Consider the following 55,372-nt stretch of genomic DNA (forward strand, 5'->3'; position numbering starts at 1 on the left):
CGGCGCAAAGCTCTACTTTGCGGAAGGGATAGAAGGAAGCGGATTGGGTGTCGTGGTCGAATTCCCGCTCGCCTGAAATCATGGGCTGACGCTCGGGCCTGTCACGGGGCGCTTGCTCGCCGAGATGATGACGGGAGAGACGCCGTTTACCGATGCGCGTCCGTATCGGCCTGCGAGGTTTGCGTAGCGAAGCATGCGCCGCGAACCTCGCCGCGTTCGATCACGGCGGCGAGCGCGTCGCGCACGGGCGCCGTATCGTGCGTCGTCACGATCAATCCGGCGCGCTTGTGGCGCGGTTCGAGAATCGCGGAGGCGATCACGTCGTCGTCCGCCTCGGGGAGAATCGATCGATGCACGACGATGCGTCTGTCGAGCATCTGCCGCTCCTGTTCGTCTGGACGCCGCGCTTCTATTGCGGCTGGTTCCATCAAACGCTTGGGCTGACGCAACATGCGGGCCTCGCGATGAACGTGACCGACCACCGCCTCAATACGCGCACCGTCCATATCAATCTCGTGTTCCGCTTTCTCTACATGAACATGAACTACCACGTCGAGCATCACATGCTGCCGATGGTGCCGTACTACGCGCTGCCGCGCTTGCACGAAGCGATCCGCTCGCAGACGCCGCCGCCGTATCCGAACCTGTGGTCCGCGTACCGCGAGATGGTGCCCGCGCTCGTCAAGCAGACCCGCGACAACTCGTATTTCATCCGCCGCCAAGCCGAAGAAGACGACCCGCTGCGCCCGGCGGCGTGAAGCCGTAGAGCAATGGGCGGCTACGGCTAACGATCCAGGAGACAGGCCATGATTGACCGACGTGAATGGGTCGTCGCTTGCAGCACGGACGACATCGAGGAAGAAGACGTGATCCGCTTCGACCACGGCAGCGCGACGTTCGCCGTCTATCGCATCGACGGCAACTTCCATGCGACCGACGGCTGGTGCACGCACGAACAAGCGCATCTCGCCGACGGGTTCGTGCTCGGCACCGTGATCGAATGTCCGCGCCATCAGGGGCGCTTCGATATCGCGACCGGCAAGCCGCTGTGTGCGCCCGTCTGCGAGCGGTTGCAAACGCATCCGGTGCGCGTCGAGGGCGGCTCGGTGCTGATCGGCATTCCGGCTGGAGACAAGTGATGGCGGACGACGCTTCCCGCATCAAATATCGAAGTACAGATAAAACTCCCACGGATGCGGGCGCAACTTGATCGGATCGATTTCGCGTTTGCGCTTGTAGTCGATCCAGGTTTCGACGATGTCTTCGGTGAACACGTCGCCTTTGCGCAAGAACGCATTGTCGGCTTCCAGCGCCGCCAGCGATGCTTCAAGCGAGCCCGGCACCTGCCGGATGTGCTTCGCTTCTTCGGGCGGCAAGTCGTAGATGTTGCGATCGAGCGGCGGCCCTGGGTCGATCTTGTTTTCGATACCGTCGATGCCCGCCATCAGCATGGCCGCAAACGCGAGGTAGGCATTCGCCGACGGGTCCGGACAGCGGAATTCCACGCGCCGCGCGCTCGGCGAATCCGAATACATCGGAATGCGGGCCGCAGCCGAGCGATTGCGCTGCGACATCGCCAGGTTGACCGGCGCCTCGTAGCCCGGCACCAGACGCTTGTACGAATTCGTGGACGGCGCGCAAAACGCCATCAGCGCGGGCGCATGCTGCAACAGCCCGCCGATGTACCAGCGGCACGTTTCAGACGTCAGCGCCCAGCCGTGTGCGTCGTAAAAGAGATTGAGCTCGTCGTTCCAGAGGCTTTGGTGGCAGTGCATGCCGCTCGCGTTGTCCGCAAAGAGCGGTTTCGGCATGAAGGTCGCCACTTTGCCGTGCCGCCGCGCAATGTTCTTGCAGATGTACTTGTAGATCATCACGTTGTCGGCCATGCGCGTGAGCGTCGCGAAGCGCATGTCGATCTCGTTCTGTCCGGCGGTCGCCACTTCGTGGTGGTGCACCTCCACCTGCACGCCGGCCTGTTGCAGCGTCAGCGCGATTTCCGAGCGGATCTCCTGCAGCGTGTCCTGCGGCGGCACCGGGAAATAGCCCTCCTTGTAGCGCGCCTTGTAGCCGAGGTTGCCGCCGCCGTACGCGCCTTCGTCGCGGCCCGTCGTCCAGTCGCCTTCGGCCGATTCGACGTAATAGAAGCCGCAATGCTGCTCCTGCCCGAAGCGGATCGAATCGAAAATGAAGAACTCCAATTCCGGTCCGAAATAGCAGGTGGTCGCGATGCCCGTCTGGCGCAGGTAGTTTTCGGCTTTCTTCGCGACATAGCGCGGATCGCGCGAGTACGGCTGGCGCAGCACGGGGTCGACCACGTCGCAGATCAGCGAGAGCGTCGGCGTGCCGCAAATCGGATCGACGAACGCGGTGGCCGGGTCGGGCTTGAGCAGCATGTCCGATTCGTGGATCTCCTGAAAGCCGCGAATCGACGAGCCGTCAAAGCCGATGCCGGCGCTGAACAGATCGGGATGCACCTCCGGGAGCGTGATCGAGAAATGCTGCCAAAGCCCCGGCAGATCCGTGAATTTCAGATCGACGATTTGAATGCCGTGCTTGTGCAGCAGCTCGATCACGTCGCCCGCGCTTTGCGGCCGGGTCACGCGAAAACTGCCCGCTTCGACCGATGCGCCAAAAGCGGACGCCGAAGCGCGTTGCGTAGAGGACATGACCGTCTCCTCTTTCCGACCCTCATAAGCTCCAACCTTAGTCTGTTGTGGCGCAAAAACAAGGGACGACCTATTCGTGAGCTTCGCGATCGGCCGCCAGCGCCGCCAAACGGGCAACGCCCGCATCCTTGGCGGCGGCGGACGTCGCATACGATTCATCCGACACAAGCGTGCGCCTGAGCTCGCGCGCGGCAAAGTCGACCAGCGCGATTACCCATACGAATCCGCCGGCCTGCTCGGCCGTCTGCACGAACGCCTTCACGTCTGCTTGAGCTTCTGCATTCATCGTGACCTCCATAACGGAAAAGCCGCGCGAAAAAAAACGGCGCGGCAAAGAAAACGGTTGGAGTGCGCGGACGCCTTACGGCATCTTGCCGAGGATCGCGCCGAGTTCGTCTTTCGTGAACGCGCGCAGCGTCTGGGTGTGGACATTGCCCGCCGAGCCGATCGCGAGGCCGAACGCGCACAGGCTCTGATCGTCCGGAGCGCTGACTGTCGCTACGATGTCGTATTCGCCGAGTGTCCAGTACACGCTCGTCATTTCGCAACCGAAAGTCTTGGCCATTTCGGCCACTTGAGAGGCCCTTTGCGAGGTGTTCTTGATGGTACGGATGCCCTGATCCGTGAATTTGCCGAGGATCACATAAGTCGCCATGGCGGCCCTCCTTTCGATGGGAACGGAAAGCGCAAAGCGAACCCGCGACATCTACTGTCTCGTTGCCTGAGAAACCGCCGTGCGCGTGACTTGATTGTAGGCAATGAAGTCGCGCGCAACGGACCTTAGGCGCACTTTTTACACCCCGCCGACGCCGTCTCGTCACAACGACGTGCGCTAAAGCGGAAATGTCGTAGTCGAGAGAATTTCCTTGAGCACCATGAAGGTGCGGATCTGCCGCACGCCCGGCAAATACAGCAATTGCTCTGCGTGAAGACGATTGAAGCTCTCGCTGTCGCGCGTACGCACGAGCATGAAGTAATCGAACTCCCCGGTCACGACGTGACACTCCATGCAGCCGGACACCTTCTGCGCCGCCTTCTCGAACTCGGCAAACGATTCCGGCGTCGAGCGGTCGAGCACCACGCCGATCACGACGAGCATGCCCGCACCGACCGCCTTCGGGTCGAGCAGCGCCACCACGCCGCGTATCAGCCCCGACTCCTTTAATCGCTCCACGCGCCGCAAGCAGGCGGGCGGGCTGAGCTTGACCTTCGCGGCGAGGCTGACGTTCGAGATCGACGCGTCGTTTTGAAGCTGCTTGAGGATCGCGCGGTCGATGCGGTCGAGCGGCTGGAGCGCGTTGGTTTCGCCGGAATATTCGCGGCGTCGTTTTATTGCGCACATGGCTTTGATGGAGAAATTTAATTAGGCTGATGTGGTCCTCGCACTGCCCAAAGTACGTCGCCGCAAATGATTTCGCAACCTCATTTCTCGGCGCTTTCTCTATCATTGCCTCATTACGACCCTCGTGAGGCCCGCCATGAACCTGCAACGATTTCCACGCTATCCGCTGACTTTCGGCCCGACTCCCATTCAGCCGTTGAAACGCCTGAGCGATCATTTGGGGGGCAAGGTCCAGTTGTTCGCCAAGCGCGAGGACTGCAACAGCGGCCTCGCCTTCGGCGGCAACAAGACCCGCAAGCTCGAATACCTGATTCCCGAGGCGCTCGCGCAAGGCTGCGACACGCTCGTATCGATCGGCGGCATTCAATCGAACCAGACCCGGCAGGTGGCCGCCGTCGCCGCCCATCTCGGCATGAAGTGCGTGCTCGTGCAGGAGAACTGGGTCAACTACTACGACGCCGTGTACGACCGCGTCGGCAACATCCAGATGTCGCGGATGATGGGTGCGGACGTGCGTCTCGTGCCGGACGGTTTCGACATCGGCTTTCGCAAGAGCTGGGAAGACGCATTGGAGAGCGTGCGTCAGGCGGGGGGCAAGCCGTACGCGATTCCGGCCGGCTGCTCCGACCACCCGCTAGGCGGCCTCGGCTTTGTCGGCTTTGCGGAAGAAGTGCGGCGGCAGGAGGCCGAACTCGGGTTCAAGTTCGACTACGTCGTCGTGTGCTCGGTGACGGGCAGCACGCAGGCCGGCATGATCGTCGGCTTTGCGGCCGACGGACGCGCGGACCGCGTGATCGGCATCGATGCGTCCGCCAAGCCCGCGGCGACGCGCGAGCAGATCACCCGTATTGCGAAGCGCACAGCGGAGACGGTCGAACTCGGGCGCGACATCACAGAACGAGATGTCGTCCTCGCGACGCGCTACGGCGGCCCCGAATACGGTTTGCCGAACGAAGGCACGCTCGAAGCCATCAGGCTTTGCGCGCGCCTCGAAGGCGTGCTGACCGACCCGGTCTATGAAGGAAAGTCGATGCACGGGATGATCGACATGGTACGCAACGGCGAATTTCCCGCGGGCTCGAAGGTGCTGTATGCCCACCTTGGCGGGGTGCCGGCCTTGAGCGCCTATAGCTTTATCTTTCGCAACGGCTAATTCGCATTAAGAACCAGCAGCGCTCAAGAAGCAAAGAGGATGAACGGCAGCGTCGTCATGAGATAAACGCCAAGCCCGATCACGGGCAATCCGAATGCGATCGCGACAGCGGCAAGGGCCGCACCCGCCAAGACGAGCACTTTCAATTTCTGTTGACGCCGGTGCTTGATTGCGAGCGGGGCCAGCGGGGCCGGCAGGCCTCCGTCGGTTGCGTCGTTCTTCTCTTCGCTCGCGTATTTCCAAAACGTCAGGCCAAGCATGACTTTCTCCCACGATATGCGAAACATTTTCGCACCGGACAGATGGGGATAGTCGTAAAGACTCGCCAACGCACCGTAAAGCCCGTGTAAATAATGCCGTTTCGCTTGGGAATCTTTATGAAATTTTTGCGAGCGACGGCCGCCTTTTTCTGAAATCGATCGGCAGCGGCATGTAACGTTTTCGCCAGTTCCTTCGGCAAAAACGCTAACAATCATGAATAACAATTTCGGCGATCAGCTTAGCGCCCGTTCGCGCAGCCTTCGCAGTTTTGTTTTTGCGGCAATCGTAGCGGCCAGCTTGAGTCACGGAATCAGTTACGGCGCGGATGCGTCGGGCGCCGCCGCATCCGATGCCGCTTCGTCCTTCAATTCACCGCCTAGCTCCGCATCCGACGCGGCGCAAGACGGCAGTCCCACGGCCGAAGACATCGCGACGGTCCTCAACGTCCGGTTTCATATCGGGCTGCAAGAGTCGCTGAAAATCGGGCAAGCGGTGCTGAACGCAGCGAAACGCGACACGATATCGCCATTGCTGCTGCTCGCGGTGATTGCGGTCGAGTCCAATTTCGACCGCTTTGCGGTGAGCGTGGTCGGCGCCAAGGGCCTCATGCAAGTGCTGCCGTCGCAGCACCGCGACCGTGTGCTGCGCAGCGCCGATCTCACCGACGCGGGCACCAACGTCAGCATCGGGTCGGCCATCCTGCACGACTATATCGAGGCATCAGACGGCGATGTTCACGATGCGCTGGTGCGCTATAGCGGCGGCGCGCGAGGCTACGCAAGAAGGGTGGCCGATCGGATGAGCGTGATTAAGACAGCGTTCGGCAATACGGCGCACAATAACGCCTTTGCGTCGCCGGCGGCATTCAAGTATTGACGAACGCGGCACTGCATTTTTCCACGCAACGCCCGCTTTTTTGCACCGCGTTTATCCGGCTGCGCGTACGCTGGAATCAAGCTGATCAACCAGGACGTTTTCGCTGCATACCATGGCTTCTACTCAATCGCTCAGAGTCGTCCACGCCGAATCCTCCGCGCCGGCACAGCCCGTCGCGCGCAACAACGTCATTCCGTTCCCTTCGCTGCGCGTCCTGCTGCCGGTAAACCTCCACTATGCGTCGCCCGAGCAATCGCGCATGCAACTCCGCGCGCTGCTGCATTCTCCGCTTGGCGTGTACGTTGCCGGCATCGAAGTCGTACGCAACGATGTGCGCGTGCAATTCGACATCGCCGCGGAAGACTTCGACTTCACATTGCACACGTTGATCGCGACACTGCCGCGAGCGACGATCGGACGGCTCTCGCGACGCAGCGTCAAAGCCGAAGCCGCCCACGCTTAATATCGATTGCGCGCCTTGCCGCCGCGCAGCCTGCGTGCAGGGGCGCTGCGGGAATTGGCGAGGGATCAGTGAATCTCCGGCTCATCTGCTGGCCGGCTGCCACCCGCGCCTTCGCGCTGCAGGAAGTCGAAGTCGCAGCCCTTGTCGGCCTGCATCACGTGGATCTGGTGCATCGCTCCGTAACCGCGCGCAAATCGCGGCTCCGGACGCACCCACGCCGCCTTGCGGCGCGCGAGTTCATCGTCGGAGATCAGCACGTTCAGCTTGCGGCCCGGCACATCGAGTTCGATCAGATCGCCGTCTTTGACGAGGGCGAGCGGCCCGCCGATAAACGATTCGGGCGCCACGTGCAGCACGCACGCGCCGTAACTCGTGCCGCTCATGCGCGCGTCGGAAATCCGCACCATGTCGCGCACGCCTTTCTTGAGCAGCTTCTGCGGAATCGGCAACTGCCCCCATTCGGGCATGCCCGGCGCGCCGATCGGCCCTGCGTGCTGCAGCACGATCACGCAGTTCTCGTCGACATCCAGCGCGTCGCTATCGATCCGCGCGGCCATGTCGCTGTAATCGCGAAAGACGACCGCACGCCCCGTATGCACGTGCAGCTTCGGATCGGCGGCGCCCGGCTTGATGACCGCGCCGTCGGGCGCAAGATTGCCGCGCAAGACGGCCAGCCCCGTGTCGGGCATCAACGGCGACGCGCGGCGGCGAATTACGGCGTCATCGAAAATCCGTGCATCGGCGATGTTCTCGGCAAGCGTGTTGCCGTTGACCGTGCGTTGCGTGCCGTCGAGCAGATTGCCGAGTTCCTTCAGCATCGCGCGCAGGCCGCCCGCGTAATAGAAATCCTCCATCAGGTACTCGCCGGCCGGACGAATGTTGGCGAGCACCGGCGTGCGCCGAGCGAGTTCGTCGTAGCGCTCGAGCGTCAACTCGACGCCTGCGCGGCGCGCGAGTGCGATCATGTGCACGATCGCGTTGGTCGACCCCGCCAGCGCGAGGCAAGTCGTCACGGCGTTATCGACTGAGCGCGCAGTGACGATGTCCGACGGTTTCAAGTCCTCCCACACCATCTCGACAATGCGCAGGCCGGTGCGCGCAGCCATTTGCGCGTGGCGCGAATCGGGCGCGGGAATCGACGCGAAACCCGGCAGCGTGAAGCCGAGCGCTTCGGCCGCGCTCGTCATCGTCGAAGCGGTGCCCATCGTCATGCAGTGGCCCGGCGAGCGCGCGATGCCGCCTTCGACGCCCTTCCAATCGTCCTCGGTGATCTTGCCCGCGCGCAGGTCGGCCCAGTACTTCCACGTATCGGAGCCGGAGCCGAGCGTCTGCCCGTTCCAGTCACCGCGCAGCATCGGGCCGGCGGGCACGAAGATCGCGGGTATATCCATCGAGATCGCGCCCATCAGGAGCGCCGGGGTGGTCTTGTCGCAACCGCCCATCAGCACGACACCGTCGGCCGGATACGAGCGCAGCGTCTCTTCGACTTCCATCGCAAGGAAGTTGCGGTAGAGCATCGTGGTCGGCTTCTGGAACGGCTCGGACAGCGTCTGCACCGGCAGCTCGATCGGGAAGCCGCCCGCCTGCCAGATGCCGCGCTTCACCTCCTCCACCCGCTGCTTGAAATGCGTGTGGCACGGATTGATCTCGCTCCACGTGTTGAGGATCGCAATCACCGGCTTGCCCGCGTATTCCTCGGACGCATAGCCCATTTGGGCCGTGCGCGAACGGTGGCCGAACGAACGCAGGTCGTGCACGCCGTACCAGCGATGACTGCGCAGATCCTCGGGGTTTTTTCGTTTGATGCTCACGGTCGTCTTGCTCCGAATCACTCCATTGCTGCGCTCACGCATCCGCACGCGCGCAGCGCTTCACGTCACTTCGTTTTCTGCGCGCCGATATCGCGGTCCCATTTCTGGAATGCGGCGGCCATCGCCTGCGCGGAAAGCGGTATCTGGTGCGGACGATCGGCGATCCACTTGTCGTACTCGGGACGGCCGTACTTCTTGATCACGTCCTGGCTATGCGCCGGGGCCTGCTGGAGCGTCACGTCCTTCACGGCCGGGCCCGGATAGAAATAGCCGTCGTCGTAGGCCAGCGCCTGCTGCGCGGGCTCGAGCATGAAGTTCATCAGCTTGAAGAGCACCGCAACCTTGTCTTTCGGCACGCCCTTCGGAATCACCATGTAGTGGGCGTCGTTCACCCACGTCATGGTGTCGAACGCCTGCACCTTGAAGTCGGCGGGCACGATGCCGAGCGCGCGCGGATTGATGTCCGAGCCCGTTACCGTCACGGTCATGTCGCGCGTGCCCTCGCCCAGCTCCTTCATCACCGCCGACGTGCCGCCCGGGTAGTACGGGACGCAGTCGTTCAATGCCTTGAGGAACGCCCAGGTCTTGTCCCAGCCGTTGATCGGATCCCGCGGGTTCTTGTCGCCGAGCACGTAGGGCAAGCCCATCAGGAACGTGCGCCCGGGGCCGGAGTTCGCCGGCCGCGCGTAGATCAGCTTGTTCGGATGCGCCTTGCACCATTGCAGCAGTTGCTCCGGCGTCTTCGGCGGAGCGCGGACCTTGGCGGGGTTGTATTCGATCAGCGGACCGGCCGACATATACGCGACCTCGATCCCGTAGCCACGCGCCAGGTCCTGCATCTTGCGCGGACCGGGCGCGTATTTGTCGAGGAGGCCCGGGAACGCGCCGGAGTTATCGGGCAGAAGCTTCAGCCAGAGGTTCTGTTCGATGCCGGCCGAGAGCGCATCGGTGCCGGTCAGGACGAGATCGATATCCGAGCGCCCCGCGGCCTGCATCGCCTTGATCTTGCCCGGGAGTTGCGGCGCCGGTGCGTTGGTGTACGTGATGTTGGAGACGAGATTCGGATACTTCGCCTTGAACGCTTCGAAGCCCTTTTGCGTGAGTTGCAGATTGCCCGCGACGTCGACGATGTTCAGCGTGACCGGATCCGCGTGCGCGGCGACGCTGCCGAGCGCCGTAACGAAGACGGCGCACAGGGCCGCCAGTTTGACTGACAACCTGCCTGGAAAAGACATGGCATCTCCTCGCGTCCCATGATGGAAATCTTCTTGGATTGAACGGCCTTGATGGACCTCGGCGGGGCCAGCCTCAGTGCGAACATACCGGCATACCCCGTTCGAAGGCAAGCAGCGCCTGCGCCGCCGCCTTGATTTGCGCATGGTCCCGCTCCGGCGTCGAACTCAGCAGCGGAAGTATCGGACCCATGTCGGCGATCCCCGACGACGTCACGGCATCGCGAGCGGCGGCACGGCCAACACGGTCGAGGCGAATTCCCGCTCGACAAGCGGGGACACGTTCATGAGGAGAGGAAGATCCGAAGAAGTGGGTCGCCGGATCTCAAGGTAGCACCGCCGGCTCCATGTTGTCAAACAACACGCGGCGATTTACGCCCTTCTCGTCTACAACTTTTACGGACTTCGGCCGGTGGCAGCCAACACCGAGCCGGCCTTCGTCGATTCCGGCCCGCTCAGGAGCCGAACATCCGCTCTACCGCCCGTTCGAGATGCTGGCGCATCGCCTGCGCCGCCGCCTGCGGATCGCGCCTGCGGATCGCCTCGAGCACCGAGAGATGCTCCTGCTGCACGAGCCGCTGCCGCTCGACGGATTTCACGAGCGACAAATTGCGCGACAGGTTCATGCTGAACTCGACCTGCTCTTGAATGAACGACAGCGCCGAGATGAAGAACTGATTCTTCGAAGCACGCGCAACGGCGAGGTGGAACGCGAAATCGTCCTTCGCGCCGATGCCTTCGGTTTCGATAACCGTCTGCAGGTTGTCCCATTCGTGCTGGATCGCGGCGATGTCATCATCGTCGGCCTTCTCGGCCGCGAGCGCCGCGGCGCCGGATTCGGTCACCGCCCGATATTCGTAGCAGCGCTTGATGTCCGACAGGCTTTCGAGCGGCGCAAAGCGCTTCACGTTCGGGTCGGGGCGGCGCACGACCGTCGTGCCCGAGCCGTGGCGCGTCGCGATGATGCCGTCGGCGCGCAGTTGCGCGAGCGCTTCGCGCACGGTCGGGCGTGAGGTGGCGAAGCGCTCGGCGAGCGCATGCTCGGTCGGCAGGCGATCCCCTTCCTTGTATTCGCCTTCGATGATGCGGTTCAAGAGGTCGCTGTAGATGCGACCCGGCATGCCGGGCGATTTGCGTTCGGTCGTTGTCACGGGGAAGTGCCCACTTGTCACGGTAGCACTGGATTGTAAGGCAAACAGCGCCAATGCTCGCAACATCTCGGTTAACAACTTCCACGGCAGAGCGCCGCCGGTCTGCACTCGGCCAACGTCCTGCGCTGCCATGCGTAAAAGACATGGTTTGTATCGCAACGATATATTTTATTTGTGCCTGCGCGCCGCATACGATGCAGGACATGGCAGCGCTGAACCGAAACGGCAAATGCAATGACCGCAAATGCAGCACGGTGCGCCGACACCAGGATTCAAGACCTCGAAAAAACTGACGCTTGACCTGGAATAACGCCGAAATTGCGGTGTTAGCCATAGTACAAGGCCCGTGTTCCACATCATCTACTTAGGAGTTCAAAATGAAGATGCATCTCGTAGCTGCCCTTTCGCTCGCCCTCCTCGCCTCGGCCGGTATCGCCACCAGCGCATCGGCACAGGAAAAGACCCGCGCCGAAGTCCGCCAGGAGCTGATCCAAGCCGAAAACAACGGCTCGCGCTTCGTCACGGATACGTCGTATCCCGCGGTGAACCCGATCTTCGCGCAGCAGGCTGCCCGTCTTCAAGCGCAAAACAGCGGAGCCGGCTCCGAAATGACCGCTTCGAGCCAATCCGGCCGGCATGCGGCGGATGACGTTACGGGCGCCGCGAAGATCGCTCATGCGCCGTCGAGCTGCGTGGGCCCGGTGAGCTTCTGCTCGACGTACTTCGGAAGCTGAAATGCGATGCGCCGCAGGGCTGGCCTTCGGTGCCAGCCATTGCGCACGCCTCGCCACGGCCGGCGTCACGCCGCAGCCGCATCGCGAATTGCGCTCGCCAGCACGAGGTCGAAGAAGGCCTGTGCGCTCGGCGAGAGCGAACGCCCCTTGAGCCACACCATTTGCAAAGGCCGCTCGATGCGCAAGCCGTCGACTTCGAGCAGCGCGAGATCGCCGCGCGCCAATTCGTCTTTCACGCTCAACGTGGAAACGTAAGCGATCGCGCGCCGCGCAACGAGCATCCGCTTGATCGCTTCGGTGTCGCTGACCGACATCAGCGGCTCAATCTTCAGTCCAATCCCTTCATACGCCTGTTCGACGACCGCGCGCGTGCCCGAGCCGGGCTCGCGCATGATGATCGCGTGATCGGCGACCTCGCGCGGCGATAGCCTCTTGCCGATCTGCGGATGTCCGGCGGCCGCCACCGCGGCGATTTCGTCGGCGCCGATCCGGCGCGCGTGCAGCACGGAATCGTCGTACGGTCCCTCGATGAAGCCCGGCGCAAGCTCGAGCGCACCTGCGCCGATCAGATGGCGCGATAAGCCTGCGTCGTCAGCACGATCTTGCCGACGTGCTGCGACGAGTCGATCAACGCGTGCGCACTGCGCGCATCCTCGAGCGGGAACGTCTTGTAGATTTGCGGCTTGACCGTCCCGGCTTCGATGAAGGGCCACACGTGCTGTTCGAGATCGCGAATGATGCTCGCCTTGTCCTCGTAGCTGCGCGAGCGCAACGTCGAGCCGATGTGCGTGAGCTGCTTTTGCATCAGCGGCCAGATATTCAAGTCCTTCGCCGGGCCGCTCAACGCGCTCACCTGGACGATGCGCCCGTGCATCGCGGCGGCCTGGTAGTTACGGGCGACATAGTCGCCGGCGATGATGTCGAGGATCACGTCGACGCCCTTGCCATCCGTAAAGCGCTTCACCTCTTCGACGAAATCCGCTTCGCGGTAGTTGATCGACAGATCGGCGCCCAAGCGCAGGCTCGCTTGCCGGTGGGCTTCGGAGCCCGCGGTCGTGATGATCTTCGAGGCGCCGAACACCTTGGCGAGCATCGTCGCCGTGGTGCCGATGCCGGACGCGCCGCCGTGAATCAAGACGCTTTCGCCCTTTTGCAGGCCGCCGCGCCGGAACAGGTTCAGCCATACCGTCATGAAGGTCTCGGGCATCGCGGCCGCTTCGACCACGCTCAACCCCTTAGGAATAGACAGCGTCGCGTTTTCGTTCGCGACGACGTATTCCGCGTACCCCCCGCCCGTAATCAACGCGCACACGAGATCGCCGGCCTGAAAGCGCGTGACGCCGTTGCCGGCGGCGACCACCTCTCCCGCCACTTCGAGCCCCGGAATGTCCGATGCACCGGGCGGCGGCGCATAGGAACCCTTGCGTTGCAGCACGTCCGGCCCGTTCACGCCCGCAGCGTGAATGCGAATCAGGACTTCATCGGCCGCCGGCTGCGGCACGGCACGCGCGACCGGCGCAAGCACCTCGGGACCGCCGGGCTGCCGGATCTCGATCGCCGTCATCGACGACGGCAGGGTTTGGGCTTTAGACATGGAATCCTCTAAAAAAAATGGCCGTGAACCGGCATGAGCTGATGCATGGGATACAAGTATAGGTTCGCAAGCCGATGAATTTGTGCTGCAATATTCCGATCGAGGGATGCAAATTTGCATCACCCGCCTCGCGCGCTGGCCGATGGGGCTCTTCGCGTCGAAGCGCTACTTGAAAAAGCGCGGCGAGCCGGAGCCTGGAACCGCGTTCGCGGGCCACGACGTCGTGAACACACCGCACGCATCCGCGCCATGATCGACGAGATCGTGACCGGCTTTGAAAACTGCGCGTAAGCGCATGAAGCGGCTGCCTGCAAGCAGCGCGAATTTGTTTGATAATCCGTGCGCCATCGAACAGGAAGACATTCGCTGGCGCAGGAGCCGCCTAAGATGAAATGGAGACATGCCGATTGCAGCAGGCGAGACGCGATCGGCCTTATCCCTGGCGGAAAGTCGTTTCTCGTCCACGGAATACAAAACCATGAATACATCCGACCAAAACCGTCGGCCCTGGCTTTGGGTACTGCTTCTGGTTCCCTACGTCGCGCTGCTCTGGCTCCCCTTCTATAACCACCGCATGCCGTCGCTCCTCGGCTTCCCGTTCTTCTACTGGTATCAGTTGCTGTGGGTGCCGATCACGTCGCTGCTCCTCTACGTGATTTACCGGGGAGTCAGCAAATGAACCCCACCCAATCGATCAACAGCGTGGCGATGGCCGTGTTCATCGGCTTTTTCGTGCTGGTCACGGTGCTGGGCTTCATCGCCGCCCGCTGGAAGCGCGGCGACCTCACGCAACTGCACGAGTGGGGCCTGGGCGGGCGCCAGTTCGGCACGATCATCTCGTGGTTCCTCGTCGGCGGCGATTTCTACACCGCCTATACCGTGATTGCGGTGCCCGCGCTCGTGTATTCGGTCGGCGCGTATGGCTTCTTTGCGCTGCCCTACACGATCATTGTCTACCCGTTCGTGTTCGCCGTGATGCCGAAGCTCTGGCGCATCGCGCACGACAAGAACCACATCACCGCGGCCGACTACGTGCACGGCGAATATGGCGGCAAGCTGCTGCCCGCGGCGATCGCGCTGACCGGCATTGTCGCGACGATGCCTTATATCGCGCTGCAGTTGGTCGGGATGCAGGTCGTGATCAAGGGGCTTGGGGTGTCGGGCGAGATTCCGCTCGTCGTCGCGTTCGTGATTCTCGCGTTCTACACGTATGCGAGCGGCCTGCGCGCGCCCGCGATGATTGCGTTCGTCAAGGACATCATGATCTACATCGTCGTGATCGCCGCGATCTGGCTGATTCCGACCCGGCTCGGCGGCTACGCCGCGGTGTTCGACTCGGCCGACAAGTTCTTCGCCGCGAAGGGCGGCGCAACCGGCATCGTGCTGCAGCCGTCGCAGTTCATCGCGTATGCGTCGCTTGCGCTCGGCTCGGCGCTGGCCGCGTTCATGTATCCGCATACGATGACGGCGATTCTGTCTTCGTCGTCCGCGAAGACGATTCAGAAGAACGCGATCGTGCTGCCCGCCTACACGCTGCTGCTCGGCCTCATCGCATTGCTCGGCTATATGGCGATCGCGGCGGGCATCAAGGTGCAGTCCGCGTCCGACGTTGTCCCCGCCCTCTTCGGCACGCTGTTCCCGTCGTGGTTCGTCGGCTTTGCCGCGGCGGCGATTGCGATCAGCGCATTGGTGCCCGCGGCGATCATGTCGATCGGCGCGGCCAATCTCTTCACGCGCAATCTCTGGCGTCCGCTCGTCAATCCGAACATCTCGGCGGCCGGCGAAGCCTCGACCGCGAAGCTCGTTTCGCTCGTCGTGAAGTTCGGTGCGCTGCTCTTCATCGTGTTCCTGCCGACGCACTACGCGATCGATCTGCAGTTGCTCGGCGGCGTGTGGATTTTGCAGATCTTTCCGGCGGTCGTGTTCTCGCTCTATACGCGCAGGCTCTCGACGTCCGGGCTGCTCGCCGGGTGGCTCGCGGGCATCGTGCTCGGCACCGGGCTGGCGATCTCGCAAGGCTTGAAGCCCGTGTTTGCGCTGCACGCCGGCACAGCGACCTTCCCGCTCTACATCGGGCTGATCGCGCTGGTGGTGAACATCGTGATCGTGCTCGGGCTTTCGGTCGTGATGCCGGCGCGCCATGCGGCGGCGGCAGCGAAGTAATGCTCGCCGCCGCGCGCCACATGCTTCGTCGATCCGTGGCGCACCGTGGTCGACTTGCCGCCCGGCAACGAGCCACGGCGCCGCCATCGGAGTAGGGAACTCATGCAGCGGCCGTAAGAAGCAGTTCGGGAGAGTTCGACCATGGCAGCGGTCGCAACATTTGCAGCCTGCGGCGCCGGAACCCATAAAATGCGTATTCGGACCCACCAAAGGATCGAAATTGTCTTCGCTCGATTGGCTTAGCCGCCTGCTCGTCATGATACCCGTCAGCGGTCAACTCGAAGTCCGCTGCGCCTACGGCGCGCCGTGGCGCGTCGCCTACGAGCGCGCCGAACCCGGCGAAATGCCCTATCACGTCCTGCTTGGCGGATCGGCGGTGCTGGAAAGCCCTGACGGCGCCACCCAACACCTGGACGCGGGCGACATCGTGCTGCTGCCGCACGGCTCGCAGCACGTGCTTCACGACGGCAGCGGTGCACGCCCGTTACCGGTGCGAACACGCGCAGTCTTCAATGTGGACGTCAGCGAAAATCGCGGCAAAGGCGAGCGTCTCGACATGCTCTGCGGCCGCTTCCTCCTCGCGCCGCCGCACGACCGCCTGATGCGCCATTACCTGCCCGCCATACTCGTGGTGCGAACCTCCGCACACGACGCGTCGCAGCAGAACGCAACGTCGCTTCAGCTGGCTAGCCTCGTCGGGCTGATGCGGGCCGAATCGGGCTCTTATACGCTGGGCGGACATGCGATGCTCAACGCGCTGTCGGCCGCGCTCTTCGCGCTCACGTTGAGGATGGCCAGCGAATCCGACGCGGCCGATGTCGGCTTGCTGGCGTTGGCCGGCCATCCGCGCCTCGCGCCTGCCCTCACCGCGATGTTCAACGAGCCCGCACACGCATGGACCCTGCCTGAGCTGGCTCAGCTGTGCAACATGTCCCGCGCGACCCTCGTTCGCCACTTTCGCGACAAGGTGGGATGCTCCGCCAACGACTTGTTGACGGATATCCGCATGACGCTCGCGGCCAACGAATTGAAGAAGCCCGCCACTTCGACAGAAACGGTGGCCGAGGTGGTCGGCTATCAGTCGCTGGCCGCCTTCAGGCGCGCCTTCACGCAGCGCATGGGCATGACACCCGGCGAATGGCGTCGGACCGCGCAGGCAATGTAGCGAGCGGCACGACCGAAGACGTGCGCCGCGTCCACGCAACGCGTCCTCGGGAAAACCCGAATGAGACGAATGAGCATCCAATTGAGCGTATTAGGGCTTATACGGATCATCCTATCCCCCTACAGTAGAGGCTCCTAACCACCTGACGAAGGAGTCAGACCATGAGCCGCATCACCGTTCCCAACATCGCATCCGCCACCGGCGCCACTGCCGAAGTCTACGCGCAAGTCAAGCAAGCCACCGGCGGCAGCGTCCCGAATCTGTTCGCCGCGCTGGGCGCACTGGCGCCCGAAACGCTCAAGGCCTATTTGAATGCCGAAGGCGTGCTCGCTGCGGGTACCCTGAGCAAGCAGGACGTCGAGACGATCAAGCTGCTGGCCAGCGAATTGACCGGCTGCGACTACTGCGTGGCCGCCCATACGATGCTGGGCAAGATGACGGGCCTGTCGCCGGAAACGCTCAAGCAGATTCGTAACGGCCAGCCGACCGGCATCGCGAAGCGCGACGCGCTCGTGAGTTTCGTGCAGACCCTGCAGCGAACGAGCGGCACGCTCAGCGCGGACGCTTTCGAGGCGATCAAGGCGGCTGGCTACACGGACGCGCAACTGGTGGAGATCACGTTGGCCTACGCGCTGACGATCTTCACGAACACCTTCAACCGCATCAACGACACCGACGTGGACTTCCCGCCGGTCAAGTGACGCGCAATGGAGCGGGCGCTCCTGATCCGGTGCCCGCGCCGTTGACAACAAACGATCGGCACGCATGCCGATCCCATGAACCGGATGTGCGGCGTACCGCTTGGACACATCCATCGCTGGATCAATTGATCGAGGACGACACATCATGAAAACGTACTTCCGCGTCGCGGAGACGAATAGCGGCTCCTATGGACACCTGGCTTTGTTGAGGTGGACCATGACGGCCATCTTCATTTGGTTCGGAATCCAGAAGTTCACGCCCTATGCGGCCGATGCCATCGCGCCGTTGATCCAGCACAGCCCGTTCATGAGCTGGCTGGACATCTTCGGCGTGCGGGGCGAGGCCCGCGTAGTGGGGTCGATCGAGCTGCTGACCGCCGCGGCGCTGATCGTCGGCTCGGTGATTCCCGCGGTGTCGGCGCTCGGAGCGGCAATGGCCAGCGTCACCTTCGTCCTGACTACGTCATTCGTTTTCAGCACGCCGGGCATCACGCAGTTCAGCCCGACTGGCTTTCCGATCATCTCGACGTTGGTCGAGCAGTTTCTGATAAAGGACGTCGTGCTTCTTGCCGCGTGCCTGACGTTGCTGAGCGCGTCGTTGTCGCGGCGTGCTACGGCAATATAAGGCGTCTATCGCCGCCATCACCCATGTGGCCTGTCACGCCTGCCGCGCCGCCCGCTCCGGCTGCGCGGTTTCCATTGCATCGTAAAACGCGACGGCGTGATCGACGAACGCCCTGACCTTGGCCGGCAGCAGCGTGCGCGTGCTATAGGCCAGACGAATCTCGATCGCGCTGCCGACGATTTCGAAACCTTCCAATAGTTGAACGAGCCGGCCGGAATCGAGCTCGGCCTGCACGAGCGCTGTCGCTATCGCGCCGATACCGAAGCCTTCGAGCACCATCTGCCGGTTGAATATCGGGCTGTTCGACGCGACTTCGTATTTGAGCGGAATCGTCAGATCTTCGCCGTCGACCTTGAACGTCAAGGCCGGCTTGCGCAGCGACGGCGGCGTGGTGACGAATACATGGTCCTGCAGTTCCGACGGATGCTTGGGCGCAGGATGGGTTTCCAAGTACTGCGCCGAGGCGGCAATCACGACCGGCATGCGTTCGAGCACCCGCGTGACGGCCGTGTCGGTGCTCAGCATGAAGGGCAGCACGATGCCGAGGTCGTAGCCGTCCGCGACCAGGTCGACGGGGCGCTCGGTCAGCGTCACGTCGAGGTCCACTTTGGGATGCTTGCGCTTGAACGACGCAATGAGCGGCACGAGCCGGTTGAGCGTCGCCGTCGTGTGCGCGACGAGCCGCAGCACGCCGCTCGGCTCCTGGGTCTGCGTCGACGCCGACGCTTCCAGTGCCTCGAGGTCGTCGAGCACCCGGCAGCATCCGTCATAAAAGCGTTCCGCCGCTTCGGTGAGCGATATCTGCCGCGTGGTGCGATGAAAGAGCCGGCTGCCGAGCCGCCGCTCGAGCGCGGCGATCGCGCGCGACACCACCGGGGTCGTAAGGCCGAGGATATCCGCGGCACGCGTAAAGCTCTTCGCTTCGACAACCGTACGGAAGATTCGAAGACTTTCGATATATTCCATGTGGCACCTTTAGCGAGACAGACTGCCAGTATTGAATGACGAAACGATCCGCGCAAGCCGCCGCCCGAATAAGCGCGAGCGAGCGGCGGCCTGCAAAAGCATCAAATTTCAGGCGGCGGCATAAACGCCATGCGCTCCTCGACATAGAGCGCGTAGATCAAGTCGAGCATCGTGCGGATGTCCTCCGATTCGTCGAGCATACGCATGCTCATGATGATCGGTGAAACGAGGTTCGGGTCGTCGAGCTCCTTGTAGCTCACGTCGTCGCGCTTCAAGCCGTGCACGCTGCTCGGGACGATCGAGATCCCCTCGCCTGCCGCCACGAGACCCAGCGCAATCTGCAGCTCGCGCGTTTCGTAGATGCGGTGCGGCTTCAGCGAGCGATCGTGAAAGGCGGCCAGCACCTGGTCGGCGTAGCTCGGGCGCGGCGCTTTCGGAAAGATGATCAACGTCTCGCCGATCAGGTCGTGCAGCGACAGCACCGGTTTCGCCGACTCCAGCGCATGCCCGATGGGCAGCGCCACGATCATGCGCTCCTCGCGCAGCACGACACGCCGGATGCTCGGGTCTTCATGGCGAATCCGGCCAAAGCCGACGTCGATGCGGCCTTCCTTCAAAGCCTTGATCTGCTCCATCGTCGTCATCTCTTGCAAGCTCAGTTCGACCGCGCTGTTTTCGGCGCGAAAGCGCCGGATGATCTTGGGCAGCATCCCATAGAGCGTCGAGCCGACAAAGCCGATCGACAGGCTGCGCTCGATCTTGCCGACGCGCTTGGTCATCGATTCGAGTTCGGCCGTCTGAGCGAGGAGCTGCACGGCGTGCGAGTAGAAAAAGCGGCCGGTATCGGTGAGCTTGAGAGGACGCGAGTCGCGTTCGAACAACTGGACGCCGAGGATCTCCTCGAGCTGCTGAATCTGCCGGGACAGCGGCGGTTGCGCGATATGCAGCCGCTGCGCGGCGCGCGTGAAATTGCGCTCCTCGGCCACGGCAACGAAGTAACGCAGATGGCGCAGCTCCATGACCATACCTTTTAGATATCGAATAGATACTAAATCAGTGTTGGACGCGCCAAATAGCCGCCAACTATGCTTCGACTACGGTAGACGCCGACGGAAATTATACCTTCCGAGCATTACGTGCATTAAGCGGCACCGCAAAAACGATTCAGCTTTGCATGGGACAGGAGACACCGCATGATCCCGATTTACCCGAACCGTACCCCCCGGCCGACCTCGATCGACGACTTCCTCGTCGAAGACGAAGCGCGCGGCGACTACCGCCTGCATCGCAGCGCATTCACCGACGAAGCGCTGTTCGAACTCGAAATGCAGCACATCTTCGAGGGCAACTGGATCTACCTCGCGCACGAAAGCCAGATCCCCAACAACAACGATTACTACACGACCCACATCGGCCGGCAACCGATCTTCATCGCGCGCAACCGCCAGGGCGATCTCAACGCGTTCATCAACGCGTGCACGCATCGCGGCGCGATGCTGTGCCGCTACAAGCGCGGCAACAAGGCGACCTATACGTGCCCGTTTCACGGCTGGACCTTCAACAACAGCGGCAAGCTGCTCAAGGTCAAGGACCCGGCGGAGGCCGGCTACCCCGAGTGCTTCAACAAAGAAGGTTCGCACGATCTGAAGAAAGTCGCGCGCTTCGCGAACTATCGCGGCTTCCTGTTCGGCAGCCTGAATGCGGACGTGCCGCCGCTCGAAACGTTTCTCGGCGAGGCGGCGCACATCATCGACATGATCGTCGACCAGTCGGAAGACGGGCTCGAAGTGCTGCGCGGCTCGTCGACCTATACGTATGAAGGCAACTGGAAGCTGACCGCCGAAAACGGCGCGGACGGCTATCACGTCTCGGCCGTGCACTGGAACTACGCGGCGACGACCAACCATCGCAAGCAGGAAAACGCGCGCGAGGACCCGATCCGGGCGATGGACGCCGGCAGCTGGGGCCGCCAAGGCGGCGGCTTCTACGCGTTCGAGCACGGACACATGCTGCTGTGGTCGCGCTGGGCGAACCCCGAGGACCGTCCCAATTTCAGCCGGCGCGATGAATTCGCCGCGCGCTGCGGCCCGGAAAAAGCCGACTGGATGATCCAGAACTCGCGCAACCTGTGCCTCTATCCGAACGTGTACCTGATGGACCAGTTCGGCTCGCAGATCCGCGTGCTGCGTCCGCTCGCGGTCAACAAGACCGAGGTGACGATCTACTGCATCGCGCCGAAGGGCGAATCGGACGAAGCGCGTGCGCGCCGCATCCGCCAATACGAAGACTTCTTCAACGTGAGCGGGATGGCCACGCCCGACGATCTCGAGGAATTCCGCGCGTGCCAGCAAGGCTACGCGGGCCGCGCGCTCGAATGGAACGACATGTGCCGGGGCGCGACGCACTGGGTCCGCGGCCCCGACGACGCGGCCAGGAAAATCGGCCTGAACCCCGTGATGAGCGGCGTGAAGACCGAAGACGAAGGCCTGTACACGGTCCAGCACCGCTACTGGATCGAAGCGATGAAGAAGGCGCTTGCGGCCGAAGGGAGCCACGCATGAAGACCACGACGCTCGCCGATATCCAGGCGTTCCTCTACCGCGAAAGCCGCTTGCTCGACGACGAGCAATGGGACGAATGGCTCACCTGCTATCACCCCGACGCCGTGTTCTGGATGCCCTCGTGGGACGATGAAGACAAGCTGATCACGAACCCGCAGCGCGAGATCTCGCTGATCTACTACCCGAACCGCCAGGGGCTCGAAGACCGCGTCTTCCGTATCAAGACCGAGCGCTCGAGCGCCACGATGCCGGACACGCGCACGAGCCACAACATCGCCAATGTCGAATTGGAAAGCGAAGAGAGCAGCGTCTTAACGGTGCGCTTCAACTGGCACACGCTGAGCCATCGCTACAAGACGAACTACAGCTACTTCGGCATGTCGCGTTACGTGATCGACTTTTCCGGCGACGAGCCGCAGATCCTGAACAAGTACGTCGTGCTGAAGAACGACTACATCAATCAGGTCATCGACATCTACCACATCTGAGCGGATGCGGGCGAGGAGCAGTCTCATGGAACACAGCATCGCACTTCAATTCGAAGACGGGGTCACCCGCTTCATCTCCTGCCGCGAGAACGAAACGCTCGCGGATGCCGCATACCGTCATCAGATCAACATTCCGCTCGACTGCCGCGATGGGGCGTGCGGGACGTGCCGCAACTTCTGCGAATCGGGCCGCTACGATCTTCCCGCGTCGAGCTATATCGAAGATGCGCTCACGGCCGACGAAGCTGCGCAAGGCCATGTTCTCGCTTGTCAGACGCGGCCCCGTTCGGATTGCGTGATCCGCGTGCCCGCTTCGTCCGCCGCGTGCAAGACCGGCGTGTCGCGGCACGGCGGCACGCTTGCGTCGGTCGAGCAGTTGACCGGGTCGACGATCCACTTCTCGATCGACGTCGACGATCCGGGCAAGCTCGGCTTTTTGCCCGGCCAGTACGTCAATGTCGAGATACCGGGCAGCGAACTCAAGCGTTCGTATTCGTTCAGCTCCCCGCCCGGCGCCTCGCGCGTGTCCTTCGTCGTGCGCAACGTGCCGAACGGGCGCATGAGCCGATACTTGTCGGAGCACGCGAAGCCGGGCGAGCGAATCGCCTTCGCGGGGCCGTACGGCAGCTTCTATCTGCGTGAACCCGCAAGACCCATTCTGTTTCTCGCCGGCGGCACCGGCATCGCGCCGTTCTTGTCGATGCTGGACGTCCTCTCCGACACTGCAGGGACGCAGCCGGTCAGGATGGTCTACGGCGTCACGAACGATATCGATCTCGTCGCCGTCGGGCAGCTCGACGAAGCGCGACGCAAGCTCGCGCAATTCGAGTACCGCACGTGCGTGGCGGACGCTGCAAGCGCACATCCGCGCAAGGGCTACGTCACGGGACACGTCGAGCCGGAGTGGCTCAACGGCGGCGACGTCGATATCTACCTGTGCGGCCCGGTTGCCATGGTCGAAGCGGTGCAGGGCTGGCTGCGCGATACGGGCGTGACACCCGCCAACTTCTACTACGAGAAATTCTCGGCAAGCAACGCCGCCTGACGACCATGAGAACCAGCCATCGCTTTCAAGACAAAGTCGTCGTCGTGACGGGTGCGGCGCAAGGCATCGGACGCGGCGTCGCGCTCGCGGCCGCGGCGGAAGGTGCGCTCGTCGTCCTATGCGACCGCTCCGAGTGGGTGCGCGACGTCGCCGATGAAATCTCGATCACGGGTGCGCGATGCCTCGCAGTCGTCGCCGACCTCGAGACCTATGCGGGCGCGTGCGAAATGACGCGTGCCGCGCTCGATGCGTTCGGCCGCATCGACGTCCTGATCAACAACGTCGGCGGCACGATCTGGACGAGGCCGTACCAGGCGTACGAGGAAGCGCAAATCGAAGCCGAAGTGCGGCGCTCGCTCTTTCCGACGCTCTGGTGCTGCCGCGCGGTGCTGCCGGCGATGATCGAGCACCAACGCGGCGCGATCGTCAACGTATCGTCGATTGCGACACGCAGCCTATACCGCGTACCGTATGCGGCAGCCAAAGGCGGGGTCAACGCCATGACGGCGAGTCTCGCCTTCGAGCACGCGCAGGACGGCATTCGTGTGAACGCCGTCGCGACCGGCGGCACCGAAGCGCCGCCGCGCCGGGTGCCGCGCAAAACCGGTGAGCAGAGCGAGCAGGAAGCGATCTGGTATCAAGGCATCGTCGATCAAACCATCGCATCGAGCCTGATGCATCGCTACGGAACGATCGACGAACAAGTCGGCGCGATTCTGTTTCTCGCTTCGGATGAGGCCTCTTACATCACGGGCACCGTGCTGCCGGTCGGCGGCGGCGATCAGGGCTAAGGCCGCGCCGCGCCGCCTCGGAACCGGTCTTGGTTCGACGGCGCGCGGCGCTCTCTTTCGGTGCGGCCGATATGTCAGCTTACAAAAGCGTGCAGGCCTGCTCGAATTCGAGGCGTGGCGCCCGCGCAAAGAGCGCTGACTTGTCCCCGTACCCGAGATTGCAGAGGAAGTTCGATTTGATGTGGCCTTCGGGAAAGAACTCTTCGTCGCAGTCCTGCTCGCTTTTTCCTGCGCTGAAGAATTCCTCGTCGACCTTGGCGTTGTCGAACCCCGACATCGGTCCGCAATCGAGTCCCAACGCGCGCGCCGCCAGAATCAGGTAGGCGCCTTGCAGCGACGAGTTGCGTTTTGCCGTCACGTCGACCAGCTCCGGCGCACTCGCGAAGTAGTCGCGCATGCCCGGGTTGTGCGGGAACAGTACCGGTAGCTTCTCGTAGAAATTCAGGTCGTAAGCGACGATAGCCGTCACCGGGGCGCTCATCGTCTTCTCCACATTGCCGGGTGAAAGCGCCGGCAAGAGCCGCTCCTTCGCGGCCTTGGTGCGCAAAAACAGGATCCGCGCGGGATTGCAGTTGGCGCTGGTGGGAGCCCATTTCAACAGGTCATAAAGCCGTCGCAAAGTTTCGTCCGAGACCGGCTCGTTCAACCAAGCGTTGTAGGTACGCGCTTCACGAAACAGGAGATCGAGCCCGGCATCATTTACGGTGTCTTTCATAAATCCTCCTTAAGCACAGGGCCGCGGCTGCCCCTTGCGAGGGGCTCGAGCACGCGGCAACGAACGAGCCTTTCACGCCAGCACGACGATATTCCCGGCCGCGCTGTCGTCTTCCATGCGACGGTGCGCTTCGACGATGTCATTCAGATGGAAGACTCTCCCAACTTTAATGCGCAGTTCGCCCTTTTCAAGCTGATTCAAAAGCTCGGCACAGGGCGTCGTCATGAAATCGCTCGACTCGCCGCCGCTCTGTCGAACCCAATGTCGCGGCGACCGGTGCACACCCCTGAACCGCGTCCGATAGTTGCCTACTCAGTCCGCCCGCTCCGAATGAGAGATGAGGACGCCAAGCCGGACCAGACTATTTCGAGTTCGACCGCAATGGAGCGCGCGAGGCCGTCGAGGCCCGGAAACAGCGACGCGTTCGTAATGTTCATGCGGTAGAGCCACTTCATCGCATCGACGCGCATGGGCGCCGGCAGCACGATCTTGTGCAGCAATTCTTCGTGGCTTTCGTAGCCATCGAGAATGGCCTGCAGCGACTTGTCGATGACCCCCGGCAAGACGAACGTGCCCGACTGCGCCACGAGGCGGTCATCCATTTCCGCGGGTTCGCCGAACCACAAAATCTCGTTCGTGTTCGCGAAGAAGTACTTGTCGAAATTGTCGTGCACACGCGGGTCGATGACGTCGCGCGTGAGCCCGGGATTCGCCTTCGGCAACGCACGGCTGTTCCACAGCGCGGGCGTGTTCAGCGCAAAGACAGCGGCATCGTTGGTCGCGCGTTCGAGTGCGAAAAATGCGGCAACAAAGGGACTTTTCGTGAAATCGAGCAGCCGCGTGGGTGCGCCGTGATGCTGCATCAGCGCAAGACAGCGCAGGTCGTCGTTCAGCAGTTCGGGATGCGCGAGGAAGTTGTGCGCCTTGCGCCGGAAAATGCGGATGGCACGCTCTTCGCGCGAGCGCCATTCACTCCTGTCCAGAACGTAGTCGCGCATGTAGCGTGACAGCGAGCTTTCGAGACGCCACGTCGCGTTCTGCTGACCGCGAAACGCCCAGCCGTCGAGCGTCGTTGTCAGCTCCATGAACTGCTGCCAGTCGGAAAGTACTGTGGTCTGCATCCTTGTTTCCGCTTGTTTCCACTTGTTTCTCTGTGCGGCGATCGCATCGAGTGCCGGCACTACGCTCGGCAATGCTGCATCGCAGCCGCTAAATATAGGTCCGCTCGCAGCGGAAAAGCAAGGTGCGTTTCGCGTGCCCGGTGTCTTTCAGCTCCTGCGCTCCTAAAGCCGCGCAGGGTTGGCTTCGCGCCCACCTTCCGGCAACCTTTCGCCGATCGCGGCCGCCAGTGTCTCAACGGAAGGCGAAGGCACAGACGAAGACTCGAGCGGCGTCGCTGGTTCGTCCGCCACGCGCGCCTGCAATGGCCGCTCGGGGTGCACGAAAATCCACAGCAGCGCGCCGCACGCCGCCGCCGCGCCGATTACGATCAGGCCGCTTTCCCAGCTGTGCGTGAGCTTGACGACGAACGCCACCGTGACCGGTCCTGCGACATTCGAGAGCGCGCCCCACACGTTCGTCCACCCGGACATGACGCCGGTGAACTCGCGACCGAGATCCTGCGTGGCGGACCATACGACGACCTGCACGAAACCCACGGCCGCGAACGAAAGACACAACAGGCCGACGACGGCCGGAATCGCCGCCGCGCGCGAGGCGGCGATCAACGCGAGCGCGCTCACGATGAAACCCACCATGGCCACCGGCGTGCGCGCCCAGTAGATCGAACCCGTTTTCTTCAGCAGGCGGTCGCAGAGATAGCCGGCGGCGAACACCGCGAGAAACACGGCGATCCACGGCAGCGACGCATACATGCCCATCGCCTTGAGCGAAAGCCCGCGGGCGCGCATCAGGTAAGTCGGCAGCCACGTCGTGTAGAAGCTTTGGATCAGCACCAGCAGGAAGTATTGCAGCCCAAACACCCAGAAGCGCGGCTGCCGGAAGCAGCGCACGAACGCGCCTTTGGCGGGCGGATTCTCAGGCGGCTGGCCCGCCGCGATGTAATCGGCTTCGGCCTTCGTGATCAGCGGATGCGCGGCCGGCGTATCGCGGTAGCCGAGCCACCAGATCGAGCCGAGCAGCAGGCCCAGCACGCCGAAGCCGTAGAACACCGCGTGCCAGCCGAACTGGACGATGGTCCACGCCGTGAGCGGCGCGGAGACGATCGGCCCGAGATACAGCCCCGCGAGCAGCATCGAGTTGCCTTTCGCGCGCTCGCTGCGCGGAAACCAGCGCTTGACCGCGACGATGCCGCTCGACCAGTCCGCCGACTGCGCGCCGCCCAGCACGAGCCGGCAGCCGAAGAGCCACGCGAACGTCGTGCCAAACGGCGTGACGATCATCATCAGCGACCAGAGCGCGCTCGTGGTGAAAAGCACCTTGCGCGAGCCGATGCGCTCGGCCATGCGTCCCGCCGGCACCTGCCCGATCGCGTACGTCCAGAAGTAGACGGTCAGGATCATCGACATCTCGACGATCGAGAGTCCGAGTTCTTTCTGGATTGTCGGCGCGGCCACGGTCATTGCGGCGCGGTCGAGCGTCATCGCGAAGGTCACCGGCGCGACGAGGCACGCGGCGATCTTCCAGCGTAGGTTGCTAACGTTGTGCAACATGGATGGACTCCTCGGCACGCGCTCCGGCGCGCCTCGCATGTGAAATCGCCGCGATCGCAATCGCGCACTGGTCGTTCGCCGCCCGTACCGCCGCCGCGAGCGCCGCCGTATCGGCCGCGTGGATGCGGATGATGGCTTCCCCCGCGTGAACGCGCTGACCGACCCCGCAGAGCAGATCGACGCCCGCGCCCTTGCAGGCCGGCGCGCCGGCCTCCCGCGCGATGGTGCCGACGGCCCACCCGTCGATTTGCGCGACCGTGCCGGACTCGCCGGCCACGATCGTGTGCGTGAGCGGCGACGGCTCGACGAGCGCCCGGCGGCCCTGCGCATCGACGATGCGATCGAAGGCGCGGCGCGCCGCGCCGCTCGCGAGCAGGCGCGCGGCCTCTTCGCGACCGCGCTGGGCCGAGTCGACGCCCGGCGCCCACGAGAGAATGTGCCCCGCGTAGCGCAGCGCCTTGTCGCGAAGATCGGCCGGTGCGTCCGCCGCGTTGTCGAGCACGGCGAGCACGTCGCGCAGTTCCAGCGCCGGGCCGATGCCGCGGCCGACGGGCGCGCTGCCGTCCGACGCGAACGCCTTGACGGTCATGCCGAGCTCGCTGCCGATCAGCTCGAAGAGGCGCGCCAGTTCGAGTGCCTGCGTGACGTCGTGCAGCTTCGTCTTCGGCCCGTAGGGCAGATCGACCACCACGTGCGTCGCGCCCGCCGAAAACTTCTTCGACATGATCGATGCGACCGACCAGCGGCGCGTGTCGAGCTGCAGCGGCCGCACCATCGCGTTTGTCACGTCGTCGACGGTCGAGTGATTGAGGCGGCCGTTCCAGACGATGCAAGCGCCCGCCTCGAGAACGGCCGCGCGCATTTCGTCAGCGTCGAGATCGACCCGCGCGATCGCTTCCATCGCGTCGGCCGTCCCCGATGCCGAGGTGATCGCGCGCGACGACGTCTTCGGCATCAGCAGGCCGAACGCCGCGACGATCGGCGCGACGAGCAGCGTGATGCGGCTGCCCGGCACGCCGCCTAGCGAGTGCTTGTCGACGACGATCGGCCGGCCCCAGTCGATGCGCGGCATCCGCCGGGCGCGCACGCGCGCAAGCGCCGCCACCTCCGTGTCATCGAGTTCGCCGATGAGCGCGCGCAAGATGTCCGCCGCTTCGGCTTCGATGAAACGGCCGCCTGCGATGCCCTCCATGAGCCTCGCGTAAGCGGCTTCGTCGAGCGTCGCGCCGCCGAGCTTCGCCAGATAGTCGTCCCATCCTGCGCTTGCTTGCGCACCCAGGCGCTCGCGGATGAGGGCTTCGATCACGCCCGCGAAGCGCTGCACGCCGACGGCGGCGCTGCGATCGTTCATCACCTTGATCGTCCGCACGCCGTCGGGCGAGGCCGCAACCGTGCGCGCGAGACGCGCCGCGATTGCGGCTTCGGTTTCGCGGCCGCGCGCGGCGATTCGCCTCGCCAGCACGTCGGCCGGCGCCGTGACCTCGATCACGACGAGGCGCGGCACCTGGGCTGCAAGCGCGGCAATGACCGCGCGCGAACCGTTCGCGATCACGTGCCGGCCGGCTTCGACGTTCGCCAGCAACTCGCGCGGCAGCCCATACCGAAGCTCATGCGCGTCCCATGTGATGAGAAAGCGCTGCGCGCGCTCGAGCGCGGCGAATGCTGCCTCGTCCACGCCGACATGCTGCTCGCCCGGCGATCCGCTCGGACGCGTGATGGTACGCGTCGCGAACACGACGTCGGCTCGCCCGGCGAATGCCTCGCGCGCGCCGTCGATGAGCGTGTCCTTGCCGGCCCCGCTCGGGCCGACCACGAAAAAGAAAACGCCGCAGGGGGCCATGGCGCTTACTCGGCTTCGTCGAGGCCGATATCGACCGCCGGCGCCGACTGCATGATCTTGCTCGTCGAAATGTAATCGACCCCGGTCTCCGCGATCGGCCGAATCGTTTCGAGGCGGATGCCGCCCGACGCCTCGACCTTCGCACGGCCACCCACCATCTCGACGGCGTGACGCATGTCCGCGAGCGCCATGTTGTCGAGCATGATCACGTCGACATCGGTTTCGAGCGCCTCGGCGACCTGGTCGAGACGGTCGCACTCGACCTCGATTTTCGTGAGGACCGGCAGCACCTTGCGCGCACGCGCGACAGCGGCCTTGATGCTCCCGCAGACGGCGATGTGGTTGTCCTTGATCATCACGCCGTTGTCGAGCCCGAGACGGTGATTGAGCCCGCCGCCGCACGCGACCGCGTGCTTTTCCAGCATGCGCAGGCCGGGAGTCGTCTTACGGCTGTCGAGCAGACGCGCCTTCGTGCCTTCGATCGCCTTCACGTAGCGCGCGGTTTCGTTGGCAATTCCGGACATCCGCTGGACGATGTTGAGCGCCGTGCGCTCGGCCGTCAGCAGACTGCGCGCGTTGCCGCTCACCGACAACAGGATCGCGCCTTTCTCCGCGCGCTCGCCGTCGTTCAGATGCTTCGCGACCCGAACCGACGGGTCATAGCGCTCGAACACGCGCACGGCCACATCGATACCGGCCACGATGACGGGTTCGCGCGCGTTCATGACAAAGGCGGCTTTCGCGTCGGCGTCGATCATCGTTTGCGCGGTGAGATCGCAATAGCCGATGTCTTCGGTGAGCCAGAGGTCGATCAAACGATCTACTGCAAAGCGGTCGTACATCTCAGTCCCCAAGGTGTGAAGAGAAAACTGCGGACGTCCAGCACGCCTGCGTGATGCGCCCGGTGCTGATTCAAGTCAACGATTCATAGCGTACACACTCAAAAAACGCACAACAAGGAGAATTTCGGATTTTCGGGGCGGGGAAAACCCGATGCGCAAATCCGCACTACAGTGCGCTTTTATCTTGAGCTTTTAGATGAAATGTACGATGCACGGCATGGTCCGGCCAAGAGACTATGTAGCGCATGCACTTATGTTGACGATCGAAAACGGCGGCTGGAGCGCGGCGCGCCAGGCGCTTCATGTCCGCGCGTGCGTTCAGTGCGCGTCGCCGCGCACGCGCGCGGACGCCGCTTCGAGGTCGCGCCAGGCGGGCTGGCCCGGCGCGTAGCGCACGCGAATGTAGCGGGCCAGCTCGGCGACCTGCTGGTCGTCGAAGACCTCGCGAAAGCCCGGCATATAGCCAAGCCCTTCCGTCGCGGGCTGATCGATGCCGTGCAGCAGCACGCGCAACAGGTTGTCCGGGCTCGCCTGGCTCACGCTCGTGTTGAGCCCCATGAGCGGGCGCACGCCGAAATGGCCCACGCCGCCCGACTCTGCGTGGCACACCGCGCACGCCGCTTCGAACATGCGCTGACCGCTCTGGAGCCCGAGCGCCGTCACGGCGCCGGCGTCCGCGCCGGCCGCGTGCTGCGCAGCCGCCTGTGCGACGACGGCATCGTCGATACGCGGCGACAGCGAAGCGATGTAGTGCGCGATCGCGTGCACATCCGACTCGGGCAGTGCCGCAAGCCCCGCGACGACGGGCGCCATCGGCCCCGCCGCAACGCCGTGCTCGCGTGAGAAGCCGGTGCGCAGATACTCGAACAGCGCGCCCTCGGTCCAGGGCACCGGCGCTGACGGCGACGCATGCGACGCGGTCAGCGAAGGCGCAACCCAACCCTCGGCGCTGCCGCCCGTGAGATACGCGAGGCCGCCCTTCTCGGCGCCGAGCACGTTGCGCGGCGTGTGACATGCGCCGCAGTGCCCCACGCCGTCGACGAGATATTTACCGCGATTCCAGAGCGCCGAACGCTGCGAATCGGCCTGGAAGGCGCGGCCGTCGTGGAACAGCCAGTTCCAGCCGGCGACAAGCCGGCGCTGGTTCAGCGGGAACGGCAGGTTCGTCTGCGGCGGCGCGTGCTTCACGGCCGGCTGCGACACGAGCCACGCGTAGAGCGACATCATGTCGGGCTCGCTCATGCGCGCAAACGCCGTGTACGGAAACGCGGGGTAGAGATGCCGCCCGTCGCGCGAGATGCCTTCGCGCATCGCGCGCGCGAACGCTTCATAGGACCACGTGCCGATGCCCGTCTCGGGATCGGGCGTGAGGTTGGTCGACCAGACCGTGCCGAACGGCGTAGCGAGCGCGAGGCCGCCTGCGTTGGTCTGACCGCCCGGCGCCGTGTGGCAGACGGCGCAATCGCCGGCGAGGGCAATCCGGCGTCCGCGCTCGAGCATGGCGGCGCTCCAGACCGGCGCGCCGCCGCCTGCCGCCGTCACGGGCGCAATCGGTGCGGGGCCCGGCAGGACAGCGCACGCGAGGCCGATCAACCCGCCCGCCGCGCCGCCGATGCCGCCGCCTGCCAGCCAGCGTCGCCAGCGCGACGCGCGACGCGCCATGGCGGGCGCGTCGCGCACGACGGCCGGGCCCGCATCGGCGAGCGCCCGGCGAATGTGCTCGGGGTCGAACGGCGGCGCACGAAACCGCACGCCGGTTGCATCGTAGAGCGCGTTCGCGACGGCGGCCGCGGCAGGCGCCGCCGCCTCGTCGATACGCCTCGCGTCCTGCACCGAAAGTTCGCGATGCCCCGCCGAGGACGCAGCGTCGGCCGGGATCAGCTCGTGGGCGACGACGGCCCGCGCGGCGGGGTCGAGCCCGGTTTCGTCGTGAGCGGGACGCGCGAGGCGCTGCACACCCGTCGCGCGTGCGATGGCCGCCTCGATTTGCCAGGCGGGCAGCCCCGCCAGCGCGCCGGGGTCGCCCGCGCCGTGGCCGGCCACCACGCGCCGCACGGCGATGTCGCCTGTCGTGCGATTCACGTCGAGATCGACCACCCACGCCGACCAGCTCGCACTCGACTCGGCCGCCTGCATGGCCGGGGCGTCGCGCAGCGAGACTTCCGTGCACGCGCAATCGCGCGCCGGCTCGCCCGATGCTTCGCCGGCCTCGCCCTCGGCGGCTCGTCCGTCGAACGCGAAGCCGCGCCCGCGCAGCCACGGCGACGCCGACTGCGCCTCGCGCGCCGGCTCCGCACCCCACGCCGCGCGCTCGCTCACCATCCTGATGATCTCGCGCGCACCGGCATCGCGTGACGCATCGAGATGCTGAAGACGCAGCGCAACGGGATCGCGCCGCGTGCCGCGCGCCAGTTCGTCGATGAACGACTCGCGCGCGAACGCATGCGCCTCGCCCGGAATCGCGCGCGCCGGATCGTCCACGAACACGTACGCCTGCGCATGGCGGTAAAGCAGCGGCGCGGGCATCGCCCCGGCGTCGCCTGCGGCTTCGTGCGCTGCCGTATTCGCTTCGACGGATGCGCCTTCGACGTGCGCCCGATAGCGCCACGCCGCCATCGTGCCGTCCGGCGCAAGACGCGCTTCGACGGCGAGCCGCGCACCGGCATCGACGCCCTCTGCGGGCCACGCGTACTCGGCGCGGGTCTCGGCTTGCGTACGCAGCGGCTCGTCCGCAGGCATCGCCGGCTTATTGCGCATCTTCCTGCTGCAAATACCGCGCGGCACGCCGCACGGCACGCACGATCTCGAGATGCGTGCCGCAGCGGCACAGGTTGAAGCGCAGCGCGTCGCGAATCGCGTCCTCGTCGGGCGACGGGTTGCGGCTGAGCAGCGCCGCCGCGCTCATGATCATGCCGTTCAGGCAGTAGCCGCACTGCGCGGCCTGTTCGTCGATGAACGCGCGCTGCACCGGATGCGGCGCAGCGAGCGTGCCGAGGCCTTCGAGCGTCGTCACCTCGCGTCCCTGCGCCGCCGCGGCCGGCACGACACATGAGCGCGTCGCCTGGCCGCCCACGAGCACCGTGCATGCGCCGCATTGACCGAGCCCGCAGCCGTATTTGGGGCCGTTCAGCTCGAAGTCGTTGCGCAGAATGTAGAGGAGCGGCGTGTCGGGCGCGGCGTCCTCGACGCAGCGCGTCTCGCCATTCACGCTGAGCGTGAGCGGGGAGGCCTGGGAACGGGTATGCAACATGGGCTGACTCGAGAAAGTGATACGCGCCAGCAGCGCCCTGGTGTTCGGCGTGCTCTCGCTGCGGCCGGCTTCTTTCGCGCGGCGCCGCCGCATCGAGCCGCGCCGCGCAGGCCGGTTATACCTCGCCGAAATTCCGCTTGCTGTCAGCCTTCGGCGGACGCCGGCTCGTTCGCCCGCGCAGCCGGCGCGGCGGGCGAAACGAGCGGCACGCTGAACACGTCGTAGGCGAAGACCCACGCCGGATCCTCGTTCGTCCGCAGCCAGGTGTTGTCGTGCGAGACACGCTGCACCTTCGACGCACGCGCCGCGCGGTTGGCCTCATAGAGCGCGAACGCACCCGTGTAATCGGCGAGACCTGTTTCGTCGAGGCAGCGCGTGAGCATCGCCGCATCCTCGATCGCCATGGCCGCGCCCTGCGCCATGTGAGGCTTCATCGGATGGCATGCGTCGCCGAGCAGGACGAGCCGGCCGCGGCTCCACAACGGCAGCGGGTCGCGTTCGAGCAGCGGCCATTTGGTGATCGACGGCGACACGTCGATCAAGTTCTGCACATCCGGATGGAAGCCGGCGAACGCCTCGCGCATCTCTTCGCGGCCGCTGTCGACCATCGAGACGCCCTCCGGCCACTCCGCCTGCGGCACGCCCGTCACGTAGTAATACTCGTCACGCTTTTCGGTGACGTAGTAGACCATCATGTGCCGGTCATGCGACCACCACTTCACGCACATGTCGTAGGGACGGTTGCCGAGCAGCGACGCCGGAAACACCGCGCGATGCGCCACATAACCCGTATAGCGCGGCGGCTCGGCGCCGAGCAGATGCTCGCGAATCTTCGAGTTCACGCCATCCGCGCCGATCACGATGTCGGCCGCTTCGACGCTGCCGTCCGCGAACGTGAGGCGCACGTCGTCGCCCGTGTCCTCCACCGACTGCAGGCACTTGCCGAACGCGATCGTGCCGGACGCGACGGCCTGGGTCATGAGCGCGTGGAAATCGCCGCGATGCACGGTCAGATAGCTCGCGCCATACGTTTTCACCGCGTAGTCGCCGAGCGGAATCTGCGAGATCGCCTCGGCGCTCCGCCAGTCGCGGCTGGTCCAGTAGTCGGGATGCGAGCCCATCGCGCCGAGCGCCTCTTCGCAGCCGATGCGACGCATGATCTTCATGACGTTCGGGCCGAGATGGATGCCCGCGCCGAGGCGCGAAAACACCGGTGCCTGCTCGAAGAGGCGGACGTCATGGCCACGGCGCTGCAACAGGGCGGCGGCGGCCACCCCACCAAGACCGGCGCCGATGACGGCGATACGGGGTTTGCTCATGGGTTCTCCTGGGTCGAGCGCCCATCCGGCGGGAAGCGCCGGCGGGCCGGTTAAGTGCGATCCATATGTAGCGTACACATCATAAAATAAATCAGCAAGAACATTGTTCGATACTCCTATCAGTGGTTTCCATAGGCAAATTCAGGTAAAAGGCGCGGACGACGATCATGACGATTTGTTTTCTGGTTGTCTATTTTAAATGTACACGCTAGACTTTTCCCAGATTCGCCGAACCGGCCCTCGCCACTCAACGGAGCCCGACCGATCATGTCCAGCACCTTCCTCTACGGCGCGAACGTCGCCGCCAACGGCATCCGCCAGCACTATCTGCGCTATGGCGGCCACGGCGGCGCGCGCGGCGCGCGTTCGGCGATCCTCCTGATTCCCGGCATCACGAGCCCGGCGATCACCTGGGGCTTCGTCGGCGAGGTCTTCGGCCGGCAGTTCGATACCTACGTCGTCGATGTGCGCGGCCGCGGCCTGTCCGAAGCGTCGGCGACGCTCGACTACAGCCTCGATGCGCAGGCCGCCGATGCTGCCGCACTCGCCGCCGCGCTAGGCCTCGCGCGCTTTGCGTTCGTCGGCCACTCGATGGGGGCGCGCATCGCCGCGCGCGCCGCGCGGCTCACGCCACGCGGGCTGGAAGCGGTGGTGCTGGTCGATCCACCCGTCTCGGGGCCCGGCCGCCGCCCTTATCCGGGCAAGCTGCCGTGGTACGTCGACTCGATGGCGCTCGCCCGCGCCGGCACGGACGCCGCAGGCATGCGCGCGTTCTGCCCGACGTGGACCGACGACGAGCTGCACCTGCGCGCGGAGTGGCTGCACACCTGCGACGAGCGCGCCGTTCTCGCCTCATATGAAGGCTTCCGCACCGACGATTTCCACGCCGACGCCGCGCGTCTCGCCGTGCCGTCACGCCTGATCACGGCCGAGCGCGGCGACGTGGTCCGCGACGAAGACGTCGCCGAACTGCAGCGCGCGACGCCTTCGATGCAGCACGTGCGCGTGCCCGACGCCGGCCACATGATTCCGTGGGACAACGCCGCCGGCTTCTACGAAGCGTTCGGCACGTTCCTCGGCGCGCCGCTCGCCGCCGCTGCCGTCGCGGCTTGACGCGTTTGGCGCACGCCCTCGCCACGTTTTCCGGAGCAACCGATGCCCATTAGCGACCATCAATTGATCGAGGCGTGGAAGCAGGTTCTCACGCTCTCGCGGCTCGAAGCCGGCCAGACCGTGACCCTCCTGACGAGCGCCGCCACGCACGCGCAGACGCTCTCGTGCGCGCTGATCGCGACCCAGTCGATGGGTGCGATCGTCAATCGACTCGACCTGCCGCCGGTGAACGGCGCGAAGGCGTTCAGCCGCGACTCGCTCGCCTACCTCGGCACGACGCCGCTCACGGGCAACCACGCGGCAATCGCGGCGCTCAAGGAGAGCGACCTCGTGCTCGACCTGATGACGCTGCTGTTCTCGCCCGAGCAGCACGGCATCCTCAAGTCCGGCACGAAGATCCTGCTGGCCGTCGAGCCCCCCGAAGTGCTCGCGCGCCTCGTGCCGACCGCAGGCGACCGCGCGCGCGTGCTCGCCGCCGCGCGCAAGATCGCGGCGGCGCGCGAGATGCGCGTCACGTCGCCGGCGGGCACGTCGCTCACCTGCCCGCTCGGCGAATTCCCGCCGACCGCGGAGTACGGCTTCGTCGACGAGCCCGGCCGCTGGGATCACTGGCCGAGCGGCTTCGCGCTGACCTATCCGAACGACGGCACCGCCCGCGGCACGATCGTGATCGACCGCGGCGACATCCTGCTGCCGCAAAAGCGCTACGTGAGCGAGCCGATCGTGCTGAGCGTCGAAGGCGGCTACGCGACGAAGATCGAAGGCGGCGTCGATGCCGCGCTGTTGCGCGACTACATGGAGACCTTCGCGGACCCGGAAGGCTACGCGATCTCGCACATCGGCTGGGGCCTGCAGCCGCGCGCACGGTGGTCGACGCTCGGCCTCTACGACCGTGAAGCCACCATCGGCATGGATGCGCGTGCGTTCGAAGGCAACTTCCTGTTTTCGCTCGGCCCGAACAACGAAGGCGGCGGCAGCCGCACGACCGCCTGCCACATCGACATCCCGCTGCGCGGCTGCACCGTGAGGCTCGACGACGACGTCGTCGTGCGCGACGGCCGCGTCCTCGAACCGAGCCCCTCCCACATCTGATGAGTCCCGCCATGCCCGATCTCTCGCAACACGCCGAAGCGCGCGTCTATCGGCAACAAGGCTTCGGCACGCCGCTGCCGGTGCACGGCAATATCGGCTTGCTGATCGTCGATTTCGTAGTCGGTTTCGCCGATCCGGCGACGTTCGGCGGCGGCAACATCGCGCCGGCCATCGCGCGCACGGTCGATGCGCTCGCGCTGGCGCGGCGCAACGGCTGGCCCGTTGCTCACAGCCGCATCGTCTACGCCGGCGACGGCAGCGACGACAACGTGTTCTCGCTGAAGGTGCCGGGGATGGCCACGCTGACCGAGGATCACCCGAACAGCGCGATCGTGCCCGAGCTCACGCCCGCGTCCGGCGAGCTGGTCGTGCGCAAGACCGTTCCGTCCGCGTTCTTCGGCACGCAACTCGCACCGTGGCTCACACGGCGCGCCGTGCAGACCCTCATGGTGGCCGGCGCGGTGACGAGCGGCTGCGTGCGAGCGAGCGTCGTCGATGCGATGTCTTACGGATTCCGCCCGCTCGTGCTCGCCGACTGTGTGGGCGACCGGGCGATCGAGCCGCACCACGCGAACCTCTTCGACATGCAACAGAAGTACGCGGCGGTGATGCCGCTCGCCGATGCGATCACGGCGATCGAGGCGTCCGGCCAGCGCGCCCGCTGACGTGCGGCGTGGCCCGCCCGGCGCGGGCCGCGCGAGTGACGCGGACATTTGACGTGGAGATTTTGGCCGCCTACCGTGGTCCGCCCGGGACCGTAGCGGCGCAGCGCCGGCCGCGCCGGCCCAACTGGAACGACCTGCCGTGAACCGCTCCGAACTGCTCGCGCGCGACGGCTGCCTGACCGTGATCCGGCAGCCCGTGCCTCCCGTCAAGCCCGCGCCCGGCCAGCCGGGCAGTCTTTCGTCGTATGTGCCCGACGGGCCCGAAGTGTTCGTCGCCGTGCTCGACGACGGGCAGATCCTCGCGTTCAACGGCCACGTCGATCTCGGGACGGGCATCCGCACGTCGCTCGCGCAGATCGTCGCCGAGGAGCTCGACGTCCCCGCCGCGCGCGTGACGATGCGGCTCGGCGACACCGCCCTCACGCCCAACCAGGGCCCGACCATCGCGAGCGCCTCGATCCAGATCTCGGCCATCCCGCTGCGCTGCGCCGCGGCACAGGCGCGCAGCGCGCTGCTGGAACTCGCCGCCGAACGCTTCGGCACCACCGCAGCGCTGCTGTCGTGCGACGACGCCGGCGTCTTCTTCACCGACCCGCTCGACACGCGACGCGTGACGTTCGCCGAACTCGTCGCCGGGCGGCGCATCGCGCTCGATCTCGACCTGAAGGCGCCGGTGAAGGACCCTTCGGCGTATCGCGTGATCGGACGCTCGTCGCCGCGCGTCGACATTCCGGCCAAGGCAACGGGCGCGCTCGCGTTCGTCCACGACATGCGTGTGCCGGGCATGCTGCATGGGCGTGTCGTGCGGCCGCCGCACGGCGGTGTCGATAGCGGCGCGTTCGTCGGCCAGCTGCTCGATTCGGTCGATTGCGAGTCGGTTGCGCACATTGCCGGGCTGCGCGCCGTGGTGGTGCTCGGCGACTTCGTCGGCGTGGTGGCGCAACGCGAGGAACAGGCGATCCGCGCCGCGCGCGATTTGCGCGTGAAGTGGAAGCCGCTGCCCGTGCTGCCGTCGCTCGACGACCCCGGCGCCGCGATTGCGGCCGCGCCCGCGAAACGCCGGCTGCTGCTCGAGGAAGGCGACGTGCGGGCCGCGCGCGAGACGCCCGATACGCTCACGATTTCGCGCACGTACGTGTGGCCCTATCAGATGCACGCTTCAATCGGCCCGTCCTGCGCGCTCGCCGATTACCGCGAGCCCGGCAACGGCCGCATCACCGTCTGGTCGGGGACGCAGAATCCCGCTTCGCTGCGCTGCGACCTCGCCGCGCTCGTGGGCCGCGACGAAGCCGACTTCGACATCGTGCGCATGGAGGCGGCGGGCTGCTACGGCCGCAATTGCGCCGACGACGTCTGCGGCGACGCGCTGCTGCTCTCGCGCGCAGTCGGCCGGCCGGTGCGCGTGCAGCTCTCGCGCGCCGACGAGCATGCCTGGGAGCCGAAAGGCACGGGCCAGGTCGTCGAGGTGACGGGCACCGTCACGCGCGACGGGCGCCTGCTCGGCTACGACTTCGCGACGCGCTATCCGTCGAACGACGCGCCGCTGCTCGCCTCGCTCTTGACCGGGGTGGTGGCGCCGGAGCCGCGCGTCTTCGAGATGGGCGACCGGACGTCCGTGTCGCCGTATGCAAGCCCGAATCGCCGCTTCATCTGCGACGACCTCGCGCCGCTCGTGCGTGCGTCGTGGCTGCGCGGCGTCTCCGCACTGCCGAACTCGTTCGCGCACGACGCGTTCGTCGACGAGCTCGCGGCGCTGACCGGCATCGATCCGCTCGAATTCCGCCTGCGGCATCTGAAGCGCGATACGCGCGCGGCCGAGCTGCTCGCCGCGGTTGCGGCGCGCGCGGACTGGAAGCCGCGGACCGGGCCACGCGAGCGGAACGAACACCGGCGCGAACGCTTTGCGCGCGGACGCGGCATGGCCTACGCGCGCTACGTGCACAGCCGCTTTCCGGGCTTCGGCGCGGCGTGGTCCGCATGGGTGGTCGACCTGACCGTCGATCGCGCGACGGGGGAGATTCGCGTGGATCGCATCACCGTGGGCCAGGACACGGGCACGATGATCAATCCCGATGGCGTGCGCCATCAGATCCACGGCAATGTCATCCAGGTGCTGAGCCGCTCGCTGAAAGAGCAGGTGCGCTTCGCCGGCGGCAAAGTGGCGAGCCGCGAATGGGGAAGTTATCCGATCCTGACGTTCCCTGAGTTGCCGGCCATCGACGTCGTGCTGATGCCAAGGCAAGGCGAGCCGCCGCTCGGCGCGGGCGAATCGGCTTCGGTGCCGGGACCGGCGGCCATCGCGAATGCGGTGTTCGATGCGACCGGCGTGCGCTTCTGCTCGCCGCCGTTCAGGCCGGAGACGATACGCGCGGGGTTGCGCGAGGCCGGCAAGCTGCTCGACGCCCCGCCGTAGACGCAGGCGAACGCGGCCGACGTCCAAGGGCATCTGAGGGAACCGCAGTGCGAGGCTTACTCGCCGTCGGATTCCATCATCTTGCGCAGCAGGAACAGCAGCGCGACGCGCTCGCCCGCGTTGAGCATGCCATAGGTGCGCTCGGTCACCTGCTTCGCGAACGGCACGGTTCGCTCGATCAGTGCGAGGCCGGACTGGGTCGCGCGCACGAGCAGCTTGCGGCCGTCGCTCGGGTCGGGCAGCACCTCGATGAGCGCGCGCGCCTTCAGACGCTCGACCACGCCGCGGATCGTCGCCTGATCGATGGCGGTGGCCTTGACGATGTCGTTGAGCGAGCAGCCCTGTTTCTCCTTGACGGCGCAAAGCGTGACGAACTGCGCGGCCGTCAGGTCGGAATCGGGAATCGCTTCCTGAAAGATGGCGACGTGGCGTTGATAGGCGCGGCGCAGCAGATGGCCGACCTGATCGTGAAAGTCGTAGGAATCCTTATGTGACGGCATGAATGTGCAGGTCGAAAGCGCTCTCGTGCTTGAAATGGATGTAGTGTACACCCTCTTCCGCATGCCGCACTTGGCCGCCTGACGAGGCGCTTGCGGGACACCGAGGACGGCTCGGCAGGCTCAGCGAGGACACGCCCTATTCGAGCGCATACGCACTAATGAAGCGCGATATCGGCACCGTCGTCGGCAACATCGCACGCGAACGCGATTTCGACGTCCGGTTGGGCGTGACGCTCCGATCCCTCCGCTCTCGCTCGATCGCCGCACGCGTCTCATACAAAGGTATGAACCCGCTACTCTTTCGCAGGATGTACGCCAGCCGTTCGTAGAATAGCTTTGCCGTTCGCAAGGGCCTACCTTTGTCTCATGGGGACAAGGACAGCACTACGGAGCGCATCATGAACACGCTGCACAACTGGATCTTCATCGGATTCAACGCCTACGACGAGTACACCTTCGTGCCCTGGCTGAACCGGAACGTATATCGGCGCACCGTGGACCTGAGCCAAGTCTGTATCCTGTAACGCCACGCCAAGGTCATCCGTTCACGCTGACGCCATCAATGGATGCCGGCGAATCACGACCTTGATGCCCTCGACGAGCCGCTCAAAGTGAAAAAGATAGACGTACCGAAATTTCCTTCGATCCCGCGCGGCCCCGAAGACATCACTTTGAACGAGGTCCCCGCCGGCAAAGCCCGGACCAGGCCGGAACAAGACAGGACGAGCGGAACGCCCGCTCACGCAGCGTTCCGTGCTTCGGCAAATTCGACAAGCGCAGCACGGCAAAATGCGATTGCATCCGGGCGCTCCCGCAGCTTGCAGCGTTCACGCATGACCGATGGCCGACGCCTCCGGCGCCTTGCCCTCCTCCCCTTCAGCCGCAGGAGATGGAGCCATGAAGACGATGGCTCACGATAGCGTCTGCGCGTCGAAGCCGTTGTCTTTCCGGCCGACCATCAAGCCGGCGCGTCCATTTCCACTGAAGGCAGACTGAATCTAAACGTCGCGCCATGCGTGGCGTTGTTGGATGCCGAGATCTGCCCTCCGTGAGCTTCGATGATCGAGCGGCAAATCGGCAACCCCATCCCCATTCCCTGCAACTTGGTCGTGAAGAATGGGGCAAACACCCTCCCCGCATTGTCGGCATCGATGCCCATGCCCGAGTCCTGTACGGTGACAACCAGTTTCCCCTGTCCGTCCTGACTCGATTCGATCAGCAGTTCGCGCGGCCGGTCGCCGACGTCGTCCATCGACTGCATGCCGTTGATCACCAGATTGATCAATACCTGCTGAAGCTGAACCCGGTCTCCGAGCAGCGGCGGAAGCCCTGAGCCGAGTTTCAGGTGCAGCGCCACGCGATGATCCGACACCTCGCGGTTGATGAGGGATACGACATCGCGAACGACATCGTTGATCTCCAACTGCGTCTTCTGCGGGACCGCCCGCTTGGCGAGCGAGCGAATGCGCTGCACGATCTCAGCCGCGCGCCTGCCGTCGCCGATCACGCGCTTGACACACGCGCGCACCTCGTCCAGATCCGGCTGCGGCCGGTCGAGCCAGCGCAGACTCGCCTCGCCGTCCGTCACGATCGACGCCAGCGGTTGGCCCAGTTCGTGCGCGATGGATGCGCTCAACTCTCCAAGCGTCGTCACCCGCGTGACATGCGCGAGTTCGGCTTGTGCCTCTTGAAGCTGCGCCTCGGCTCTTTTCGCAGCCGTGACGTCCATGACGGCACCCATGAATTGCACTTGATTGGGCTTATCCGTCGCCACATGCCCCACCACGTGCACGTGCTTCACCGAGCCGTTCGGCAGCAGCAATCGATGCTCGGAATCGAAATCCTGCCTGGCGGTCGCGGCGCGCCCGATCGCCTGCCTGACGCGCGAGACGTCGTCAGGATGCACGCGTTGCAACACGAGTTCGATGGAGGGGTTCACGGACGGCTCGAACCCGAAGATACGGAAGGTCTGCTCCGACCAGACAATCTCTCCACTCGACGCATTCCAGCCAAAACTTCCGGTGAGGCTCAGATTCTGTGCTTCCGCCAGAAAGACGGCCTGGTTTCGGCGCTGTATCTCGTCGAGCCGGCGGACCTGCCTGATCAGTGCGGTCACGACAAGTGAAGTGATCAGAAACGTGACCAGCTTGGTGACATCCTCTCCGTAAAACGCCTGGAAGGTGAACAACGGCGGCGTAAAGAAGTAGTTGAGCAGTGCGACGGCGACGATCGAGAAGATGACGGATGAAACATAGCTGTCCATGATAGACAGCAGGACGATGACGATCAAATAGACGAAGCCGGTCGCGGCAATGCTGAGTTGGAGCCGGAAGCACACCCAGGTCACCGCGCCCAAGGCAGTGCAGCCTACGACCCAGAGCAACATCAGGTACCGGATGCGGTCGACCCCATGCATCGCCATCCATTGCACGGGCGATGCCGGCCATTGTTTCCTTCCCTGCAGCGATTCCAAGAGCGAGGTCATGATGACGTTTCCTCATAACTGACAATCCGCCTATACGTTCGTATGATTTTCTTCCGGCGAATCACGTTCTACGCTTTCAATCAACGATCGAAGCGGTTTCAACCCCTGGGCTCCGGCACCGCAACCCGAGGTCTATCTTTTGAGTAACGATCAAATTGTTTCTATCGTCGACGACGACGAGGCGGTTCGCCTGGCGACGTCAAGCCTGGTGCGCTCGCTCGGATGGCAGGCGCGCACTTTCGCGTCGGCAGAGGAATTCTTGCAGTCCGGATGTGCAGGGAAAACTTCGTGCCTGATTTCCGACATCATGATGCAGGGCATGTCGGGGCTCGATCTCCATGAGCGCCTGCTCGAACTCGGATGTGCGCCTCCAACCATCTTCATGACCGCCTATTCGACCACCGCGCTTCGGGCAACCATTGAGACCAAGGAAGTCCTCGCCTTTCTCGATAAACCGATCGATGCCACGGCAGTCGCTTCCTGCCTCAAACAGCTTTTAGGTCAACCGTAGCGTTCCAGCTCGTCGTCATCTCGGCACACGTCAGAATCGGCCCGCCTGTCACGTCTTCCGATGCCGGGCGGCAATACCGATGGCTTCCGCCTTGCGGACCAGATCGGCCACGGAACGTGCCGCCATCTTCTTCATGGCCTGGCCGCGATGGATTTTCACGGTGATTTCGCTGAGATTCATTTCGGAGGCGATTTGCTTGTTCATGAGTCCGGCCACGACGAATGCCATGACTTCCTGCTCACGTGGCGTCAATGATGCATAGGACGTGCGAAGTGCGTCTGTCGAATGCTCGGCGGCAAGACGCCCGGCATCGCGGGCCAGCGCTTGCGTGACGGCGTCCAGCATGTCTTGGTCGCGAAACGGCTTCGCAAAGAAGTCGAGCGCGCCCGCTTTCATGGCCTTCACCGTCATCGCGATGTCTCCGTGTCCGGTCATGAACACGATCGGCATGCGCAGGCCGCTCTTGGTCAGCTCTTCCTGAAAAGCAAGCCCGCTTTCCCCGCGCAGTCTGACGTCGAGGACCAGGCAACTGGGCACCTCGCGCTTGGGAAAAGCGAGAAATTGCTGAGACGATTCGAATACTTCCACATTCAGTCCCACTGACCGCAGCAGGCTGCTCAGCGATAGCCGTATCGATTTGTCGTCGTCCAGGACGTAGACCATCGATTCCCCTGCCTCGCCAGCACCGGGCGCCGAATTCATCTTCATCCCCTGCTTAATCGTTGTGCGCTCATACGAAACCGGCACCTGTCGACATGGGCGGTTCTTGTCGGGCGACGGCAGCCGGCACTCCCTCGCCAATTATTCTAGTCATTGAAAACACGCTGGAATAGCGCAATCCGGTTGCTTGCAGCGATTCCACGTCCCGCGCGATTTCATTTTGTCATATGAAAAGGAGAATGGCGAACAACGATACGACGCACGACTGCACGGTGTCATTTCAGAGTACAGCGATCATGGAGATACCCCGACGGGGGCCTTATTGATTGACCGCGTCCTTGAAGGCCTTGCCGGCGGTGAACTTGACGGTTTTCGCGGCGGGGATCTGTATTTCTGCACCCGTTGCCGGATTGCGGCCCACCCGTGCGGCACGCGCGCCCGTGGAAAACGAGCCGAACCCGATCAGCTGGACGGTTTCGCCCTTCGTGACGGCATCAGTGACCGAAGCGATGAACGCCTCAATCGCCTCGTTGGTTGCGGCCTTGCTCTCGCCCGTCGCTGCAGCGACCGCGTCCACCAATTCCTGCTTGTTCATGGCTGATCCCCTATTGTGTTGTGAAGCCGTCACCCTACCTGATGGCCGCACGTTCGCGCAATGGCAGCTGCATTCGCCACCACGGGGCTTGCTCATGGAACTGGCCGTCGATGCATTGGACAATGTCGGACCGTTCCTCAACGATGTCGATCCGACGGACGTGCTCGCTGTCGATTAGCATGTGCTACCGCTCAATCAGGCTGTTCACGGACTCTGCGCAGGTATCGCTCACGGCGACTAGCCAAAAAAAACTGGATTTGGCGATGACGGCTCACTTGTGATAAAAGATAGCCGCACGTCCGGCGCAGGCAGGTCGTGTCATCTACAACTAGTCTCCTTGGAGCATTCAGAACATGGCAACAGGTACCGTCAAGTGGTTTAACGATGCGAAGGGTTTCGGGTTCATCACGCCGGACGACGGCGGCGAAGACCTGTTCGCGCACTTCTCCGAGGTGCAGGGAAGCGGCTTCAAATCGCTTCAGGAAAACCAGAAGGTCAGCTACGAAGTCAAGCAGGGCCCCAAGGGGAAACAGGCCGCCAACATCAAGCCGCTGTAAGGTTTCCGCGCCGCGAACGCGTCATGTCAGGGTAGCGATCAGGCCGGTGCGTGATCGCTGCGGGTTTGCAGCAGAGCGTGAAGGGACGTCGCTCCCGGCTTGGCTCAGCGTTCGAGAAAGGGTCTCAACTTGTTTGCGCAGCTGGGATGCGCCAGTTTGCGCATCGCCTTGCTTTCGATTTGGCGAATCCGCTCGCGGCTCACGTCGAACTGCTTGCCGACCTCTTCAAGCGTGTGGTCGGCGGTCGTATCGAGACCGAATCGCATCCGGAGGACCTTGGCCTCGCGCGGCGACAGCGCGTCGAGCGCCTCATCGATCGCGGCGCGCATGTTCGCGCGGACCGCGGCCTCTGCCGGTGAATTCGCAGAGACATCCTCGATCAAGTCAGCGAGCGTGGCGTCGGCATCCTCGCCCACAGGGGTCTCGAGCGAGACAGGTTGCCTCGCGATCTTGAGGATACTGCGCACCTTTTCCTCGGACATCTCCATGCGCACCGCGAGGACGGCGGGATGCGCCTCCTCTCCCGTCTGTTGCAGAATTTCGCGCGAAATCCGGTTCAGCTTGTTGATCGCGTCGATCATATGCACCGGCACACGAATGGTCCGCGCCTGATCGGCAAGCGCGCGCGTGACGGCCTGCCGGACCCACCATGTGGCGTATGTCGAGAACTTCCAGCCGCGTCGGTATTCGAATTTGTCCACCGCCTTCATCAGGCCGATATTGCCTTCCTGGATCAGATCCAGGAACTGCATGCCGCGGTTCACGTATTTCTTGGCAATTGAAATGACGAGACGAAGATTCGCCTCGATCATCTCCCGCTTGGCCTGCCGCATTTTCGACTCCGCGGCACTCATCTGGCGGTTGATCTGCTTGAGTTGCTGGAGCGGCAGCGAGACCCTGGCTTGAATGTCGATGAGCTTCCGCTGCCCGGCCTGAATAGCCGGCAAATGTCGCTCGAGCGCCGCGCCGAACGGCTGCGAAGCCGCCGCCATACGGCTGGTCCATTCAAGGTCGGTCTCGTGGCCCGGGAACGACTCGACAAACACCTCGCGCGGCATGCCGCACCGGTCGACGGCGATCTGCAGGATGCTGCGCTCGATCGTGCGAACCTGAGTCACCTGTTCCTGCACGCTGGCGCACAGGCGGTTAATGGTTCTAGCCGTAAAGCGGATCGGCGCCAGTTCGCTCTGGATCTCCGAGCGCACTTGCGCAACGGCCGCGGAACGGGCTTTTCCAGTAACGGGAACATCCGGCAACTGCTCGAACAGAGCGCGCACGCGCGCGAAAACCGCAAGACTGTGGCTCGTGAGCTGTTCGAGGCGGGCTGCGCTCGCCTTCTCCGAATCCTCAGCGCCCGTTTCAGTGTCGTCATCGTCCGGGTCATCGTCGGAGGCGTGTGCGTCCATGTCGTGGTCTTCCGACTCCAGCGTCATTTCGCTTCCGTCGGCGTCCCCGCTGATGCCATCGACCAGTTCGTCGATACGCAGTTCGCCGGCAACGATGCGGTCCACATCGGCCAGAATCGCGGACACGATCGACGGACACGCGGCGATCGCCTGAATCATGTCCTGCAGGCTGTCTTCGATGCGTTTCGCGATCTCGACTTCACCGGCGCGGGTCAGCAGTTCGCTGGCGCCCATTTCACGCATGTACATCCGGACCGGATCCGTGGTGCGGCCGAATTCCGAATCGACGGTCGACAGCGCAGCTTCGGCTTCCTCGTCCGCCTGATCGTCGGATGCCGCGGCAGGCGCAGCGTCGTTTAGCAGGAGCGTCTCGGCGTCCGGCACCTGCTCGTACACTGCCACGCCCATGTCGCCGAAGGTGCTGACGATCGTCTCCATCGCAGCAGTTTGCGTAAAGTTGCCGGGCAGGTAGTCGTTGATGTCCGCGTGGGTGAGATAGCCTCGCTCACGGCCAAGCGCGATCAGCGCGCGCATCTGGCGTTGACGCTCCTCGTCCCGGCGCGCCATCGACGCCATGTCCAGCGGGGTTTCGACGGCCAGGGGTTTTCCCTTTGAGACGCGGCGGCCGGCTTTTGATGTAGCTGCGACGACGCGGGGCGTGGAATCGTCCCGATCAGGGTTTGCCAATACATTCTCCTCGACAGGTTGGCTGACGATCGTCGCGAGCATGACAGCAACTCAATATGCCTGCCGGGTTGTGAACGGAATCGTGGAATGACGCACGGGCAGTCGAGGCCGGGATGCCTCGCGCGGAATGCGGTGTGCGCAGCTTGCGGGATTGTGAATGATACCGGACGACCTTGTGCGACGCAATATGGAACGCTACCGCACCATGGCCGGCGCGGTAGCGTCGGTCACTGGCGCAGCCACCGACGCAACATCAGGCGCTACGTGGGACAGCTTCATCATGCGCGGCTGGAGCAGCAGCGCGACGAGCCCGCTCCAGCCTGTCTGATGCGAAGCGCCGACACCGCGTCCGTTGTCGCCGTGAAAGTACTCATGGAACAGTACGAGATCCCGCGAACGCGGGTCGGCTTGCAGCATCGGATAGGCCGCCATGACGGGCCGCACGCCTTGTGCATCTTTGAGAAAGAGCGTGGTGACGCGCCGCGCAAGGTCGTCCGCAATCTCGCTCAGCGAAGACCTGTTGCCCGTTCCAGCCGGGTATTCGACGCGAAACTCATCACCGTAGTAGCGATGGAACTCATACAGCGATTCGATCAGCAGGTAGTTGACCGGCATCCAGACCGGCCCGCGCCAGTTCGAATTGCCGCCGAACACACGCGAGTCCGATTCGGCAGGCAGGTACTTGATGCAGAAGCTCACGCCGTCATGGTCGAAGACGTACGGTGCGTCGCGATGCACACGGGACAGCGCCCGCACGCCGTGCTCGGAGAGAAACTCGTTTTCATCGAGCGCGCGGCGCAGCAGCGCTGTCATCCGGTATCCGCGCAACAACGACAGCAGCGTGGTGTTGCCCTTGCCGGGTTCGGTCCAGCGCGACACCAGCTTTGCCAGATTCGGCCGATGATCAAGAAACCACGCCAGCCGTTCGCGCAATCCCGGCAGATGGCCGTACACGCGCTCCTCGAGCACGTGTACGGCGAAGAGCGGAATCAATCCGACGATCGAACGAATGCGCATCGGCACACGGGTACCGTCCGGAAAGTGCAGTACGTCGTAGAAGAATTCGTCGTGTTCGTCCCATAACCCTGTGTTGCAGCCTTCGCCGCAACTGACCGCTTCCGCAATATACAGAAAGTGCTCGAAGAACTTCACCGCGATTTCGACGTACGCGTTGTTCGTCATCGCCAGCTCGAGGCCGATCTGCATCAGGTCGAGCGCGTAGGAGGCCATCCATGCCGTGCCGTCGGCCTGATCGATGCGGCCGCCCGTCGGTAGGGGCGAAGACCGGTCGAAGATGCCCACGTTGTCGAGCCCGAGAAAGCCACCCTGAAAGATGTTGCGGTCATCGGCGTCCTTGCGGTTGACCCACCACGAGAAATTGAGCAGCAGCTTGTGGAACATGACTTCGAGAAACGCGTGATCGCCGACGCCCGTCACCTCGCGGTCGAGTTCGTACACACGCCATGTTGCCCACGCTTGAACCGGCGGGTTCGCATCGCCGAACGCCCACTCGTAGGCGGGTAATTGCCCGTTCGGATGCATGTAGCGCTCCTTCACGAGCAGGAGCAATTGCTGCTTCGCGAAGTCGGGATCGATCATGGCGAACGCGGCCGCGTGAAATGCGAGGTCCCACGACGCGTACCATGGGTACTCCCACTTGTCGGGCATCGACACGATGTCGCCATTGCACATGTGCCGCCAGTCCGCGTTGCGGCCGTCCCTCCGTGCTCTCGGCGGCTTCGGCTGGCCAGGGTCACCGTCGTGCCAGCGCGTCACGTCGAACTGGTAGTACTGCTTCGTCCACAGCATGCCGGCGAGCGCCTGACGCTGCACGAGCCGCGCATCGGCGTCGGCGATGTCGTGCTGAAGCGCCGCATAGAATTCGTCGGCCTCCGCTTGCCGGCGCGCAAAGAGCTCGTTCATGTCGAGCCGCACGGCATCCGGAGCCGGTTCGGCACGCCAGCGCAGAAACAGCACCGAGCGCTCATGAGGCGCGAACTGCAGGTACACATGCGCAGCGGCGCGGGTACCCTTGTCGCGCCGGATTGCCTGCTCGTCGCCGTCGACGAGGTAGTCATTGAAGCCGTCCTTGAACGGCCCCGCTCCTTCGAGGCCGAAAATGCGGCGCACATTCGTTTCGTTTTCGCAGAAGAGCCACTCGATCGGCTGTTGCGCCGACGCCGTCACGATCATCGTTCCCAGCGCGGGATTGCGCGCGACGACGCGCGCGCCTTCCTCTGCATTCGGCTCCAGAGTGAGCGACGGCTTGCCGGGCTTGCCCGACCACGCCCATCTGTTGCGCGCCCAGAATTGCGGCAACACATGAAGCGCCGCACGCTGATCCGCGCGGTTTTCCACGGTCACGCGCATCGCGATATCGTCGGGTGTGTGCTTCGCATACTCGACGCAGACGTCGAAGTAGCGGTTATCGTCGAACACGCCCGTATCGAGGATTTCATATTCGGGCTGATCGGCGCCGCGACGCAGATTTTCGTCGATCAGATCCTGGTACGGGTACGCGTCGTGAGGATACTTGTACAGCATCTTCATGTACGAATGCGTCGGCGTGCCGTCGAGATAGAAGTAAAGCTCCTTTACGTCCTCGCCGTGATTGCCTTGCGCATTCGTCAGCCCGAAGAGCCGTTCCTTGATGATCGGATCGTGCCCGTTCCAGAGCGCGAGCGAAACGCACCAGTCGAGCGGGTCGTTGCCGAATCCGGCAATGCCGTCCTCGCCCCAGCGGTACATGCGGCTGCGCGCGTGATCGTGCGGAAAGTAGTCCCATGCGGTGCCGTATTCGCTGTAGTCTTCGCGAACGGTGCCCCATTGCCGCTCGCTCAGATAAGGCCCCCAGCGGCGCCATCGGTCGAGTTCCGGACCATGGAGCCGGGACCCTTCCTGCGACTGGAGAAGATTGATTGCGCGTAGCGGTGGCATGGAACCTCCCGACCCGAAATCGACCATCCAACACGTTCAGTGCATGAACATCTGTCTTTCTTCGACGAACGGCCCCATCAACCGTGGCCAGACGGTACCTTAATGATAAGCGCCATCGCGCTGCAGCGGCGATCCGCCGTACCGGCCGGCGGACTCCGGGTCGAGAGGAGCGAGCGGGCGCAACAGACGCCGACACGATCCCGCCCTCAATGATCCCGACCGCATTCCCTCAGCATCCATGCAGCAACCGCATCGACCGCGGCGGAACGCGCCGGTTGTGCCGATCGCATCAACCATAGCGGCGCCCGTGCAACCGATGGCACCTGCGGCAGCGCTGCGACGCGGCCTGCGGCGAGCGCGTCTGCGGCCATCAGCCGGGACACCATTGCGATACCCAAGTCACGTGCCGCCGCCGCGATCAGCAGGCGCGGCTCGTCGACTGTCATCGCACGCCGCGTGACGAGACCGTCGCGGCGCAATTGCGCGAGCCACGGCGCCCAGTCCGGCTGTGACTCCTGCACCAGCAACGGCGCTTCGCCGAGCACGCGCGGAAACGGCGCCCGGCGCAGGCGCCTTGCCGTCGCCGGCCCGCAGATCGCGATTGCATCGTCGTCGAGCAGCGGTTCGCAGCGCACCTCCGGCGATTTGTGGCGGACGACCCGGCGCCAGTAGCATTTCATAGGGAATACATGTCGTTCTCCTAATTAGACTGCCAACGCTCGCATCAACTCACGGTTCAATCACCAACCCGTCCCCCTTGTTGCAGGAACGCTGGGGCACCGCCCGCGAGGTGCACGCATGGGCCACGGGGACTTGGCCCGGATGTGAAATAAGGGTTATCCCCTATATCCATGGCGATTTTGTACTCTTCCAATTTAAACGTACATTGTCGACGACATACATTTACGAATTCCACTCATCGAGGATATCCCGGCATGGATGAGAACTTCGCCACGGCACTCGCGCTGTCCCATGCTTACGCAAGCCGCCGTGCCGATCCTGTCGACACGGTCCGCTCTGCCTTGAAGCGGGCACAGCAAGTGCCGGCGCTGTTCATATCGACAACGCCGGAGCGCGCGCTCGCCGAAGCAGAGGCGTCCGCCGTCCGGTGGCAGAACCGCGCGCCGTTGAGTCCGCTCGATGGCGTACCTGTCGCATGGAAGGATCTGTTCGACATCTCCGGCACCGTAACGACTGCAGGATCGATCGTGTATGCGGGTCACGCGCCCGCAGCAGCAGACGCCCCGCTCGTCGCCGCTGCGGCACGGGCAGGGCTCATCGGCATCGGCAAGACGAACCTCTCCGAGTTTGCGTATTCGGGCCTCGGCCTCAATCCGCATTTCGGCACGCCGGTCAATCCATTTCTGGACCATGGAGCACGCGTGCCGGGCGGGTCGTCCTCGGGCGCGGCGATCGCCGTTGCGGCCGGCGTCGTGCCGATCGCGATCGGCACCGATACCGGCGGCTCCGTGCGCATTCCTGCGGCATTCAACGGTGTCGTCGGCTACCGGGCGAGTACTTCGCGGTATCCGAAAAGCGGCATGACGGCACTGTCGAAGACGCTCGACACATCAGGGCCGCTCGCGCGAAGCGTCGCGGACTGTATGGCATTCGACGCGGCCGTGCGCGGCACGACCATGGCCGGGAGCGCTGCGAACCTGAAAGGGCAGCGCTTTGTCGTCGATCCGTCGCTCATCGAGCGTTACGCCGTGAGTGACGCCGTGGTCGCGAACCTGGGACGCTTCGTCGAAAGACTTCGAGATGCGGGCGCCGTGGTCGACGCGCGCCGTTTCGCGACACTGGAACAGGTACACGACCTCATTCGCACGCACGGATGGCTGGGCGGCCTGGAGGCGTTCGAGGTCCATCATGCGCTGCTCGATTCGCCCGATGCGGACCGTATCGATCAGCGCGTGCGCACGCGTCTGGAGAGAAGCCGCGCCGTTCCCGCCGGGCACCGCGACTACTTGCTCGCGCGCCGCCTCGAACTGATTGCCTCGTTCAGGCATGAACTCGCCGAGGCCACCTTGATCGCGCCGACCGTGCCGCACGTCGCGCCTGAGCGCGCGCCGCTCGAAGCCGATCCAGAACGGTTCGCGCTTGTGAACCTGCAGACGCTGGCGCTCACGATGCCCGGCAGTTTTCTCGACACGCCGGCGGTCGCCATGCCGTCCGGCACCGGCGAGCACGGCCTGCCCACCAGCGTGCAGTTGATGCGCGCACAAAACGGCGACGACGCGCTGCTCGATATCGCATGGTCGATTGAACGACAGACATACAGTTCCTGAGGAGGAAACACACGATGGCAAAGGAAATCCTGATCGCATTCGGTATCGACGTCGATGCCGTCGCCGGCTGGCTCGGCTCCTATGGCGGCGAGGACTCGCCCGACGACATCTCGCGCGGGCTCTTCGCCGGCGAAGTCGGTTCGATGCGCCTGCTGAAACTCTTCGAGCGCGAAAAACTGAAGACCACCTGGTTCATTCCGGGCCACTCGATCGAGACCTTCCCCGAGCAAATGAAGGCAGTCGCGGCAGCAGGCCATGAGATCGGCATCCACGGCTACAGCCACGAGAATCCGATCGCGATGACGCCAGAACAGGAAGAAGTGGTGCTCGACCGCAGCATCGAACTCGTCACCCAGCTTGCGGGCCGACGTCCGACCGGCTATGTTGCGCCGTGGTGGGAGTTCAGCGCTGTCTCGAACGAACTGCTCGTCAAGAAGGGCATCAAGTACGACCACAGCCTGATGCACAACGACTTCCATCCGTACTACGTACGAGTCGGCGACACCTGGACGAAGATCGATTACAGCAAGCATCCGAGCGCGTGGATGAAACCGCTCGTGCGCGGCCAGGAAACGGACCTGGTCGAGATTCCAGCCAACTGGTATCTGGACGATCTGCCGCCGATGATGTTCATCAAGAAGTCGCCGAACAGCCACGGCTTCGTCAATCCGCGCGACATCGAGCAGATGTGGCGCGACCAGTTCGACTGGGTCTATCGCGAGCACGATTACGCCGTCTTTCCGATCACGATCCACCCCGACGTATCCGGCCGCCCGCAGGTGCTGCTCATGCTCGAGCGGCTCATCGCGCATTTCCGATCGCACCGCGGCGTACGTTTTTGCACCTGTGACGAAATCGCCGACGATTTCCTGCGCCGCCATCCACGCGGCATATCCGCCTGACCCTCACTTGGGAAGCACAACGATGAAGGTGAATCTGCTGTCCGAAGTCGGTTTCAAGCCTGAAATCATCCTGCCCGTCGATGTGAAACGCGCAACCATCGTCGCGTTCTTCGCCTGGGTTTTCGCAGTCTACGACTTCATCCTCTTCGGCACACTGCTCCCGGAAATCGGCAAGCACTATGGATGGAGCGCCGCAACGCAGGCTGAAATTGCGACCTTCGTCGCAATCGGCACAGCGGTGATTGCCTTCGCGATCGGACCGCTGCTCGACCGGCTCGGCCGCAAGGCGGGCCTCCTGTGGACCGTCGCGGGCGCGGCGCTTTGCTCAGGATTGACGGTGGTCGGCGGCGCGATGGGTCAGTGGCCGCTCGTCCTGATCCGCTCGCTGTCGGGCCTCGGCTATGCCGAGGAGACCGTCAACGCGACGTACCTGAATGAGCTCTATTCAGCCGCCAACGATCCGCGCCTGAACCGCAACAAGGGCTTTATCTACAGTCTCGTGCAAGGCGGCTGGCCGATCGGCGCGCTCATCGCTTCGGGCCTCACCGCCCTCCTCCTGCCACGCATCGGCTGGCAGGGCTGTTTCGTCTTCGCAACCTTTCCGGCCGTCGTCATCTTCTTCATGACGCGACGCCTGAAAGAGAGCCCGCAGTTCCTGCTGCACAAGCAGATCAAGCAACTGCGCGAAGCGGGTCAGGACAGGGAAGCGCGCTCGCTCGCGGGCGAGCATCAGGTGGATTACGAGCAGCACAGTCGCGCGGGCTTGCGCGAGGCTTTCCGCGGCGATGCGCTCAGGGCGACGCTCGTGCTGGGCGGCGGCATCCTGCTGAACTGGTCGGCGATCCAGGTGTTCAGCGTGCTCGGCACGACCGTTCTCACGCGCGTTCACAACGTGTCGTTTGAAAACTCGCTGCTGATCCTCGTGCTGTCCAACGTGATCGGCTATTGCGGCTACCTGAGCCACGGCTGGATCGGCGACAAGATCGGCCGGCGCAACACGCTCGCCATCGGCTGGATGCTCGGCGGTCTCGCCTTCGCGGGCATGCTGATGGGACCGAGCAGCGCGGGTGTCGTCGTGGCGCTCTACAGCCTGGGACTGTTCTTTCTCATCGGACCGTATTCGGCGGCGCTGTTCTTCATCGGCGAAAGCTATCCGACCTCGATCCGCGGCACGGGCAGCTCCATCGTCCACGCAATGGGCCCGATCGGCGCGATTCTCGCGGGCGTCGGCGTGACGTCGATGCTCAACCACGGCGGCGACTGGATGCATGCCGCGATCTGGTTCGGCGCCGTGCCGTGCTTCCTTTCGGGTTTGCTGATTCTTTGCGCGAAGCACATCAGCCCGGCAACCATCAAGTAACCCATGAGCGGACAATCACGAATGAAAGTTGCCCTGATCACCGGCGCCGCAAGCGGCATTGGACAGGCGCTGGCAGTGGCCTATGCGCAGATCGGCGTGGCCGTCGTGGGCGGCTATTTTCCAGGCGACCCCCACGACCCGCTCGACACGGAACGAGCCGTTGCGCAGGCCGGCGGCCAGTGCGTGATGCAACCGGTCGACGTCACGTCCGCCGAGCAGGTGGAAGCGTTCGCGAATGCCGCGATCGAGCGCTTTGGCCGGATCGACTTTGCCATCGCCAACGCCGGCCTCTTGCGCGCCGCGCCGTTAGCCGAAATGCGCGACGACCAGTGGTTCGACATGCTCGATGTCGACTTGTCCGGCGTGATGCGCACTTTCCGGGCGGCCGCGCGTCACATGTCCGACGGCGGTTCGATGGTCGCGGTATCGTCGATTGCGGGCGGCGTGTACGGCTGGGAGAACCACACGCATTACTCCGCCGCGAAGGCCGGCGTTCCGGGCCTGTGTCGTGCCGTCGCGATGGAGCTGGCTGCGCGCAATATCCGCTGCAACGCGGTGATCCCCGGCCTGATCGAGACGCCGCAATCGCTCGACGCGGTGAACTCGCTCGGGCCGGAAGGACTCCGGCAGGCGGCGCTCGGCATTCCGCTCAAGCGAGTCGGCCGGCCTGCCGAAATCGCCACGCTGATTCGCTTCCTGACGAGTGATGACGCGTCCTACATCACCGGCCAGGCGATCATCGCCGATGGCGGCCTGACCGTACGCTGGCCGGGCT

At 64.2% G+C, this 55,372-nt stretch carries 57 protein-coding genes and 1 pseudogene (2 of these 58 only partly in view); 29 read left to right on the top strand and 29 right to left on the bottom strand.

From position 1 onward, the window contains the following. On the top strand, nt 1-76 hold the end of the coding sequence (locus tag J3489_RS02025; protein ID WP_206995632.1) for a sensor histidine kinase. The gene continues 404 nt to the left of window position 1, outside the view; 76 of the gene's 480 nt are visible here — the last part of the coding sequence; its start codon lies beyond the left edge, outside the window; the stop codon is at nt 74-76. A gap of 70 nt (nt 77-146) precedes the next feature. Here J3489_RS02025 and J3489_RS37315 read toward each other — a convergent pair whose 3' ends face one another. Further along, a complete protein-coding gene (locus J3489_RS37315) occupies nt 147-377 on the bottom strand; it encodes a type 1 periplasmic-binding domain-containing protein (protein WP_242539700.1) in 231 nt (76 codons plus the stop codon). On the opposite strand from J3489_RS37315, the pseudogene J3489_RS37320 reads away from it, so the two are divergent. Both J3489_RS37320 and J3489_RS02040 read left to right on the top strand, forming a co-directional pair. Next, nucleotides 378-758: pseudogene (locus tag J3489_RS37320) on the top strand (fatty acid desaturase); the annotation flags it as partial. 48 nt (nt 759-806) lie between these two features. Beyond that, the gene (locus J3489_RS02040; protein ID WP_206995636.1) at nt 807-1,139 is read left to right on the top strand and encodes a non-heme iron oxygenase ferredoxin subunit; all 333 of its coding nucleotides are present in this window, start codon (nt 807-809) and stop codon (nt 1,137-1,139) included. Nucleotides 1,140-1,160: 21 nt separating this feature from the next. Here the strand turns inward: J3489_RS02040 and glnA are convergent, their stop codons facing one another. From glnA to J3489_RS02060, 4 genes are all read right to left on the bottom strand, one after another. Next, nucleotides 1,161-2,666 carry a type I glutamate--ammonia ligase gene (glnA, locus tag J3489_RS02045; protein WP_206995639.1) on the bottom strand — a complete coding sequence of 502 codons (1,506 nt, stop codon included), beginning with the start codon at nt 2,664-2,666 and terminating at the stop codon, nt 1,161-1,163. 70 nt (nt 2,667-2,736) lie between these two features. Further along, a complete protein-coding gene (locus tag J3489_RS02050) occupies nt 2,737-2,952 on the bottom strand; it encodes a hypothetical protein (protein WP_206995641.1) in 216 nt (71 codons plus the stop codon). A 75-nt stretch (nt 2,953-3,027) separates the two neighbouring features. Next, the gene (locus tag J3489_RS02055; RefSeq protein WP_206995643.1) at nt 3,028-3,321 is read right to left on the bottom strand and encodes a GYD domain-containing protein; all 294 of its coding nucleotides are present in this window, start codon (nt 3,319-3,321) and stop codon (nt 3,028-3,030) included. Nucleotides 3,322-3,498: 177 nt separating this feature from the next. Continuing rightward, complete coding sequence (locus J3489_RS02060) at nt 3,499-4,008, bottom strand: Lrp/AsnC family transcriptional regulator (RefSeq protein WP_206995645.1); 510 nt, start codon at nt 4,006-4,008, stop codon at nt 3,499-3,501. Between the two features lie 136 nt (nt 4,009-4,144). Between J3489_RS02060 and J3489_RS02065 the strand changes: the two genes are divergently transcribed. After that, nucleotides 4,145-5,161 carry a 1-aminocyclopropane-1-carboxylate deaminase gene (locus tag J3489_RS02065; protein ID WP_206995647.1) on the top strand — a complete coding sequence of 339 codons (1,017 nt, stop codon included), beginning with the start codon at nt 4,145-4,147 and terminating at the stop codon, nt 5,159-5,161. Between the two features lie 23 nt (nt 5,162-5,184). On the opposite strand, the gene J3489_RS02070 is transcribed toward J3489_RS02065, so the two are convergent. Next, nucleotides 5,185-5,637, bottom strand: a complete 453-nt coding sequence (locus tag J3489_RS02070) for a hypothetical protein (protein ID WP_206995649.1) — start codon at nt 5,635-5,637, stop codon at nt 5,185-5,187. An 82-nt stretch (nt 5,638-5,719) separates the two neighbouring features. Here J3489_RS02070 and J3489_RS02075 point away from each other — a divergent pair, with 82 nt between their 5' ends. Both J3489_RS02075 and J3489_RS02080 read left to right on the top strand, forming a co-directional pair. After that, nucleotides 5,720-6,298 carry a lytic transglycosylase domain-containing protein gene (locus J3489_RS02075; protein ID WP_206995650.1) on the top strand — a complete coding sequence of 193 codons (579 nt, stop codon included), beginning with the start codon at nt 5,720-5,722 and terminating at the stop codon, nt 6,296-6,298. Between the two features lie 112 nt (nt 6,299-6,410). Beyond that, a complete protein-coding gene (locus tag J3489_RS02080) occupies nt 6,411-6,761 on the top strand; it encodes a hypothetical protein (RefSeq protein WP_206995651.1) in 351 nt (116 codons plus the stop codon). Nucleotides 6,762-6,826: 65 nt separating this feature from the next. Here the strand turns inward: J3489_RS02080 and araD are convergent, their stop codons facing one another. The 3 genes from araD to J3489_RS02095 form a co-directional block, all read right to left on the bottom strand. Further along, nucleotides 6,827-8,572, bottom strand: coding sequence for an L-arabinonate dehydratase (gene araD, locus J3489_RS02085; protein ID WP_309491313.1), 1,746 nt, complete (start codon nt 8,570-8,572; stop codon nt 6,827-6,829). Nucleotides 8,573-8,637: 65 nt separating this feature from the next. Next, nucleotides 8,638-9,807, bottom strand: coding sequence for an extracellular solute-binding protein (locus J3489_RS02090; RefSeq protein WP_206995655.1), 1,170 nt, complete (start codon nt 9,805-9,807; stop codon nt 8,638-8,640). A gap of 452 nt (nt 9,808-10,259) precedes the next feature. Further along, nucleotides 10,260-10,925, bottom strand: coding sequence for a FadR/GntR family transcriptional regulator (locus J3489_RS02095; protein WP_242539737.1), 666 nt, complete (start codon nt 10,923-10,925; stop codon nt 10,260-10,262). Nucleotides 10,926-11,332: 407 nt separating this feature from the next. Here J3489_RS02095 and J3489_RS02100 point away from each other — a divergent pair, with 407 nt between their 5' ends. Further along, entirely contained in the window at nt 11,333-11,689 is a 357-nt protein-coding gene (locus tag J3489_RS02100; protein ID WP_206995666.1) for a DUF4148 domain-containing protein, read from the top strand. 65 nt (nt 11,690-11,754) lie between these two features. On the opposite strand, the gene J3489_RS02105 is transcribed toward J3489_RS02100, so the two are convergent. Next, entirely contained in the window at nt 11,755-12,258 is a 504-nt protein-coding gene (locus J3489_RS02105) for a LysR substrate-binding domain-containing protein (protein ID WP_206996050.1), read from the bottom strand. Beyond that, the gene (locus J3489_RS02110; protein ID WP_242539701.1) at nt 12,255-13,283 is read right to left on the bottom strand and encodes an NAD(P)H-quinone oxidoreductase; all 1,029 of its coding nucleotides are present in this window, start codon (nt 13,281-13,283) and stop codon (nt 12,255-12,257) included. Before J3489_RS02110 ends, J3489_RS02105 begins: the two co-directional genes overlap by 4 nt. A 106-nt stretch (nt 13,284-13,389) precedes the next feature. On the opposite strand from J3489_RS02110, the gene J3489_RS02115 reads away from it, so the two are divergent. The 6 genes from J3489_RS02115 (at nt 13,390) to J3489_RS02140 (ending at nt 17,937) form a co-directional block, all read left to right on the top strand. Next, nucleotides 13,390-13,536, top strand: coding sequence for a type 2 periplasmic-binding domain-containing protein (locus J3489_RS02115; RefSeq protein WP_206995668.1), 147 nt, complete (start codon nt 13,390-13,392; stop codon nt 13,534-13,536). A gap of 225 nt (nt 13,537-13,761) precedes the next feature. After that, on the top strand, nt 13,762-13,962 hold the full coding sequence (locus tag J3489_RS02120) for a DUF3311 domain-containing protein (protein WP_206995670.1): 201 nt from the start codon (nt 13,762-13,764) through the stop codon (nt 13,960-13,962). Next, the gene (gene mctP / locus J3489_RS02125; RefSeq protein WP_206995672.1) at nt 13,959-15,446 is read left to right on the top strand and encodes a monocarboxylate uptake permease MctP; all 1,488 of its coding nucleotides are present in this window, start codon (nt 13,959-13,961) and stop codon (nt 15,444-15,446) included. The genes J3489_RS02120 and mctP overlap by 4 nt, the downstream gene beginning before the upstream one ends. Nucleotides 15,447-15,666: 220 nt before the next feature. Then, a complete protein-coding gene (locus tag J3489_RS02130) occupies nt 15,667-16,611 on the top strand; it encodes an AraC family transcriptional regulator (RefSeq protein ID WP_242539702.1) in 945 nt (314 codons plus the stop codon). A gap of 161 nt (nt 16,612-16,772) precedes the next feature. Continuing rightward, nucleotides 16,773-17,312, top strand: a complete 540-nt coding sequence (locus tag J3489_RS02135) for a carboxymuconolactone decarboxylase family protein (protein WP_206995684.1) — start codon at nt 16,773-16,775, stop codon at nt 17,310-17,312. A gap of 145 nt (nt 17,313-17,457) precedes the next feature. After that, entirely contained in the window at nt 17,458-17,937 is a 480-nt protein-coding gene (locus J3489_RS02140) for a DUF417 family protein (protein WP_206995686.1), read from the top strand. Nucleotides 17,938-17,970: 33 nt separating this feature from the next. Here the strand turns inward: J3489_RS02140 and J3489_RS02145 are convergent, their stop codons facing one another. Next, on the bottom strand, nt 17,971-18,903 hold the full coding sequence (locus J3489_RS02145) for a LysR family transcriptional regulator (RefSeq protein ID WP_206995688.1): 933 nt from the start codon (nt 18,901-18,903) through the stop codon (nt 17,971-17,973). Between the two features lie 101 nt (nt 18,904-19,004). Continuing rightward, on the bottom strand, nt 19,005-19,922 hold the full coding sequence (locus J3489_RS02150) for a LysR family transcriptional regulator (RefSeq protein ID WP_206995690.1): 918 nt from the start codon (nt 19,920-19,922) through the stop codon (nt 19,005-19,007). A 174-nt stretch (nt 19,923-20,096) separates the two neighbouring features. Between J3489_RS02150 and benA the strand changes: the two genes are divergently transcribed. Genes benA through J3489_RS02170 form a run of 4 tightly spaced genes read left to right on the top strand, consistent with a single transcriptional unit; the run spans nt 20,097 to nt 23,788 of the window. Then, nucleotides 20,097-21,464, top strand: coding sequence for a benzoate 1,2-dioxygenase large subunit (gene benA / locus J3489_RS02155; RefSeq protein WP_206995692.1), 1,368 nt, complete (start codon nt 20,097-20,099; stop codon nt 21,462-21,464). Continuing rightward, a complete protein-coding gene (gene benB, locus J3489_RS02160) occupies nt 21,461-21,952 on the top strand; it encodes a benzoate 1,2-dioxygenase small subunit (RefSeq protein WP_206995694.1) in 492 nt (163 codons plus the stop codon). The genes benA and benB overlap by 4 nt, the downstream gene beginning before the upstream one ends. A 25-nt stretch (nt 21,953-21,977) precedes the next feature. Beyond that, nucleotides 21,978-22,997, top strand: a complete 1,020-nt coding sequence (benC, locus tag J3489_RS02165; protein ID WP_206995696.1) for a benzoate 1,2-dioxygenase electron transfer component BenC — start codon at nt 21,978-21,980, stop codon at nt 22,995-22,997. 5 nt (nt 22,998-23,002) lie between these two features. Next, nucleotides 23,003-23,788 (top strand): 1,6-dihydroxycyclohexa-2,4-diene-1-carboxylate dehydrogenase, encoded by a 786-nt coding sequence (locus tag J3489_RS02170; RefSeq protein WP_206995698.1) that lies wholly within the window; start codon nt 23,003-23,005, stop codon nt 23,786-23,788. A 79-nt stretch (nt 23,789-23,867) separates the two neighbouring features. On the opposite strand, the gene J3489_RS02175 is transcribed toward J3489_RS02170, so the two are convergent. The 9 genes from J3489_RS02175 to J3489_RS02215 all read right to left on the bottom strand — a co-directional run bounded on the left by J3489_RS02175 (nt 23,868) and on the right by J3489_RS02215 (nt 34,426). Next, on the bottom strand, nt 23,868-24,503 hold the full coding sequence (locus tag J3489_RS02175; RefSeq protein ID WP_206995700.1) for a malonic semialdehyde reductase: 636 nt from the start codon (nt 24,501-24,503) through the stop codon (nt 23,868-23,870). A gap of 72 nt (nt 24,504-24,575) precedes the next feature. Further along, nucleotides 24,576-24,728, bottom strand: coding sequence for a zinc-binding dehydrogenase (locus tag J3489_RS02180; RefSeq protein ID WP_206995701.1), 153 nt, complete (start codon nt 24,726-24,728; stop codon nt 24,576-24,578). Nucleotides 24,729-24,811: 83 nt separating this feature from the next. Beyond that, the gene (locus J3489_RS02185) at nt 24,812-25,624 is read right to left on the bottom strand and encodes an FRG domain-containing protein (RefSeq protein WP_206995702.1); all 813 of its coding nucleotides are present in this window, start codon (nt 25,622-25,624) and stop codon (nt 24,812-24,814) included. A gap of 162 nt (nt 25,625-25,786) precedes the next feature. Next, entirely contained in the window at nt 25,787-27,175 is a 1,389-nt protein-coding gene (locus J3489_RS02190; RefSeq protein ID WP_206995704.1) for an MFS transporter, read from the bottom strand. Then, nucleotides 27,159-29,015 (bottom strand): phosphonate metabolism protein/1,5-bisphosphokinase (PRPP-forming) PhnN, encoded by a 1,857-nt coding sequence (gene phnN, locus J3489_RS02195; protein WP_206995706.1) that lies wholly within the window; start codon nt 29,013-29,015, stop codon nt 27,159-27,161. The genes J3489_RS02190 and phnN overlap by 17 nt, the downstream gene beginning before the upstream one ends. A gap of 5 nt (nt 29,016-29,020) precedes the next feature. Continuing rightward, the gene (gene nadC / locus J3489_RS02200; RefSeq protein ID WP_206995708.1) at nt 29,021-29,857 is read right to left on the bottom strand and encodes a carboxylating nicotinate-nucleotide diphosphorylase; all 837 of its coding nucleotides are present in this window, start codon (nt 29,855-29,857) and stop codon (nt 29,021-29,023) included. Nucleotides 29,858-30,175: 318 nt separating this feature from the next. Next, nucleotides 30,176-32,614 carry a cytochrome c gene (locus J3489_RS02205; protein ID WP_206995709.1) on the bottom strand — a complete coding sequence of 813 codons (2,439 nt, stop codon included), beginning with the start codon at nt 32,612-32,614 and terminating at the stop codon, nt 30,176-30,178. Beyond that, nucleotides 32,604-33,107 carry a (2Fe-2S)-binding protein gene (locus J3489_RS02210; protein ID WP_206995711.1) on the bottom strand — a complete coding sequence of 168 codons (504 nt, stop codon included), beginning with the start codon at nt 33,105-33,107 and terminating at the stop codon, nt 32,604-32,606. Before J3489_RS02210 ends, J3489_RS02205 begins: the two co-directional genes overlap by 11 nt. 143 nt (nt 33,108-33,250) lie before the next feature. Beyond that, on the bottom strand, nt 33,251-34,426 hold the full coding sequence (locus tag J3489_RS02215) for an FAD-dependent monooxygenase (RefSeq protein WP_206995713.1): 1,176 nt from the start codon (nt 34,424-34,426) through the stop codon (nt 33,251-33,253). A 267-nt stretch (nt 34,427-34,693) separates the two neighbouring features. On the opposite strand from J3489_RS02215, the gene J3489_RS02220 reads away from it, so the two are divergent. From J3489_RS02220 to J3489_RS02235, 4 genes are all read left to right on the top strand, one after another. Continuing rightward, entirely contained in the window at nt 34,694-35,539 is an 846-nt protein-coding gene (locus tag J3489_RS02220; protein ID WP_206995715.1) for an alpha/beta fold hydrolase, read from the top strand. Between the two features lie 42 nt (nt 35,540-35,581). Continuing rightward, nucleotides 35,582-36,631, top strand: coding sequence for a 2,5-dihydroxypyridine 5,6-dioxygenase NicX family protein (locus J3489_RS02225; RefSeq protein ID WP_206995717.1), 1,050 nt, complete (start codon nt 35,582-35,584; stop codon nt 36,629-36,631). An 11-nt stretch (nt 36,632-36,642) separates the two neighbouring features. Then, nucleotides 36,643-37,296 (top strand): isochorismatase family protein, encoded by a 654-nt coding sequence (locus tag J3489_RS02230; RefSeq protein ID WP_206995719.1) that lies wholly within the window; start codon nt 36,643-36,645, stop codon nt 37,294-37,296. Nucleotides 37,297-37,435: 139 nt separating this feature from the next. Beyond that, on the top strand, nt 37,436-39,709 hold the full coding sequence (locus J3489_RS02235) for a xanthine dehydrogenase family protein molybdopterin-binding subunit (protein ID WP_206995721.1): 2,274 nt from the start codon (nt 37,436-37,438) through the stop codon (nt 39,707-39,709). Between the two features lie 56 nt (nt 39,710-39,765). On the opposite strand, the gene J3489_RS02240 is transcribed toward J3489_RS02235, so the two are convergent. Continuing rightward, nucleotides 39,766-40,209, bottom strand: a complete 444-nt coding sequence (locus J3489_RS02240; protein WP_206995722.1) for a MarR family winged helix-turn-helix transcriptional regulator — start codon at nt 40,207-40,209, stop codon at nt 39,766-39,768. A 398-nt stretch (nt 40,210-40,607) separates the two neighbouring features. Between J3489_RS02240 and J3489_RS38250 the strand changes: the two genes are divergently transcribed. Further along, nucleotides 40,608-40,733, top strand: coding sequence for a hypothetical protein (locus J3489_RS38250; RefSeq protein ID WP_255554877.1), 126 nt, complete (start codon nt 40,608-40,610; stop codon nt 40,731-40,733). Nucleotides 40,734-41,167: 434 nt separating this feature from the next. Here J3489_RS38250 and J3489_RS02245 read toward each other — a convergent pair whose 3' ends face one another. After that, nucleotides 41,168-42,682, bottom strand: a complete 1,515-nt coding sequence (locus J3489_RS02245; protein ID WP_206995724.1) for an ATP-binding protein — start codon at nt 42,680-42,682, stop codon at nt 41,168-41,170. Nucleotides 42,683-42,833: 151 nt separating this feature from the next. Between J3489_RS02245 and J3489_RS02250 the strand changes: the two genes are divergently transcribed. Beyond that, nucleotides 42,834-43,205, top strand: a complete 372-nt coding sequence (locus tag J3489_RS02250; protein WP_206995726.1) for a response regulator transcription factor — start codon at nt 42,834-42,836, stop codon at nt 43,203-43,205. A 48-nt stretch (nt 43,206-43,253) separates the two neighbouring features. Here J3489_RS02250 and J3489_RS02255 read toward each other — a convergent pair whose 3' ends face one another. Both J3489_RS02255 and J3489_RS02260 read right to left on the bottom strand, forming a co-directional pair. After that, entirely contained in the window at nt 43,254-43,913 is a 660-nt protein-coding gene (locus J3489_RS02255; RefSeq protein ID WP_374193417.1) for a response regulator transcription factor, read from the bottom strand. A 271-nt stretch (nt 43,914-44,184) separates the two neighbouring features. Beyond that, a complete protein-coding gene (locus J3489_RS02260) occupies nt 44,185-44,460 on the bottom strand; it encodes an HU family DNA-binding protein (RefSeq protein WP_206995729.1) in 276 nt (91 codons plus the stop codon). Here J3489_RS02260 and J3489_RS02265 point away from each other — a divergent pair. Further along, nucleotides 44,459-44,638: a hypothetical protein gene (locus tag J3489_RS02265; RefSeq protein ID WP_206995730.1), complete on the top strand. Its 180-nt coding sequence runs from the start codon at nt 44,459-44,461 to the stop codon at nt 44,636-44,638. The two genes, J3489_RS02260 and J3489_RS02265, sit on opposite strands and share 2 nt — an antisense overlap. A gap of 175 nt (nt 44,639-44,813) precedes the next feature. After that, nucleotides 44,814-45,017, top strand: coding sequence for a cold-shock protein (locus tag J3489_RS02270; RefSeq protein WP_206995732.1), 204 nt, complete (start codon nt 44,814-44,816; stop codon nt 45,015-45,017). 104 nt (nt 45,018-45,121) lie between these two features. On the opposite strand, the gene rpoD is transcribed toward J3489_RS02270, so the two are convergent. The 3 genes from rpoD to J3489_RS02285 all read right to left on the bottom strand — a co-directional run bounded on the left by rpoD (nt 45,122) and on the right by J3489_RS02285 (nt 50,727). Further along, entirely contained in the window at nt 45,122-47,152 is a 2,031-nt protein-coding gene (rpoD, locus tag J3489_RS02275; protein WP_206995734.1) for an RNA polymerase sigma factor RpoD, read from the bottom strand. Nucleotides 47,153-47,305: 153 nt separating this feature from the next. Further along, entirely contained in the window at nt 47,306-50,047 is a 2,742-nt protein-coding gene (locus tag J3489_RS02280; RefSeq protein ID WP_206995737.1) for an MGH1-like glycoside hydrolase domain-containing protein, read from the bottom strand. 206 nt (nt 50,048-50,253) lie between these two features. Next, nucleotides 50,254-50,727 (bottom strand): LysR substrate-binding domain-containing protein, encoded by a 474-nt coding sequence (locus J3489_RS02285; protein ID WP_206995739.1) that lies wholly within the window; start codon nt 50,725-50,727, stop codon nt 50,254-50,256. A gap of 255 nt (nt 50,728-50,982) precedes the next feature. Between J3489_RS02285 and J3489_RS02290 the strand changes: the two genes are divergently transcribed. The 4 genes in view from J3489_RS02290 to J3489_RS02305 are tightly spaced (at most 22 nt apart) and all read left to right on the top strand, a layout consistent with a single transcriptional unit that may run on beyond the window. Further along, on the top strand, nt 50,983-52,335 hold the full coding sequence (locus tag J3489_RS02290; RefSeq protein WP_206995741.1) for an amidase: 1,353 nt from the start codon (nt 50,983-50,985) through the stop codon (nt 52,333-52,335). Between the two features lie 14 nt (nt 52,336-52,349). Beyond that, nucleotides 52,350-53,237 (top strand): polysaccharide deacetylase family protein, encoded by an 888-nt coding sequence (locus tag J3489_RS02295; RefSeq protein ID WP_206995743.1) that lies wholly within the window; start codon nt 52,350-52,352, stop codon nt 53,235-53,237. A gap of 22 nt (nt 53,238-53,259) precedes the next feature. Continuing rightward, nucleotides 53,260-54,597: an MFS transporter gene (locus J3489_RS02300; protein ID WP_206995744.1), complete on the top strand. Its 1,338-nt coding sequence runs from the start codon at nt 53,260-53,262 to the stop codon at nt 54,595-54,597. A 21-nt stretch (nt 54,598-54,618) separates the two neighbouring features. Next, nucleotides 54,619-55,372 carry the 5' portion of an SDR family NAD(P)-dependent oxidoreductase gene (locus J3489_RS02305; protein WP_206995746.1) on the top strand. It continues 2 nt past the right edge of the window, so only the first 754 of its 756 coding nucleotides appear in the window; the start codon lies at nt 54,619-54,621; the stop codon is cut by the window's right edge — 1 of its three bases falls inside, at nt 55,372.

Source organism: Trinickia mobilis, from assembly GCF_017315705.1.
Lineage (GTDB): Bacteria > Pseudomonadota > Gammaproteobacteria > Burkholderiales > Burkholderiaceae > Trinickia_A > Trinickia_A mobilis.

What these genes read in the sequence shown, in the direction of transcription:
- J3489_RS37315 (WP_242539700.1), bottom strand. Translation starts at nt 377, where the DNA reads ATGCTCGACAGACGCATCGTCGTGCATCGATCGATTCTCCCCGAGGCG.
- J3489_RS02040 (WP_206995636.1), top strand. Translation starts at nt 807, where the DNA reads ATGATTGACCGACGTGAATGGGTCGTCGCTTGCAGCACGGACGACATC.
- glnA (WP_206995639.1), bottom strand. Translation starts at nt 2,666, where the DNA reads ATGTCCTCTACGCAACGCGCTTCGGCGTCCGCTTTTGGCGCATCGGTC.
- J3489_RS02050 (WP_206995641.1), bottom strand. Translation starts at nt 2,952, where the DNA reads ATGAATGCAGAAGCTCAAGCAGACGTGAAGGCGTTCGTGCAGACGGCC.
- J3489_RS02055 (WP_206995643.1), bottom strand. Translation starts at nt 3,321, where the DNA reads ATGGCGACTTATGTGATCCTCGGCAAATTCACGGATCAGGGCATCCGT.
- J3489_RS02060 (WP_206995645.1), bottom strand. Translation starts at nt 4,008, where the DNA reads ATGTGCGCAATAAAACGACGCCGCGAATATTCCGGCGAAACCAACGCG.
- J3489_RS02065 (WP_206995647.1), top strand. Translation starts at nt 4,145, where the DNA reads ATGAACCTGCAACGATTTCCACGCTATCCGCTGACTTTCGGCCCGACT.
- J3489_RS02070 (WP_206995649.1), bottom strand. Translation starts at nt 5,637, where the DNA reads ATGATTGTTAGCGTTTTTGCCGAAGGAACTGGCGAAAACGTTACATGC.
- J3489_RS02080 (WP_206995651.1), top strand. Translation starts at nt 6,411, where the DNA reads ATGGCTTCTACTCAATCGCTCAGAGTCGTCCACGCCGAATCCTCCGCG.
- J3489_RS02090 (WP_206995655.1), bottom strand. Translation starts at nt 9,807, where the DNA reads ATGTCTTTTCCAGGCAGGTTGTCAGTCAAACTGGCGGCCCTGTGCGCC.
- J3489_RS02095 (WP_242539737.1), bottom strand. Translation starts at nt 10,925, where the DNA reads ATGCCGGGTCGCATCTACAGCGACCTCTTGAACCGCATCATCGAAGGC.
- J3489_RS02100 (WP_206995666.1), top strand. Translation starts at nt 11,333, where the DNA reads ATGAAGATGCATCTCGTAGCTGCCCTTTCGCTCGCCCTCCTCGCCTCG.
- J3489_RS02110 (WP_242539701.1), bottom strand. Translation starts at nt 13,283, where the DNA reads ATGTCTAAAGCCCAAACCCTGCCGTCGTCGATGACGGCGATCGAGATC.
- J3489_RS02115 (WP_206995668.1), top strand. Translation starts at nt 13,390, where the DNA reads ATGCAAATTTGCATCACCCGCCTCGCGCGCTGGCCGATGGGGCTCTTC.
- J3489_RS02120 (WP_206995670.1), top strand. Translation starts at nt 13,762, where the DNA reads ATGAATACATCCGACCAAAACCGTCGGCCCTGGCTTTGGGTACTGCTT.
- mctP (WP_206995672.1), top strand. Translation starts at nt 13,959, where the DNA reads ATGAACCCCACCCAATCGATCAACAGCGTGGCGATGGCCGTGTTCATC.
- J3489_RS02135 (WP_206995684.1), top strand. Translation starts at nt 16,773, where the DNA reads ATGAGCCGCATCACCGTTCCCAACATCGCATCCGCCACCGGCGCCACT.
- J3489_RS02140 (WP_206995686.1), top strand. Translation starts at nt 17,458, where the DNA reads ATGAAAACGTACTTCCGCGTCGCGGAGACGAATAGCGGCTCCTATGGA.
- J3489_RS02145 (WP_206995688.1), bottom strand. Translation starts at nt 18,903, where the DNA reads ATGGAATATATCGAAAGTCTTCGAATCTTCCGTACGGTTGTCGAAGCG.
- J3489_RS02150 (WP_206995690.1), bottom strand. Translation starts at nt 19,922, where the DNA reads ATGGAGCTGCGCCATCTGCGTTACTTCGTTGCCGTGGCCGAGGAGCGC.
- benA (WP_206995692.1), top strand. Translation starts at nt 20,097, where the DNA reads ATGATCCCGATTTACCCGAACCGTACCCCCCGGCCGACCTCGATCGAC.
- benB (WP_206995694.1), top strand. Translation starts at nt 21,461, where the DNA reads ATGAAGACCACGACGCTCGCCGATATCCAGGCGTTCCTCTACCGCGAA.
- benC (WP_206995696.1), top strand. Translation starts at nt 21,978, where the DNA reads ATGGAACACAGCATCGCACTTCAATTCGAAGACGGGGTCACCCGCTTC.
- J3489_RS02170 (WP_206995698.1), top strand. Translation starts at nt 23,003, where the DNA reads ATGAGAACCAGCCATCGCTTTCAAGACAAAGTCGTCGTCGTGACGGGT.
- J3489_RS02175 (WP_206995700.1), bottom strand. Translation starts at nt 24,503, where the DNA reads ATGAAAGACACCGTAAATGATGCCGGGCTCGATCTCCTGTTTCGTGAA.
- J3489_RS02180 (WP_206995701.1), bottom strand. Translation starts at nt 24,728, where the DNA reads ATGACGACGCCCTGTGCCGAGCTTTTGAATCAGCTTGAAAAGGGCGAA.
- J3489_RS02185 (WP_206995702.1), bottom strand. Translation starts at nt 25,624, where the DNA reads ATGCAGACCACAGTACTTTCCGACTGGCAGCAGTTCATGGAGCTGACA.
- J3489_RS02190 (WP_206995704.1), bottom strand. Translation starts at nt 27,175, where the DNA reads ATGTTGCACAACGTTAGCAACCTACGCTGGAAGATCGCCGCGTGCCTC.
- phnN (WP_206995706.1), bottom strand. Translation starts at nt 29,015, where the DNA reads ATGGCCCCCTGCGGCGTTTTCTTTTTCGTGGTCGGCCCGAGCGGGGCC.
- nadC (WP_206995708.1), bottom strand. Translation starts at nt 29,857, where the DNA reads ATGTACGACCGCTTTGCAGTAGATCGTTTGATCGACCTCTGGCTCACC.
- J3489_RS02205 (WP_206995709.1), bottom strand. Translation starts at nt 32,614, where the DNA reads ATGCGCAATAAGCCGGCGATGCCTGCGGACGAGCCGCTGCGTACGCAA.
- J3489_RS02210 (WP_206995711.1), bottom strand. Translation starts at nt 33,107, where the DNA reads ATGTTGCATACCCGTTCCCAGGCCTCCCCGCTCACGCTCAGCGTGAAT.
- J3489_RS02215 (WP_206995713.1), bottom strand. Translation starts at nt 34,426, where the DNA reads ATGAGCAAACCCCGTATCGCCGTCATCGGCGCCGGTCTTGGTGGGGTG.
- J3489_RS02220 (WP_206995715.1), top strand. Translation starts at nt 34,694, where the DNA reads ATGTCCAGCACCTTCCTCTACGGCGCGAACGTCGCCGCCAACGGCATC.
- J3489_RS02225 (WP_206995717.1), top strand. Translation starts at nt 35,582, where the DNA reads ATGCCCATTAGCGACCATCAATTGATCGAGGCGTGGAAGCAGGTTCTC.
- J3489_RS02230 (WP_206995719.1), top strand. Translation starts at nt 36,643, where the DNA reads ATGCCCGATCTCTCGCAACACGCCGAAGCGCGCGTCTATCGGCAACAA.
- J3489_RS02240 (WP_206995722.1), bottom strand. Translation starts at nt 40,209, where the DNA reads ATGCCGTCACATAAGGATTCCTACGACTTTCACGATCAGGTCGGCCAT.
- J3489_RS38250 (WP_255554877.1), top strand. Translation starts at nt 40,608, where the DNA reads ATGAACACGCTGCACAACTGGATCTTCATCGGATTCAACGCCTACGAC.
- J3489_RS02255 (WP_374193417.1), bottom strand. Translation starts at nt 43,913, where the DNA reads ATGAAGATGAATTCGGCGCCCGGTGCTGGCGAGGCAGGGGAATCGATG.
- J3489_RS02265 (WP_206995730.1), top strand. Translation starts at nt 44,459, where the DNA reads ATGGCTGATCCCCTATTGTGTTGTGAAGCCGTCACCCTACCTGATGGC.
- J3489_RS02260 (WP_206995729.1), bottom strand. Translation starts at nt 44,460, where the DNA reads ATGAACAAGCAGGAATTGGTGGACGCGGTCGCTGCAGCGACGGGCGAG.
- J3489_RS02270 (WP_206995732.1), top strand. Translation starts at nt 44,814, where the DNA reads ATGGCAACAGGTACCGTCAAGTGGTTTAACGATGCGAAGGGTTTCGGG.
- rpoD (WP_206995734.1), bottom strand. Translation starts at nt 47,152, where the DNA reads ATGCTCGCGACGATCGTCAGCCAACCTGTCGAGGAGAATGTATTGGCA.
- J3489_RS02280 (WP_206995737.1), bottom strand. Translation starts at nt 50,047, where the DNA reads ATGCCACCGCTACGCGCAATCAATCTTCTCCAGTCGCAGGAAGGGTCC.
- J3489_RS02285 (WP_206995739.1), bottom strand. Translation starts at nt 50,727, where the DNA reads ATGAAATGCTACTGGCGCCGGGTCGTCCGCCACAAATCGCCGGAGGTG.
- J3489_RS02290 (WP_206995741.1), top strand. Translation starts at nt 50,983, where the DNA reads ATGGATGAGAACTTCGCCACGGCACTCGCGCTGTCCCATGCTTACGCA.
- J3489_RS02295 (WP_206995743.1), top strand. Translation starts at nt 52,350, where the DNA reads ATGGCAAAGGAAATCCTGATCGCATTCGGTATCGACGTCGATGCCGTC.
- J3489_RS02300 (WP_206995744.1), top strand. Translation starts at nt 53,260, where the DNA reads ATGAAGGTGAATCTGCTGTCCGAAGTCGGTTTCAAGCCTGAAATCATC.